Origin of the sequence: Actinomadura kijaniata (genome assembly GCF_014138665.1) — a bacterium.
GTDB classification, from domain to species: Bacteria; Actinomycetota; Actinomycetes; order Streptosporangiales; family Streptosporangiaceae; genus Spirillospora; species Spirillospora kijaniata.
The window spans coordinates 1-57,374 of sequence record NZ_JACJIA010000013.1 but is presented as its reverse complement, the minus strand read 5'-3'; the positions used below and the strand labels follow the sequence as shown (position 1 = coordinate 57,374).

Here is a 57,374-nt window from a genome sequence, read left to right as displayed (position 1 = left end):
GCCAGCGGCCCCTCCGGCCCGCGTCGACCACCAGCTCGCCCGTCGAACCGGTCTCCTCCGGCGTGATCACGCTGATCTCGTCGGGGCTCTCGCCGTCGAACTCCATCAGGAGCAGCCGGACGTCGCGCGGGATCGCGGTGCTCAGCCCGGCCCTCCTCTCCTCCGAGGTGATCGGGACGCCCAGCTGGAGGACCCCCAGGAAGGGATGGCCGGGCAGCCCCGGCCGCCGCACCGGGACCAGCCGGTCCGACTTCACCAGATAGATCGTGACCGGTTCGGGGCGGTAACCGGAGACGGGCTTGCTGCCCGCGCCGATGATCCAGGTGGGCTGGATGCCGCAGGCGGCGGTCGCCAGCAGCACCACGGCGGTCAGGAACGCGGCCGGCACGCGCGTCATCGGTCCCTCCGCTCCGGCCCGTCCGGTTCCAGCGGCAGCCACGCGGTGAAGACCGCGCCGGGGGCGTTGGCGGCCTCCAGTGTCCCGCCGTGCAGCACCGCGTTCTCCCGGGCGATCGACAGCCCGAGGCCGCTGCCCCCGCTGCGGGACCGGGCGGCCTCGGCCTTGACGAACCGGTCGAACACCACCGCCAGCAGGTCCTCGGGAAGGCCGGGGCCGTGGTCGGTCACGGCGACCCGGAAGCCGGGACGGCCGTCGCGTTCGGCCGGGCCGTACTCCAGGCGGACCGGGGGCGCGCCGTGCTTGAGGGCGTTCCCGGCCAGGTTGGCGACGATGACGTCGAAACGGCGCGGGTCGATCCGGGCGATCAGGTCGGCCGGGCCGTCCACCGTGACGCGGCCGGTCCAGCCGCGCGCGGCCAGGGTGCCCGCGACGGCCTCCCCGACCAGCACGTCGTCCAGTTGCAGTGCCGCCGCGCCCGCGTCGAACCGGCTGATCTCGATGAGGTGCTCCACCAGGATCCCCAGCCGCCGGGTCTCCTCGGCGACCAGCCGGGCGGCGGTGCCGCCCGCCTCGGTGGCCGCGGCGTCCTCGGTCAGCACGTCGGTGACGGCGAGCATGGAGGTGAGGGGCGTGCGCAGCTCGTGGGAGACGTCGGCGACGAACCGGCGGGAGGCCGCGTCCATCGCGCGCAGCTCGGTCACCATGCGTTCCAGGGCGTCGGCGGTGGCGTTGAACGTGCGGGCGAGGTCGGCCAGCTCGTCACGGCCGCGTTCGGGGACCCGGACCGTCAGGTCGCCGTCGCCGAGGGCGCGCGCGGCACCGCCGAGCCGCCGCACCGGGCGCAGCACGCCGCGCGTGGCCGCCAGCGCCAGCAGCAGGGCCGCGGCGAGGGAGGCGGCGTCGGCGACGAGGACCGAGCGGGTGAACGACCGCAGCTCGCGCGCCTCCTTCTCCAGGCTGACCGACACGAACACGATCGGCGGGGTGGTGCGCTGGGGCTCGTCGACGGTCGTGACGTAGGCGCCCGCGTGCGCGCCGATCAGCAGGTAGGGCCTGCCCTGGCGGACGATCCGCTGGAAGACCATTCCCTGGACGGCGCGCCGGGCGAACTCCTGGGAGACCGGGACGTGCAGCCTGGACCCGTCGGTCTCGTCCACGGGCCGGGAGAGGTCCGCCACGGGGGTGGGCACCGCGATCGGCCCGTCGAGCGCCAGCGGCCCGGCGTAGGCGAGCCGCCCCTCGTCGAGGTTGGTGAGCCGGAAGCTCAGGGCCTCGGACAGGAGGCCCGTGGCGTCCGGCGGCAACCGCGACGGGACCGTGCGGGCGATGATCTCGCGGACCTTGGTGAGCGCGGTGTCCTGGGCGCGTTGCAGCATCGAGCGGCGGACCAGCACGTAGGCGATGCCGGAGGCGATCACCGAGGCCAGCAGCGCCACCGCGACGAACGCCGCCACCAGCCGGGGCCGCAGGCCGGTGAACCAGTAACGGGACGGCCGCCGGGGCAGGCGCGGTCTCACGGCGCGGTGAAGCGGTAGCCGAAACCGCGCACGGTCTCGATCAGGCGGGGCGTGGCGGGCTCGTCCTCGACCTTGGCGCGGACCCGCTGCACGCAGGCGTCCACCAGCCGCGAGTCGCCGGGCCGGTCCAGGTCCCACACCGCCGTCAGCAGCTGCTGGCGGGTCATGGCGTGGCCGGGGCGGCGGGTCAGCTCCAGCAGCAGCCGCAGCTCGGTGGGGGTGAGGTGGACGTCACGGCCGCTCTTGGTGACCTTCAGCGAGCTGCGGTCGATCACGAGGTCGCCGTAGGCGGAGCGGTCGTTGTGGGTCTGCTCGGCGCGGCGCAGCACCGCGCGGATGCGGGCGTCCAGCACGCGCGGCTCGACCGGCTTGACCACGTAGTCGTCGGCCCCGGCCTCCAGCCCGAGCACCACGTCCAGGTCGTCGCCGCGCGCGGTGAGCAGGATCACCGGGAGGGTGTCGTCGCGGCGGATGCGGCGGCACACCTCGATGCCGTCGATGCCCGGCAGCATCACGTCCAGCACCGCGATCTCGGGGCGGCGCGCCCGCAGCGCGTCCAGCCCGTCCTCGCCGGTGGCGCGGGAGGTCACCTGGTGTCCCTGCCGGCTCAGCGCCAGCTCCAGGGCGGCGCGGGCGGCCGGGTCGTCCTCGACGAAGAGAATGCTCGCCATCCAGGCATTATCCGGCAAGGAACGATCTCCGCACGGAATGTCACGAGATCCGGACATCTCTCCGACATGATCAGGACGGGCCGCGCCGACGGTGGTGGGCATGATGTTGACGTTCCCCCCTCCCCCGGCCTTCGCCGCCGCGCGCGGTCGCCGTCCGGTGCCGCCCCGGCGGCTGGCCCTGCTGCTGGTGCTCGGCTGGGTCGGCCAGGTGTGCGTGCGGCTGTGGATGGCGCGGACCCGCACGGGGCCGGTCGCCGCCCCCGACGAGAACGGCTACCTGGTCGCGGCGCGCCTGCTGGCGGGCGGCCCCGGCGCGGACCTGTCGGGCAACACCTTCTACCAGGGCGGGTACCCGCTGCTGTTCGCCCCCGCGCACGGGGTGACGCACGACCCGGCGGACGTGTACCTGGTGGTGATCGTGCTCAACGCGCTGGTCGGGGCGGCGCTGTTCCCGCTGGGGTACGCGGCGGCGCGGCGGCTGGGCATGGCGGCGGGGACGGCGCTGACGGCCTCGTGGGCGGCGGCGCTGCTGCCCGCGGTGACGTTCTTCGGGGCGTTCGCGCTGGCCGACGCGGTGCTGCCGGTGGTGGCGCTGGGATGGCTGCTGCTGCTCGACCGGTTCGCGCGCGACGGGCGGATCGCGGACGCGGCGGGGGCGAGCGCGGTCGCCGCGTACGCGTGCGCCGTGCACACGCGCGGCACGGTGCTGCTGGCGGTGCACTGCGCGGTGCTCGCGGTCCTGGCGTTCCGCCGGCCCCGCCCGGCGCTGTTCGGGGTCGCGGTGGCCGCGTGCGGGTACGCGGTGGCCGGCGCGCTGAACGGCTGGGTCCGGGCGGAGCTGTACCCGGGCGGCGTGCGGGACCTGGGCGGCAACGTCATGACGCGGCTGACCACCCTCGACGGCCAGGCGTGGGCGGTGTCGGGCGCGGTCGGGCAGTTGTGGTACCTGGTCGTGTCCACGTGGGGGCTGGGCGGTGTCGGGCTGGTGGCGGCCGGGGCGGCGCTGGCGCGGCGCGGGGCGTTCGGGACGCGGGTGATGGCGGGGGCGCTGCTGGCGGTGACCTCCGGGATCGCCTACGCGTCGTCGGCGGCGCTGCCCGACGAGCACCGCGTCGGGAACTTCGCCTACGGGCGCTACCTGTCGTGCCTGGCGCTGGTCTACACGCTGATCGGGCTGGCGGTGCTGGCGCGTGCCGGAACGCGGACCGCCGTGCGCTGCGCGCTCGGCGCGGGCGCGATGCTCGCGGTGACGGGGGCGTGGGTGATGGCGTACGCCGGGCACCGGCTGCGCACCCACAACTTCATCGCGTTCGACTTCCCCGAGACCAACTTCCTCACGCAGGACCAGAGGGCGTTCCATCTACCGGAGGCGTCACTGGCGGCGTTCGGGCTGGTGGCGGTGTTCCTGGTGGCACGGCGGGCCGGGTGGACGGCGGTGGCGGTCGCGCTGGCGGCGGTGAACCTGGCCGCGCTCACCTTCACCATGGGGACCTCATCCAAGCGCGTCGTCCCCCCGCCTCCGCTGCCCGGGCCGGCGGCGGGCGGGGTCGCCATCGACGTCAACACGCACTGGCGCGCCCACATCGGCCTGGTGGAGCAGGTGTGGTGGACGCGCGTCAGCCGCGTCGACGTGCGCGCCGGGGTTCCCGCGAACGTGTGCACGGTCGTGGTGCCGCGCACCGCCGGGGCCGCCCCCGAGTCGACATGGCCCGGCCGTCCCGCCGGATGGCGCGTCCACCCCGGCGACACGGCCGGGTACCTGTGGGCGGCCTGGCGGGACCCCTCCTGCCCCGCGCGCTGAGACCCGCGCCGGGAGGGGCTCCGGCCGGACGCGGCCGGAACCCCTCCCGCTCCCTTCAGAAGCGGACGACCAGCGCGATCCGGTTGTGGTCCACCAGGAACCCGTCGGACACGAACGTCACCTCGCCGCCGTACTCCAGCGTCGTCTCGATGACGTGGTCCACCACGTCGTCGACCACGTCGGCCCCCCGCAGGGCGCCGAGCCTCCCCTCGACCGGGATCAGCTCTCCGCCGGTCGCGACGGCCGGGGCGTAGTAGCCGCGCTCGACGACCAGGTGCTCGCCGCGGCCCTCGTCCACCAGCCGCTTGACCTCGTTGACGCCGCTGGCGTACCGGCGCAGGCCGCGGGCGGCCTCCAGCTCGGTGAGGACCGCCACCTCCCGCAGGTCCTCGTAGGACTGGAGCACCGGCCGGACCAGTTCCAGGAGCCGGTTGGCGGACGCGCCCTCGTAGCTGCCGTCGACGCGGCCCGCGATGGTGATGTCCGGCCCGGCGGCCTCCTCGAAGAACGCCTGGTGGCGGGTCGCCCCCGCGACCACGACCGGGCGGCGGTCGTGCTTGAGCACGTTCTCCAGCGCGGCCACCACCTGCTTCATGTGGTTGCGCTGGCGGCCGTCGCCGTGCGGGACGCCGCGCCGCGAGAGCCGGCCGCCGACCTCCTCGTCGATCGGCGCGGGCCGCAGCGGGAACCCGTCGTCCCGGTGCTCCGCCAGCGTCCCGGCCTGGCCGTCCCACAGCCGGAAGCAGTCCTCCGACAGCGACAGCAGCCAGTAGCGGGGGCTGCGCACGAACGCGGCCACCAGGTCGCGGGTGGCGAAGGTGGTGTCCACGACGACGCGCTCGTCGACCTTCTGGTCGACGGTGAACGCGTGCCGCTCCCCGTCCGGCGCGGCGAACAGCACCAGGCCGTCCTCGGCGTGACGCAGGTCCACCTCGCCGGCCGCCTCCTCCAGTCCCCGGACGACCTGGTCCGCGGCGGCGGCCGGGACCCGCGTGTCCTCCTGGAGGCGGCGGCGCACCTCGGCCAGGAGGTTGCGGAGGCGGATGGGGTCCTGCCGGTTCTCCGGGGCGCGCCGACTGGTCGGCATCAGCACCGAGACGGCCGGGAAGGCGCGCGGCTTGCGCAGTTCGGACAGGGTAACGGCGTCCATGATCCCCCGATCGGAAGTCCTTCTCCTCTGTTGCCTCTTTTGTAACTAATCGCAGGTAAACGACGTGTAAGCGGGGCTCTAGGATCGCGGCCGCTTCAAGGCGGGGCCGCCGCACCGTCAAGATCACCCAGTGGCCGGGCGGCGGCAGGGCTGGATCGCCCGCGACGGGGCATGACCCTCGCGGAGGTGGATCGCCGTGCACACCAGGATCGACGCGCGCGCCCGCGCGGGCGCGCTGGCCCTCGCCGGAACGCTGCTGGCGGGCTGCGCGGGAGGCGACACGCGGCCGGGGACGGCCCCGTCCCGCTCCGCCGCGCCCACGGTCGGCGGCGCGGCCGGCCAGCTGGAGCAGCAGTACGAGAAGGTCGTGGCCGACGTGCTGCCGTCGGTGGTGGAGATCCAGACCGACGGCGGCGAGGGCTCCGGCGTGGTCTACGACGACCGGGGCCACATCGTCACCAACGCGCACGTCGTGATGGGCGCCCGCGAGATCGAGGTGCGGGCGGCCAACGGCGGCCGGCCGCTCCGGGCGGAGCTGGTCGGCGCGTTCGCCGCCGACGACCTGGCGGTGGTGCGGGTGTCGGGCGCGTCGCTGCGACCGGCCCGGTTCGGCGACTCGGGCGACCTGAAGGTGGGCCAGATCGTGCTGGCCATGGGCAACCCGCTGGGGCTGTCCAGCAGCGTCACCAACGGCATCGTCTCGGCGCTGAACCGGACGGTGTCCACCAAGCGCGAGGGCGCCTTCCCCGGCGCCACGATCGGCAACTCCATCCAGACCAGCGCGGCCATCAACCCCGGCAACAGCGGCGGCGCGCTGGTCACGTTGAACGGCGAGGTCGTCGGCATCCCGACCGCCGCCGCCTCCGACCCGCAGATGGGCGGCGCGGCGCCCGGCATCGGGTTCGCCACGCCCAGCAACACCGTCAAGGCGATCGCGCCGCAGCTCATCCAGAACGGACGCGTCACCAACTCCGGCCGCGCCGCCCTCGGCGTCACGATCCGCACGGTCGTGGACCCGTCGACGTACCAGCCGGCCGGGCTGGGCGTGGTGGAGGTCACCCGAGGCGGCCCGGCCGACAGGGCGGGGATCCGGCCCGACGACGTCATCGTCGCGGTCAACGGCACCCCGACCCCGACGCAGACGGCGCTGGCGGAGATCCTGGTGCGGCTCAAGCCCGGCGCCGTCGCGAAGGTGGAGGTGCAGGCGCCGGGCGCCGGGAGGCGGACGGTGGACGTCACCCTCGGCGAGCTGCCCGCCTCCTGACCCCGCCCGGGATCAGCGGCGGGATCAGCGGCGCAGTCCGTCGAGGACCACGACGGCCAGCGCGTCGTCGGCGCGCGCGCCCGGCCGGCAGACCAGCGCGCTCACGACCTCGACCACCTGGTCGGGCGTCAGGTCGGCGCGGAGCGCGCCCTCCTTCTGGGCGCGCCCGGCGAGCCCGGCGAGCAGGGCGGTGACCTCCTGCTGGAGGGCGAGGCGCTCGGGCGGCGCGGCCTCGGCGGCCAGGGTCTTCACCAGCGCGAGCGGCAGTCCCGCGCAGTGCCGGACGACGCGCAGCAGCGCGTCCCATCCGTCCCGGTCCGGCGCGTCCTGGCGGCGGCCGAACGCCAGGATGTCGCGCAGCGTGCCCGCGGCGACCTCCTCCAGCAGCGCCCGCCGGTCGGGGAAGTGCCGGTAGAGGGTGCCCACGCCGACCCCGGCGGCCCGCGCGATGTCCTCCATCGGGACGTCGGGGCCGCGTTCGCCGAGCAGCGCCAGCGCGGCGTCGGTGATGCGCCGCCGGTTGCGCCGCGCGTCGGCTCGCATCGCCACCCCTCTCGACCGGAATACCGGATTCAGGTTAGCATCCGGAACCGGAAGATCCGATTCACTTTGGGAGCGGGCATGGACATGCGCATCGGGGTGGCGCGCCTCGCGGACGGGCCGGTGGCGGAGCTGGTCGGCTGGGCGCGGGAGGCCGCCGCGGCGGGGCTGGACGGCGCGTTCCTCGGCCAGCACCTGGGCGGGGACGCGGTGCTGGCGGCGGCGGTCGTGGGCCGGGAGGTGCCGGGGATCGAGGTGGGCACGGCCGTGGTGCCGACCCCGCCCCGGCATCCGCGCGTGCTGGCCGGGCAGGCGCTCACCGCCCAGGAGGTCACCGGCGGGCGGTTCGCGCTCGGGGTCGGGCCGGGGCACGGTCCGGTGATGGAGGAGGTCTTCGGGGTCGCGGCCGAACCGCCCGCCCGGCACACCCGCGCGTACCTGACGGCGCTGCGGGCGCTGCTGCGCGACGCGCCGCCGGGTGTCACGCCGCCGCCGGTGCTGGTCGGCGCGCTCGGCCCGGCCATGCTGCGGGTCGCCGGTGAGCTGGCCGACGGCGTGGTCACCACCTGGACGGGCGCGGCGGCGGTCGCCGGCCACGTCGTACCGCGCGTCGGCCGGGCCGCCCGGGAGGCCGGACGTCCGGCGCCGCGCGTGCTGGTGGGGGTGCTGATGGCGCTGACCGGCGACCCCGAGGGCGCCCGGGGCGATCTGGCGGCGCGGCTGGGGCCCGCCGGGGACCTGCCCGCCTACCGGGCCGCGCTGGACCGGCAGGGGCTGTCGGGCGTGCACGAGACGGTCGTGGCGGGCGACGAGCGGGAGATCGAACGGCGGGTGCGCGCGTTCGCCGACGCCGGGGCCACCGACCTGCTGGTGAGCGGGCTCGGGGACCCGGCCGCGCAGGGCCGGCTGCTGGAGGTGCTCGGGGCCCTGCGCGGCCGGTGAGGCCTACCGGTGAGGCCTACAGGCGGTCGCGCAGCTCGCGCTTGAGGATCTTGCCCGCGGCCGAGACCGGGAGCTCGTCGACGAAGCGGATCCCGCGCAGCTTCTTGTACGGGACGACCTGCGCGTTGACGTAGGCGAGCAGGTCGTCCTCGGTGATCTCGCCGGAGCGGACGACGAACGCGGTCGGCAGCTCCCCGGCCACCGGGTCCGGGCGGCCGACCACGGCGGCGGTCGCGACGGCGGGATGGGAGTAGAGCTTCTCCTCCAGCTCGCGCGGGTACACGTTGTAGCCGTTGTAGAGGAGCATGTCCTTCTTGCGGTCGACGATGGACAGGTAGCCGTCCTCGTCGAGCACGCCGATGTCGCCGGTGCGCAGCCAGCCGTCCTCGCCCAGCACCTCGGCGGTGGCGTCGGGGCGGTTCAGGTACCCGGTCATGACCTGGGGGCCCTTGGCGCAGACCTCGCCCTCCTCGCCGGGCGGCAGGCCGGGGGTGGCGTCGGTGACCGTCAGGGCGTCCACCGGGACGATCTTGATCTGGGTGTCGGCGACCGGGCGGCCCACCGTGCCGACCTTGCGGACGCCCGACACCGCCGCCGGGTTGGTGGTCAGGCCCATCGACGCCTCGGTCAGCCCGTACGCCTCCACGACGATCGCGTCCGAGAACGTGGCCCGCAGCTTGGCGATCATGTCGTGCGACAGCGGCGCGGCCCCCGAGCGGATCGCCTGGACCCTCGACAGGTCGCGCTCGGCGAACGACGGGTCGGCCAGCAGCGCCGAGAACAGCGCGGGCGCGCCGCCCAGGGCGGTGGCGCCGAACTTCTCCATGTCGGCCAGGAACGCGGGCACGTCCAGGCGCGGATGGCTGACGATCGTGGTGCCCGCCAGCAGCAGGGAGCTGAGGTAGCCGATGGTGCCCATCGCGTGGAACCAGGGCGCGACGTTGACGAGCACGCCCTCGCCGAGCGGCACCGGGTACTCGGTCAGGTCCTGCTCGCCGTCCAGGCGCACGCCGCCGTCCCCGTCCAGGCCGGGGACCAGGCCCGACCCGGCGCAGGCGAACTGGAGGACGTTCACCACGACGTTGCGGTGCGGCAGCATGACGCCCTTGGAGCGGCCGGTGGTGCCGCCGGTGTAGGCGATGTGCGCCAGGTCGCGGGCGGTGTCGACGTCCACGGCGGGCGGCTCGTCCGGCTGCCCCTCCCCGATCCGCTCGAACGCGACGCCGTTGGCCGCGAACGCCCCGTCGCACACCTCGGCGACATCCACCGGCCCCAGCGCCCCGGCGAGGACGACCGTCCTCACCTTGGTCCGGCCGACCGCCTCGGCGACCGCGCCCGCGACCAGGTCCAGCGTCACCACGGCGACCGCGCCGCAGTCGTCGAGCTGGAACGCCAGGTCGTCCACCGGCAGCAGCGGGTTGCACGGCGAGAACGTCGCGCCCGCCATCAGCGTCCCGTAGTAGGCGACGGCGAACTCGGGGACGTTCGGCAGGTGCAGCGCCACCACGTCGCCGCGCCCGATGCCGCGCGCCCGCAGGCCGTGGGCGAACCGGGCCGACTCGCGCGCCAGCTCGGTGAAGGGGATGTCGCGGCCCATGTAGTGCAGGGCCGTCCGGTCGCCCCAGCGCCGCGCGGCGCCGGTCAGGATCGCGCCCACCGGCACGTCGGGGTAGTTCAGGGAGGTCGCAGGAGACGTCGCGCCCATCGTCGTCCTTCCGTCAGCACGCGGGTGCGCGGATCCGCACGGATGCCGCAGAGCAAATGGAATCGCGTTCGGTTCCCTGCGCGCAAGAGCGCGCTCACCTCAGATGTCCGATGACGGGCGCGAACGCGTCCAGGAAGGGGCTCTGCACGGTGATGTAGGTGAAGCCGTAGCGCTCGCGGTTCTCGCGGAGCCGCTCGGCCATCTGCTCCACGGTCCCGATCAGCAGGTACGGCGTCTCCAGGACCTCCTCCACCGACAGGTTCGGCAGCCGCTCGGCGACCTGCGCGGCCGTCCCGCGCCGGTCGTCGGTGACGACCACGAACTGCACCATCAGGTTCAGCTCCGGGTCGCGGTCCCCGGCGTGCTCGCGGATGAACGCCACGCGTTCGGCGGCCTGCCCGGCCGTCCCGATCGTGAACGTCCCCGGCGGCCGCCCCTTGACCTGCTGGGTGCCCGCGAGCCCGACGATGTCGGCGCGCCGGGCCGCCAGCCGCAGCACCGTGTCGCCGGTGCCGCCGACCAGCAGCGGCGGCCCGTGCCCGCCGAACCCGTGCCGCTGCACCGGCCGCAGCACCTCCATGCCATACTGGCTCCGCAGCGGCTCCTGCTCGGGGTAGCCGGGGCCGCCGAACACCCCGGCCAGCTCCTCGACGGTCCGCTCCAGATGCCCGACCCGCTCCCCGAACGGCCACCACGGCAGCCCCGCCGCGTCGAACTCCCACTTCATGTGCCCGGCCCCGAGGCCGACCTCCAGCCGCCCGCCGGTGAGCCGGTCGGTGGTGGCGATCTCGCGGGCCAGCAGGTGGGGGTTCCAGAACGCGGCGTTCAGCACGAACGTGCCGACCCGCAGCCGCTCGGTCGCCTCGGCCGCCGCGACCAGCGCGGGGAACGGCGCCGGGGCCCCCAGATGGTCGGGCATCAGCGCCACGTCGTACCCGAACTCCTCGGCCCGGCGGCAGTACGCGGCGAACTCCTCGCGCGACCGGACCTCGAACACGTTGAATCCGAACCGGAAATCCCGCATACCCGTGATCCTCGCCCCGGCCCGGCGTCCCGTCGAGGGGTGATCGCCGCCGGCGAAATCAGCCCGGGGTGATGAACCCCGTCTCGTAGGCGAAGATCACGGCCTGGGTGCGGTCGCGGGCCTGGAGCTTGGCCAGCACGTTGCCGACATGGGTCTTGACGGTCTGCGGGCTGACGAACAGCTCGGCGGCGATCTCGGCGTTGGAGTGGCCCCGGGCCATCAGGCGCAGCACGTCGGCCTCGCGTTCGGTGAGCCGCTCGTGCCAGCGCGCCCCGGACCCGCCGCGCCCGCCGCCGCCGTGCTCGGCGGCCAGCGCCCGGATCGCGGCCGGGAACAGCAGGCTGTCGCCGGTCGCCACCATCCGGATCGCCTGGAGGATCTCCTCGGGCCGGGCCCGCTTCAGCAGGAAGCCGCTGGCCCCGGCCTTGAGCGCGTCGTAGACGTACTCGTCGTTCTCGAACGTGGTCACCACGATGACCCGGGGCGGCTCGGGGACGCTGCCCACGACGCGGCGGGTGGCCTGGATGCCGTCCAGCCGCGGCATCCGCACGTCCATCAGGATCACGTCCGGCGCCAGCGACGCGACCGCGCCGGGCACCTCGGCCCCGTCGGAGCACTCCCCCACCACGGTCATGTCCGGTTCGGCGGACACGATGGCGGCCAGCCCCGCGCGGATCAGCCGTTCGTCGTCCACCAGCAGCACCTTGATCGTCATGACGCGGACCCTAGCGGCAGCGAGACGGTCATGCGCCACGCGCCGTCCTCGGGACCGGCCGTCATCTCGCCGCGCAGCACGGTGACGCGGTCGCGGATCCCGCCGATCCCGCTGCCGCCGCCCCTGCGGGTCGCGCGCCGCGCGCCCAGGGGATTGCTCATCTCCACCTCCAGCCGGTCGCCGCGCACCTCCACGCGCAGCCGCACCGGGACCTTCCCGGCGTGCCGCAGCGCGTTGGTCAGCCCCTCCTGGACGATCCGGTACGCCTCCCGCGACACCGCCGCCGGCACCCTCTCGACGTCGGCGTCCAGGGCGGCGTCGACCTTCACCCCGGCGATCCGGGTCTGCTCCAGCAGGCGGTCCAGGTCCCGCAGGGTGGCCTGCGGCGCGGTCCGCGACGGCCGTTCCTCCCGCAGCAGCCCGAGCACGTGGTCCAGGTCCTCCAGCGCCGCGCGCGCCGACTCCTCGATCGCCCCGAGCGCCTCGCGGGCGAACCCCGGATCGCTGTCGAGCACCCGCCCCGCGGCCGCCGCCTGCAACGTCACCACGCTGAGGGCGTGCCCGACCGAGTCGTGCAGCTCCCGGGCCAGCCGGGTGCGCTCGGCGAGGCGCCGGGCGCGTTCCTCCAGCTCGGCGACGCGCTCGGCGGGCGAGGGCCCCAGGAACACCGGGGCGACCCGGCTCAGCGCCTGCCCCGCCAGCACGATCAGGGCGAGCAGCACCGCCAGCGTCAGCACCCCGGCGGGCGGCGCCAGCCACAACGCGTCGCTCTGCTTCCACGCCTGGACCGGGCTGGGTTCGGCGACGGTGCCCAGGCCCCAGTCGGTGACCGGCAGCAGCAACAGCAGGACCGCGAACGGCGGGACCGCCAGGCTCAGCGCCGCGATGACCACGCCCACGTGCAGGTGCAGGCTGAACCACGCCCCGGTGCGCACCCGCGTCTCCCACGACCGCGACGCCCGGGGGGTCAGCTCCGCGCTGGCCCCGCCCAGCAGCTCCCGGACCGCCGCCCCCTCCAGCGCCCGGACCTGCGGTACCAGCCCCGTGACGAACGCCGCCGGGATGGGCGACAGGAACACCAGCAGCACCACCACCAGCGGGTGGTCCACCAGCGGCAGGGTGGACGTCAGCAGCAGCCCGAGGAACCAGTACGGCATGAGCAGGGCGCCGCCGCCGACCAGGTACGACCAGCGACGCCAGGTGGCCCGGTCCGAGACCGGACGGAGAACGCGCAGCACCCCCCGATCCTCGCAGAGCGCGGAACCCGCCGTCCTCACCCGGACGACGGGCCCCCTCCCCCGCACGGGGGATTCACCACGAGGCGCAGCCGCGCGATGTGGTCCTCATTGTTTGTTCTTGCGTTCCTCGTCGCGCTCCGCCAGCTTCGCCAGGCGCGCGTTGTAGGCGGCCAGCTCGTCCTGCTCCGGGGAGTCCTCGCCCCGGGCGGCGGCGCGGTCGGCCTTGCGGTCCTGGCGCCGGGCCTGGCGCTGGTCGTCGAAGAACCACTGGAACGCCAGGAAGAGCAGCACGATGAACGTCGGGATCTCCCCGAAGCCCCAGGCGATCGCGCCGCCGGTGTGCTGGTCCTTGATGATCGAGGTCCCCCAGTCGGGGTGGACGGCGGTGTACCAGGCGCGGGCCAGGGGCTCGCCGAGGTTCATCAGGGCGATGCCGAAGAACGCGTGGAACGGCATCGTGACGAACAGCAGCAGGATCCGCCCCGGGTAGGGCAGCTTGCGGGGGGCGGGGTCCACGCCGATCAGCACCCAGAAGAACAGCGCGCCGGAGGCGAAGAAGTGCACCATCATCGCGATGTGCCCGAGGTGGTTGCGCATCGCGGCCTCGAACAGCGGCGTGAAGTACAGCGCGAACGTCGACACCACGAAGATGATCGTGGCGACGGCCGGGTGCGCGATGACCGCGACGTAGCGGCTGTGCAGGATCGCCGTCAGCCACTCGCGCGGCCCCCGGTCGCCCCGGATCCTGGCGGGCTTGAGGGCGCGCAGCGCCAGGGTGACCGGCGCGCCCGCCACCAGGAAGATCGGCGTGAGCATGTTCAGCACCATGTGCTGGACCATGTGGACGCTGAACAGGATCGGCGCGTACCGGGCGATGCCGGTCTGGGTGACGACCAGGATGGTGAGCAGCCCGACGAACCAGGCGACGGTCCGCATGACCGGCCAGGAGTCGCCGCGCCTGCGCAGGCGGACCACCCCGGCCAGGTAGAGGCCGCCGAGGGCGAGGACCAGCGCCGCGAAGAAGAAGTCGAACGTCCACAGCGTCGCCAGCCGCCCCGGCGTGACGGCCGGCGGCAGGTCGTAGCCGATGAGGGCCTTGACCGGGCTCTCCTCCTCGGCGGGCGCGGGCGGCGCGGTGCGGGCCAGCGCGACCGCCAGGCCCATGGTCGCCGACATGATCGCGGTCTCGACCACGGCGAGCCGGGTGAACGCCCACGGCCTGCGCTCGGCGAGGGCGGGCAGCGTGCGGCCCCGGTGCCACCAGCCGAACACGCCCAGCACGGCGAACAGCACGATCTTGCCGAGGGCCAGCCGCCCGTAGTCCGTGGTCAGCAGCTCGGTCGGGTCGGGCAGGCGGGCGATGACGTTCACCAGGCCGCTGGCGCCGACGACGATGTAGCACCACAGCGCCATCCGGCTGAACCGGTCGGCCATGACGTCCAGGCGGTCGCGCCCGCTGAGCGCGTGGACGCCGACGACGACCAGGCCGCCGACCCACGGCGCGACCGCCATCACGTGCAGCGCGACGCCGGTGACGGCGACCGAGTGGTTGGCGGCCGAGGCCGAGTGGCCGGTCAGCGGGGGCGGCAGCAGCGCGATCACGGCCAGCGCCAGCAGGCCCGCGCCCGCGCCGGGCGTGGCGGCGGTCCGCGCCAGCAGCGCCACCACCACCGACAGCAGCACCACCAGCATCAGCGCGGTGCCCTGCGGAAGCTGGCCGACGTAGCTGCTGAGCTCGCTGCCCGCGACGACCTCGGTGACCGGCTGGCCCAGCACGTCGGAGACGGTGAACACCAGCGTCGCGGCGGCGGCGGCGGCCCAGGCGGCGGCCAGCCACGACGCGGCCCGGACGTAGGCGGTGCCGTCCTCCGACAGCCGGATCGCGCCCCGGCCGCCCTCCAGCGGCAGCAGCGCCACGGCGGCGACCAGCGCGCCGACGGTCACGGCGGCGGTCAGGTCCATCAGCATCCGCGACAGCGGCAGGCCCCAGCGGGTCAGCGCGCCCGCGTCGGCCAGGCCGGGGATGACCTTCTCGGCGACCGCGCCGCCCAGCACCAGCCCGGCCACCAGCACGACGACGGCCGCCGCCAGGGCGGCCGCGCCCGCGGTGACCACGGAGCGGACGACGCGGGGCGCGGTGGCGCTACTCACCCTTGCCGCCCATCGGGTTCCGGCGCTTGGCGCGGAACACGATCAGCATCCCGATGCCGATGCCGAGCAGCCCGCCGATGCCGATCATCACCCAGGTCACGGCGCCGGAGGACTTCCTCTCCGGCGCGCTCGCGGCCTTGGCGGGCGTGCCGTGCGGGGCGGGGGTGGTGGGGGTGGCCGTGGTGGGGGCGCCCGTGGTGGGGGCGCCCGTGGTGGGGGCAGCCGTGGCCCGGCCCTCCTCGGCGGTGAACGCCAGGTCCTCGTTCTGGATCGGGTGCCCGTCCTCGCCGACGACCCGCCAGGCGACGGTGTACCTCCCGGCGGGCAGCGCGCGCTCGAGCGGCTGGGTGACGGTCCGGTCGGACCGCGCGGCGTCCCCGGTCTGGAACTCCTCGCCCTCCTCGTTCCGGACCACGACCTTCGCGGCGCGGATCCGGTCGCTGAACACCAGCGCGACCTCGGTCACGTTCGCGGCGGTGGCGTCCTTGCCGGGCGTGCTGCTGATCAGCCTCGTGTGCGCCGACGCGGGCGCGGCGAACAGGCCGCCGAGGGCGGCCAGGAACACGGCGAGCAGCCCCGCCAGCAACGCGGGCCGCCGCGACGGCATTCTCTTGGTCATCATGGGAGGCCGGAATTCTCCAGATCGGGTCGGACGGGCCTTCCCAACCCTACTTACGCGGCGCGATGCGGGGGGCGGGGGGCGGGAACAGCGCGATCACAGCGTGTCCAGGACGTGGGCGCGGCCGTGGGCGGCGAACGCGGCGTCCCACCCGGCCGCCCGTTCCGGCGTCAGGGGCTCGTAGGCGAGGTCGCGGCCGGGGCGCCACCAGACCCGTCCCGCCGCCTCCCAGCGGGCGCGGCGCAGCGGCCGTTTGTCGACCTTGCCGGTGGCCGTCAGCGGCATCTCCCCGACGATCCGCACGAACCGCGGCGCCCACTTGGTGCCCAGGTCCGGCTGGGCCTCCAGGAACCGCGCGAACCCCTCGGGATCGAACTCCCCGCGCAGCTCCAGGGCCGCCATCACCTGGTCGCCCGTCCGGGGGTCGGGAACGGGGTACACCGCGCACATCACCACCGGGTCCCACCGGGCCAGGACGCGTTCGACGGGCGCGGCGGCGAAGTTCTCGCTGTCCACGCGCAGCCGGTCGGCGCCGCGCCCGGCGAAGTAGAAGTAGCCGTCGGCGTCGCGGTAGCCGAGGTCGCCGCTCCAGTAGCGGCCGTCGCGGACGCGTTCGGCGTCGGCCGCGGGGTCGTCGTAGTAGCCCTCGAACGCGGCGGCGACGTTCAGCCCGACGATCTCGCCGATCGCCTCGCCGGGGTTCAGCAGCCTCCCGTCGGGGCCGAACCGGGCGCGCGGGCACTCCGCGCCGGTGGCGGGGTCGCAGACGGCGACCTCGACGCCGTGCTGGGGCAGGCCGAGGGCGTCGGGCGGCGTCCCGGGGACCTTGTGCAGGGCGATGGCCCCCTCGCTGGAGCCGTAGCCCTCGATGACGCGGCAGCCGAAGCGCGCGGCGAAGCGGGCCATGTCCTGCCCGGACGCCTCGGTCCCGAACGCCGCCCGGAGGGGGTTGCCGGCGTCGCCGGGCCGTTCGGGGGTGGCCAGGATGTAGGCCAGGGCGCGGCCGACGTAGTTGAAGTAGGTCACGCCGTAGCGGCGGACGTCGGGCAGGAAGCCGGAGGCGGAGAAGCGGCGTCGCAGCGCGACGGTCGCGCCGGTCGCGGTGGCCATCGCCAGGTTCGCCATGATCGCGTTGCCGTGGAACAGCGGCATCGCGCAGTAGGTGACCGAGTCGCGGGTGAGCCCCATCAGGTCGGCGCGGGCGGCGATGGCCGCCAGCCTCCCCTGGCCGCACACGACGGCCTTGGGGCGGCCGGTGGAGCCGGAGGTGAACAGCAGCAGCAGCCGGTCGGACGGGGAGATCGCGGCCAGGTCGGGTTCGGGGGCGTCCCCGGTCGCGCGGTGGGCGCCGGTGTCGGTCAGCAGGACGCGGTCGGCGGGGACGCCGGTGTCCAGACCGTCGAGCAGGGCGGCGCGGGCGGTGTCGGTGACGATCAGGTCGCAGTCGGTGTGCCGGATGTCGGCGGCCAGCCCGGCGCCGCGCCGGGTGGGGTTGACCCCGACCAGGGTGGCCCCGGCGAACGCCGCCGCGCCGATCCAGAAGACGTACTCGGGGACGTTCTCCAGCAGCACCCCGACGTGCCGGGGGCGGCCCTCGGGGGCGGGGCACAGCGCGGGGAGCAGGGCGGCCCTGGCGCGGGCCGCCCGGACCACCTCGTCCCAGGTGTGGACCTCGTCCTCGAAGAGCAGGCCCGGACGGGGGTCCCCGGCCCGGGCCGCCAGTACTTCCGCGAAGGTCGCGTTCGCCACGCCGCGAGGCTCTCACCCAAGCGTACGCTTGGTCAAGGATCAGGCGCCGCAGTCGCAGCAGCACCCGTCGCACTTGCAGCAGTCGCAGCACTTGCAGCAGTCGCCGCAGTTACCGCAGTTGGGGCAGTCACAGCAGTCGTCGCAGTGCCGGGTCACCCAGCATCGGTCCTCCCACTTCCTGCCGTGGTACTTGGCCCACTCCGGCTGGTGCAGGCCGCAGGTGGGGCAGGTCGCGAAGCTGAACACCAGGCAGGGCACCGGAAAGGACGGCCGGGGGCCCTTGCGGCCGTGCCCGTGGCCCCCACCGCCGTGTCCCCCGCCGCCGTGGCCGCCGGGCGGAGGCCCCCAGCCGCCGCCCCCGGCCGCGTGCGGCGGCGGGGGCGGGTACGCGCCGTGCCCCTGGTGGCCGTAGGGGTTCTGGTGCCCGTAGGGGCCCTGCGGCGGCGGCCCGCCGGGATAGGCGGCGAAGACCCGGTCCACCGAACGCCGCACCTCGCGGCCCAGCAGCGCGCGGACCAGCCGCCGGTCCTCGAACCCGGCGTCGGCGAGCGCCAGGTGCAGGCCGTGCAGGGCGTCCTCGCAGTGGCGGCGGGCCTCGGCGGGGGTGGTGCCGGTGGCCAGCAGCGGGTTGTAGGCCCCGGCCGCCATGTCCTCGGCGACGTCCTCGACGGCGTCGACCAGGTGCGCCAGGCGGCCGAAGAAGCGGCCCGCCTCGGCGAGGGTCTCGGCGTTGTCCTCCCTGCCCGCCAGGACGGCGGTGTGGGCGAACACGGCGGCGACGGCGGTCTCGGTCGGCTCGGTGAGGTCCAGCAGCGACAGGCCGCTGGCACGTTCCAGCAGGGGCTGGCGGGCGACGGCGTCGCGCAGCACGGCCGGGTCGAAGCCGACGGCCGTGCCGGTGCGCGCCCCGGCGCGGTCCCAGCGGGCCGCCACGCGTTCGGCCGCCGCCGCGACCAGGCGCCGGTCGTAGGGCCCGTCACCGTCGGCGACGTGGTCCCGGGTCTTGCCGGCCGCCAGCAGCAGCGACGCGGCGGCCGCCAGCTGCGCGCCCTGCGCGCGGGCCGAGACGACCTGCGCGGGCTTCATGCCGCGCAGCGCGCAGGGCCCGGCCTTGCGGCGCGGCGACAGGTCCGGGGCCTGCGCCTCGACCAGCACCGACACCAGCAGGCCGTCGTAGTTGGTGACCAGCCGCGCGGACTGGCCGTGCTGGTCGCGCAGTGTCAGGCACAGCCCGCACAGGTGCGCCATCCAGTCCTCGAACAGCGACCCGCACAGGGCATGGCGGCAGGGCCGGACGATTCCAAACATTTACCGAGGACTCCCCTACTCGAACGATCGCGACATTATCCACGGACGCGATCATCGGCGGAGCGGTTCCGTCCGGCCCCGTGCTTCCGGCTGACCCGTGCTCCCGGCGGGCCCCTACACCCCGGCGCAGGTGAGGGCGCGCCGGTAGGCGGCCATCCGGGGCTCGTCGGCGACGTCGGTCTCGGCCAGCAGCTCGGCCAGGTCGAACCACGCCTGCGCGGCCTCGCGGGAGGACTCCATCTCCTCCAGGCAGGTCGCGGCGCGGGTCAGCGACGTCACCGCCTCCTCCCGGCGGCCCTGCCGCACCCGCGCCTCGCCGAGCACCGTCAGCGCGGCGGCGGTCGCCCGGCGCGGGGCCTCGCCCAGCAGGTCCAGGGCCTGGTCGGCCAGCGCGACCGCCTCGGCGGGGCGGCCGAGGGCGGTCTCGGAGCGCGCCAGCTCGGTCAGGCACCGGGCGACGTCGGTCTCGCCCGCCGCGCTCGCGCCGATCTCGACGCGGACCTGGGTGAGCAGCTCGTGGGCCTGCCCGGCGCGGTCGGGGCGGGCGCGCAGCAGCAGCCCGGCGTAGGTGACGCGCAGCCGCGCCAGCGCGCGCGGGTCGTCGTCCTCCCCGGCCAGGGCCAGGGCGCGTTCGGCGAGGGCCACGCCCTCCTCGTACTCGCCGCGCACCTCGGCGACGTAGGCGGCCTCGCGGTAGGCGGCCATCCGGGCGCGCGGGCCGCCGACGCGGTCGGCGCGCTCGACGAGCTGCGCGGCCAGCTGCCGGGCCCGCACCAGGTCGCCGCGCTCGATGAACGCCGCCAGCAGCGCCGCGCCCAGGTGGACGGCCGCGTCGGTGGAGTCGGCCCCGGTCGCCACCAGGTGCCGCAGCGCGTCGTCGGCAACCGCCACGCCCGCGCTGGTGTCGCCGCGTTCGCGCAGGCAGCGGCTGAGCGCGACGTGCACCCGCGCCCAGTGGTCGAGGTCGGCCTCGGCCGACGCCTCGGCGGTCAGGGCGCGCAGCTCCTCGATCGCGTGCTCCAGGTCGCCGGTCGCCTCCAGCGCCAGCGCGTGGCCCCAGCGCGCCTGGTGCAGCATCTCCGGCAGCGCCACCGCGTCGGCGTTGGACAGCACCTCGGCGAACCGGTCGCGCGCCTCGGCCGCCGCGCCGCCCAGCAGCGCGATCTCGGCGTAGTCGAGGGTGACCCGCAGCTCGTCGACCACGTCCTCGCTGACGCCGCTGACCAGATAGGTGGCCGAGCAGTTCAGCTTGGCCGCCAGCAGTTCGATGACGCTGGGCGCCGGCACCCGCTTGTCGCTCTCGATCAGCGAGATGTAGCTGTCGGACAGCTCGGGGAACGCGAGCTGCGCCTGGCTCACCCCCTGCCGCACCCGCAGCGCACGGATCCGCTGCCCGAGAGTCTCCCGATCCATCCTTCGACCACCCGCCTACGAGGTCCCCGCCGGGCGCGTCGCGCGCAGGGCGAGGAAGAAATCGACTCGATCTTCCAGTGTGCCGAGATCCCGCCCGGTCAGCTCCTCTATTCGGCGGATTCGGTACCGAAGTGTGTTCACATGGACATGCAGCCGTGCCGCCGTCCGGTTCCAGGAGCCCGAACAGGCCAGGAAGACCTCCAGGGTGTGCACGAGTTCGGCGTTGCGTCCGCCGTCGTACTCCTCCAGCGGGCCGAGCAGCCGGTCGCGGAACGAACGGCGCACCCGCTCGGGCACGGCGGCCAGCAGCAGCGCGTACGAGTCCACCGTGCCGCCGGTCATCCCCGCCAACTCTCGCGTTCGCACCACGGCAGGCTATAGCGGACCGTTTTCGGCGGTGGCGCGGCCCCTCCCCGCGCCGCTGCCGAAAAGGGCGCGCGACTGCTGCTGTACTTACGGCATGACTGTGTCCACGCACGTCCTCGACACCCGGATCGGCCGGCCCGCCGTCCGCATGCCGATCCGGCTCGACCGCTACGAAGAGGACACCTGGCAGCCCCTCGCCGAGGGGGAGACCGACGACGGCGGCCGCTGGAGCGTTCCGGACGAGGCGCCCGGCGGGGCCGGGCTCTACCGGCTGCGGTTCGGCACCGGCCGCTACTTCGCGGCGCTCGGCGGCGAGACCTTCTACCCCGAGATCGCCGTCATCTTCAACGCTCCCGACCCCGGCGAGCACCACCACGTGCCGCTGCTGCTGAGCCCGTTCGGCTACTCCACCTACCGCGGCAGCTGAGGCGCGCGGGGCCGGAAGGGGCGGCCGGGCGCCCACGGGGCCACCGGTTCGGGCGCGGCGGATCACGGGCAGTTACCCTGTGCTGGCCAAATTCACGATCATGAAGCTGGATTCGGAGTCCGCCCGATGTCGCACACCACGACCGCCGAACCCGGGGACACCCCCTCCCCCGCCCCGGGTCCGCGCGGCCCGCTGGACCGGTTCTTCGACCTGACCGGCCGGGGCACCACCGTCGCCCGCGAGCTGCGCGGCGGGGTCACCACGTTCTTCGCGATGGCCTACATCATCCTGCTGAACCCGATCATCCTGGGCGGCGCGAAGGACGTCACCGGGGCGACCCTGTCGATCCCGCAGCTCACCACCATGACGGCACTGTCGGCGGCGATCGCGACCGTGGTGATGGGCCTGGTCGGCAACGCCCCGATGGCCCTGGCGGCGGGCCTCGGCATCAACGCGGTGGTCGCCTTCCAGGCCGCTCCCGTGATGACCTGGCCGCAGGCCATGGGCCTGGTGGTGATCGAAGGTGTGATCATCGTGCTGCTGGCGCTGACCGGCGTGCGCGAGCTGATCATGAACGCGATCCCGCTCGCCCTCAAGCACGCCATCGCCGCCGGCATCGGCGCGTTCATCGCCCTGGTCGGCCTGGTCGACGCCGGGTTCGTCACCTCCAGCGCCACCGCGCCGCCGCTGTCGCTGGGCGTCGGCGGGAAGCTGTCGACCTGGCCCGTGGCCGTGTTCGCGTTCTCGCTGGTGCTGATGATCGTGCTGTACGTGCGGCGGGTGCCCGGCTCGATCCTGCTGAGCATCGTCGCCGCCACCGTCCTCGCCGTCGTCATCCACGCGAACGCCTCCGTCCCCGCCAAGGGCCCCGGCTCGTGGGGCGTGGTCACCCCCGAGCTGCCCGACCGCCTGTTCGCCATGCCCGACTTCGGGCTGTTCGGCCGGGTGGACCTGTTCGGCGGGTTCGGCCGCGCCGGGTTCGTCACCGCCCTGGTCGTGCTGTTCACCCTGGTCCTGTCGGGTTTCTTCGACGCGATGGGCACCATCCTCGGCATCAGCGACGAGGCGGGACTGCTCGACGAGAAGGGCCGCGTCCCCAACCTGGGCCGCGTGCTGACCGTGGACGGGATCTCGGCCGCGTTCGGGGGTGTCACCTCCTCCTCGGCCAACACCGTGTTCGTGGAGTCGGCGGCGGGCGTCGGCGAGGGCGCGCGCACCGGCCTGGCCAACCTCGCGACCGGCGCGCTGTTCGGGGTGACGCTGTTCCTCACCCCGCTGGCGGCGGTGGTGCCCGCCCAGGCCGCCGCGCCCGCGCTGGTGCTGGTCGGCGCGCTGATGATGGCGCAGGTCGCCAAGCTCGACTGGGCCGACCTCGGCATCGCGATCCCGGCGTTCCTGACCGTGGTGTTCATGCCGTTCACCTACTCGATCACCAACGGCATCGGCGCGGGCGTCGTCTCCTACGCCCTGATCAGGGCCGCCCAGGGCCGCGCCCGCGACGTGAACTGGCTGCTGTGGGTGGTGGCCGCCGTCTTCCTCGTCTACTTCGGCCTGAACGTGGTCGAGCAGGTCCTCGGCGTCCGCTAGGCCGCCGCGCCCCGCCGGACCGCCGACGCCCCCTCCCCTTCCGGGAGGGGGCGTCCTTCGTTGGAAAATCACCTACGGGGACGGGAGGCGGACCCTACGCTGGGGGACCGGGTCGCGGGCGCGGCGGCCGGTCACGGACTTTCTCCCTCACATCGAGGTCAGGCCCCTGTGAGAAAGTGCCGTGATGACGTAAACAGAAGACAGGGACTTACCCCCATGGCGTGAAAGGCGTGGCTGCCGGTGTTCGCGGACGATCATTGCGCCCCCTCCCCGCGCGGTCACGTCCTGCTCGCGCCGGACCGGTTCCGGGGCGCGCTGGAGGCCGCCGAGGTCGCCCGGCACCTGGCGGCCGGGCTGCGGCGCCAGCGGCCCGAGCTGCCCGTGCTGGCCGCGCCCGTCGCCGACGGCGGGGAGGGCACCGTGAACGCCGCCGTCGCCGCGGGCTGGCGGCGCGTCCCGGTGGAGGTGTGCGGGCCCACCGGGCGTCCGGTCACCGCCGCGCTGGCGCTGAACGGCGACACCGCCATCGTCGAGCTCGCCGAGGCCGCCGGCGCGCGGCGGGTGCCCGGCGGCGAGCCCCAGCCGTTCGGCGGCACCAGCCTGGGGGCCGGGCAGCTCATGGCGCACGCGGTGCGGCTGGGGGTCCGGCGGATCGTGCTGGGCGTCGGGGACGCCGCCTGCGCCGACGGCGGCGCGGGCCTGGTGCAGGGCCTGGGCGGGCGGCTGCTGGACGCCCTGGGCCGCGACCTGCCGCCCGGCGGGACGGCGCTGCGCTCGCTGCACGCGCTGGACCTGCGCGGGCTGCCCGACCTGTCGCGGATCGAGGTGATCCTGGCGGCCGACGGCGCCGGGCCGCTGGTGGGGCGCGGCGGCACCGCCATGACGCAGGGGCTCCGGCTGGGGGCCGGGCGGGAGGAGGCCCGGGCGCTGGACGCCGGGCTGCGGCGGTGGGCCGACCTGGCGGAGGCCGCGGTGCGCCGTCCCGCCCGCGAGCGCGCCGGGGCCGGGGCGGGGGGCGGCGCGGGGTTCGCGGCGCTGGCGTTCCTGGGCGCCAAGAACGAGCCGGGCGTGACGTTCATGCTCGACCTGTTCGGGTTCGCGGAGAAGGCGCGCGACGCCCGGCTGGTCGTCACCGGCGAGGGGTCGCTGGACGTGCGGGCGCTGCGCGGCGGCGCCTCGGCCACCGTGGCGCGGGCCGCCGCGCGGGCCGGGACGCCCGTGGTGGCGGTCACCGAACGCCGGAGCCTGACCGGCGAGCGGCTGCGCCGCGCCCGCATCCAGGCCGCCTACACCCTGACCGACATCGAACGCGACCTGGACCGCTGCCGGCGCCAGGCCGGGTCCCTGCTGGAGCAGCTCACCGTGGCCATCGCCGCCGAGTGGCTGCCGCCCGCGCGCGCCGCGGCCCGATGACCTTCCCCCGCTTTACATACTGTCAGGCATAGCGGGAATACGTGTACAAACTGAACGTGGCCGGGAGGTCCCCACAGGCCGCACCCTGAAGGCGTACGTCCAGGAGAAGGTCCTGGTCAGCGCAACGGAGGGCACAATGAAGGTCGGCGTACCCCGCGAGATCAAGAACCACGAGTACCGGGTGGCGATCACCCCGGCGGGGGTGCACGAGCTGACCCGGCACGGCCACGAGGTCTTCGTCGAGCGCGGCGCCGGTGAGGGCTCCGCCATCCTCGACGACGACTACACCTCGGCCGGCGCCAAGATCCTGGACGGCGCGGACGAGGTCTGGGCCGAGGGCGACCTGATCCTGAAGGTCAAGGAGCCGATCGCCGACGAGTACCACCGGATGCGCCAAGGCCAGACCCTGTTCACCTACCTGCACCTGGCCGCCTCGCGCGAGTGCACCGACGCCCTGCTGGAGGCGGGCGTCACCGCCGTCGCCTACGAGACCGTCCAGCTGCCGAACCGGTCGCTGCCGCTGCTGGCCCCGATGTCGGAGGTCGCGGGCCGCCTCGCCCCGCAGGTCGGCGCCTACAACCTGATGCGCTTCAACGGCGGACGCGGCGTGCTGCCCGGCGGCGTGCCCGGCGTGGCCCCCGCCAAGGTCGTGGTGCTGGGCGGCGGCGTGTCCGGGCTGAACGCCGCGCAGATCGCCGTCGGCATGGGCGCCGACGTCACCATCCTGGACATCAACGTCGACCGGCTGCGCCAGATCGACGCCATCTACCAGGGCCGCCTGAAGACGCTGGTGTCCAACGCCTACACGGTCGAGCAGCAGTGCCGCGAGGCCGACCTGGTGATCGGCGCGGTGCTGATCCCCGGCGCGAAGGCCCCCAAGCTGGTCTCCAACGAGCTGGTGTCGCGCATGAAGCCCGGCTCGGTGCTGGTCGACATCGCCATCGACCAGGGCGGCTGCTTCGCCGACTCGCGTCCCACCACGCACGCCGACCCCACCTACAAGGTGCACGAGTCGGTCTTCTACTGCGTGGCCAACATGCCGGGTTCGGTGCCCAACACCTCCACCTACGCCCTGACCAACGTGACCCTGCCGTACGCCGTGCAGATCGCGAACAAGGGCTGGAAGGACGCGCTGCGCGACGACCCCGCGCTGGCGCTCGGCCTGAACACCCACGACGGCGCGCTCACCTACGCCCAGGTGGCCGAGGCCCACGGCCTGGACCACGTGAACCTGGCCGACGTGCTCGCCTGACCGTTTCCCGATCATGTTCCCCCGTGGCCCCGTACAGTGGGGGCCATGGGGGAACTGATCGTTCTGCGCCACGGCGAGACCGAGTGGAGCCGCGCCCGGCGGCACACCGGCCGCACCGACCTGCCGTTGACCGAGCGCGGCGAGGAGCAGGCCCGTTCGCTGGTGCCGCTGGTGGCCGGGCGGGACATCACGCGGGTGGTCACCAGCCCCGCCGAACGCGCCCGCCGCACCGCCGAGCTGGCCGGGCTGCGGATCGACGCCACCGATCCCGACCTGTGGGAGTGGGACTACGGCGGTTACGAGGGCATCACCAGCGCGGAGATCCGCGAGCGGCGGCCCGGCTGGTACCTGTGGGACGACGGCGTGGTCCCCGGTGACGCCGACCACCCCGGCGAGGCCGTCGGGCGGGTCGGGGAGCGCGTGGACGCCGCCCTCGCCCGCGTGCGGCCCCTGCTGGAGGACGGCGACGTCGCCCTGGTCGCCCACGGCCACCTGCTGCGGATCCTCACCGCCCGCTGGCTGGGTCTGGAGCCGGCGCTGGGCCGCCTGTTCGCCCTGGACACCGGGACGATGTCCACGCTCGGCACCGAGCACGGCCGGCCCGTGATCACCTCCTGGAACGTCCCGCCCGGCTAGGGCGTCCCCTCCGGCGCCGCCGGGGGTTCCAGCATGGGCACGAGGAACCGCCGCGCCAGCGCGGTCAGCTGCCCGTCGTCGTCGAGGTCGACCAGGTGGCTGGGGATCGCCAGGAACGAGCCGGAGACCCGGACCATCATCTCGGCCACGTGGTCGATGTCCAGGTCGCCGGAGACGTGGCCCGCGCGCTGCTCGCGGCGGAGCTGGCCCGCGACGAACTGCCGCACGGTGGCGAGGGTCCGCCCCCCGTCGTTGACCATGGAGGCCACCAGCAGGTCCGGCTCGGTGGCGATCAGGCCGCCGATCAGCGGGTTGCCCCGGATGGCGCGCAGCGAGCTCACGAAGCCCAGCACCACCCGGTCGGCGGCGGTCTCGGCCTGCCGGATCTCGACGAGGAACCGGTCGAAGTACCGGCGGAACTCCCGCCGCACCACCTGTTCGACCAGCGTGTCCTTGGTGGCGAACCGCCGGTAGACCGTGATCCGCGAGACCCCGGCGCGGCGGGCCACGTCCTCCATGGTGGACCGCTGGATGCCCATCCGGCAGAACTGCTCGTAGGCCGCGTCGAGGATGCGCGCGCGGGTCTCGTCCGCGTCGTCCACCCGTGCGACGGCGTCGGTGTAGGCGCGTTCGAGCAGCGACTCCGAGCCCTCCGGGCCCGAGGCGCCCATGAGGGCGGACAGCGCAGGTTCCACGTTCTCCTCCTGAGACGACCCATTCTGCCCTGACCGCCGTCACAACGGGTCTTGTGGCGCTCCCCGCGGTGTGCTGTCATGGCACTGCCGCGACTGATACACGGATGCAGTTCATGTATCAGCGTATCGCACAGCCGCTCTCGGCCCCGAGGAGGAGCGAAGGCATGGACAGACCCAGCAGACGTAACGTGTTGGTGGCGGGCGGGACGCTCGGCGCGGTCGGCGCGCTCGGCGCCGCGTCGCCCGCGCAGGCGGCCGCACTGTGGACGTGGTCGCCCAAGGGCTCGGTGGCGGGCGCCGGGGAGGGCGCCGACCCGCGGGGGGTGTGGGACCCCGAGGCCGACCGGCTGGTCGCCTCGCTGCTCGACCGGGGCGAGGTGCCGAAGGTCAACCGGCTGCTGCGGACCTGGACCAAGAACGGCCAGCCGCTGCCCGCCGGGCTGCCCGCGGACCTGCGCGACTTCATGGAACGGGCCAGGCGGCTGCCGTCCTGGGCCGACCGGGGCAAGCTCGCCACCGCGGTCGACTTCAACGAGAAGCGGGGGCTCTACCTCGGCGTCACCTACGGCTTCGCCAGCGGGATGATGAGCACGGTCATCCCCCGGGAGGCGCGCGCGGTCTACTACTCCAAGGGCGGCGCGGACATGCGGGACCGCATCACCAAGACCGCCAAGCTCGGGTACGACATCGGGACGTCCAACGCCTACAGGCCCGACGGCGAGATGGTCGTGACCTGCGTCAAGACCCGCCTGGCGCACGCGGGGGTGCGCCACCTGCTGCCGCGGTCCGCCCACTGGTCCAAGGTCGCCGACGAGAGGGTCCCGATCAGCCAGGCCGACATGATGGTCACCTGGCACAGCCTGCCCACGACCGTCATGCAGAACCTGGTCAAGTGGAAGGTGCCGATCCCGGCCGCCGAGTCCGAGGCGTTCCTGCACTCCTGGCAGGTGGCCGCGCACATGCTCGGCATCCGCGACGAGTACATCCCCAGGTCGTGGGAGGAGGCCAACGCCCAGGCCAAGCAGGTCCTGGACCCGATCCTGGCGCCGACGCCCGAGGGGATCAAGCTGGCCGACATGCTGCTCAACCTCGGCTCCACCATCGACGGCGGCATCCTCAGCAAGCCCATCCTCGGCTCGCTCACCCGCTACGTGCTCGGCGACGAGATCGCCGACTGGCTGAAGATCCGCCGGGACCCGCTGTGGGACCCGGTGTTCGAGACGGCCTGGGAGCCCTTCATCGCCGTCCGCGAGGGCCTGCTGTCCCTGGAGAAGGCGCCGGGGGCCCTGCAGAAGGCGTACTGGGCCTTCGACGAGATCCTCCGCCTGGGCGCCCTGCTCGTGCTGTCCGAGGGCGACCTGCCGATCAGCATCGAGATCCCGGTGACCAACAACCCGAACCACCCCGGCTAGCGGGCCGGGCCTCCGTCCCGGGCCGGGCCGGTGCGCAGCCGTCCGAGCAGCGCGCCGAGCTCGGCCTCGGCCGCCGCGTCGTCCCAGGCCCAGAACGGCACCGACCGCAGGTGCCGCCCCTGCGGGTCCAGCACGTGCCCCGCCAGCTTCATCGGCCACAGCGTCACCGCGCGGTCGGTCACGGTGAGCTGCGGGAACCGGCGGACCAGGGCCGTCTCGAACGCCTGCGCCCGGTCCACCGACCGCAGCCACACCGTGAACACCACGTTGTCGGAGCCCGACAGCGAGGCGCACATGCGCGTCTCGCGCAGCCCCGCCAGCAGCGCCGCGATCCGCGACACGTCGCCGGGCGGGGCGGTCCCCCACAGGTACACCGCGACCGGCCAGCCCGACGCGAACCGGGCGACCTCGCAGCGGTACAGCAGCGCGCCCGCCGCGTCCATGCGGGCCAGGCGGCGGCGCACGGTCGTCGGGCTGAGGCCGGTGCGGGCGGCCAGCTCCGCCACCGGCGCCCGGCAGTCCTCGCCCAGCAGCCGCAGCAGCTCCCGGTCGTCCTCGGTGACGGCCCGGCCGCGTTCGCGGGAACGCCCGCGGTCCAGCAGCCCGCGCTGCCGGTCGTCCAGCCGCTCCAGCCGCCACCGGCTGCCCTCGGTGTGCAGGGCGGTCGCGATCTGCGTGCGGGTCGCGGCGATCCCCGCGATCCGGCCCAGCCGGAACCCCACGTACCGCGCCAGCTCGGCCTGGTCGCGCAGGACCACCGTCAGCAGCAGGTCCCGGCCGCCGGTCACGTGCTCCACGTTGAACACGTGCGGGTCCTCCACCAGCTCGGCCGCCACCTCGTGCAGCCGCCCGGCCACGCAGTCCACCTCGACGAACGCCACCACCGGCGAGACCCCCTCGACCGCCAGCGGCACGCACGTCTGCCACGCCAGCCCCGCCGCCGTCAGCCGCGCCCAGCGGCGCGCCGCGGTGGAGGCGTCCACGCCCAGCACCGCGCCGATCCGCCGCCAGTCCGCGCGCGGCGCGTGCTGCAACGCGGTCACCAGGATGTGGTCCAGGTCGTCGAGGGTGGCGTTTCCCTGCATTCGATCACGCTTTCACGGTGCTTCCGGGCGTCTGCCGGGCCCTGATGGCCCGGCTGCCGCACCCTACCCGCATGTCCGTCTACGAGAACGCCCGTGAGCTGGGCGAAGAGCTGTCGGAGCTGCGCCGCGCCCTGCACCGGGAACCCGAGCTCGGCCTGGACCTGCCGCGCACCCAGGGGAGGGTGCTGGCCGCCCTGGACGGCCTGCCGCTGGAGATCTCCACGGGGAAGGCCCTGACATCGGTGACCGCCGTGCTGCGCGGCGGCCGCCGGGACGCGCGGGGGCCCGGCCGAGCGCCCGCCGTGCTGCTGCGCGGCGACATGGACGCCCTGCCCGTCCAGGAGGACACCGGCCTGGACTACGCCTCGCGGATGCCCGGCGCGATGCACGCCTGCGGCCACGACCTGCACGTGGCCGGGCTGGTCGGCGCGGCCCGGCTGCTGGCCGGCCGGCGCGCCGAGCTGCCCGGCGACGTGGTGTTCATGTTCCAGCCCGGCGAGGAGGGCATGGGCGGCGCCAAGATCATGATCGACGAGGGCGTGCTGGACGCGGCCGGTGACCGGGTGGTCGCCGCCTACGGCCTGCATGTGTTCTCCACCGTGCTGCCGCGGGGCGTGGCCGTGACCCGGCCCGGCCCGGTGCTGGCCGCCTCCGACGCCGTCACGGTCACCGTGCGCGGCCGGGGCGGGCACGGCTCCTCCCCGCACGCCGCCAAGGACCCGGTCACCGCCGTCGCCGCCATGGTCACCGCGCTCCAGACCATGGTCACCCGCGATCTGGACGCCCTCGACCCGGCCGTGGTCACCGTCGGCTCGCTGCACGCCGGGTCCGCCGGGAACGTCATCCCCGAGACCGCCGTGTTCGAGGCCACCGTCCGGTCGTTCTCCGAGGACGCCCGCCGCCGCGTGCGCGCCGGGATCGAGCGGGTGCTGCGGGGGATCGCCGCCGCGCACGACGTCGCGGTCGACATCGACCACGTCGAGCAGTACCCGGTCACCGTCAACGACGGGGCCGAGGCCGCGTTCGCCCTCGACACCGCCCGGGACCTGTTCGGCGGCGCCCGCGCGGTCGAGGCGCCGCGCCCGATGAGCGGGTCGGAGGACTTCTCGTTCGTCCTCCGGCACGTGCCCGGCGCGTTCCTGGGCCTCGGCGCGTGCCCGCCCGGCGTCGACCCGGCCACCGCGCCGATGAACCACTCCCCGCGGGCGGTGTTCGACGACGCGGTGCTGCCCGACGCCGCCGCGCTCCTCGCCGAGCTGGCCGCCCGCCGCCTGGACCGGGCGGAGGCGACCCCGTGACCGCCACCGCGCGCCCGGCCGTCCCGCCACCGGCCGGACCGCCGGTCGGGTCGGTCACCGCCGTCGTCGGCCTGCTGGTGCTGTTCGAGGTGGTCAGCGGGTTCCTCCAGGCCGGGATCGCGCCGATGCTGCCGGGCATCGGCCGGGAGCTGGGCGTCTCCGACTCCGCCCTCACCTGGGTCATCTCGGTCCAGCTGCTGGGCGCGGCGGTCTGCGTGCCCGCGTTCGGGCGGCTGGGCGACCTGTACGGGCACCGCCGGATGCTGCGGATCGCCCTGGTCAGCGTCGCGGTCGGGGCGGTGCTGGTGGCCGCCGCGCCGAACTTCGCGGTGCTGCTGCTCGGCCGGGCCCTCCAGGGCCCCCTGGCGGCGCTGCTGCCGCTGGAGATCGCGCTGGTCAGCGACCGGCTCCCGGTGGCGATGGCGCGGCGCGCCATCGCCCGCCTGGTCGGCGCGCTGACCCTGGGCAGCCTGCTCGGCGCCCTCGGCATGGGCCTCGCCGACGAGGCGCTGGGCGACGTGCGGGCGGCCCTGTGGGTCCCGGCGGCGCTCGCCCTGGTCTGCGTGCCGGTGTCGTTCGTGGCGGTGCCCGAGTCGGTGCGGCGCGGCGGCGGACGCGTGGACTGGCCCGGCGTGTCCCTGCTGAGCCTGACGATGATCGCCCTGCTGGCCGGGGTGTCGGGCGCCGAGCGCGGCGGCTGGCTGTCGGCCGGGACGCTGGGCCCGCTCGCCCTCGGCGCGCTGCTGCTGGCCGCGTGGGTCGTGGTGGAGCTGCGGTCCGCCGAGCCCCTGGTCGACCTGCGGGCCATGGCGGGACGGCACGTCGCGCCGTTCTACGCCACCTCGTTCGCGTTCGGCATCGTCTACTTCGGCAGCCAGTCGCCCAACGCCACGTTCCTGGCCACCGACCCGGCCGAGGGGTACGGGTTCGGGATGTCGGCGCTGTCGATCGCGTTGGTGACGCTGCCCGCCACGGTCGCGGCGATGCTGGCCTCGACGCTGCTGCCGCGCGTCGCGGCCCGCACCGGCTACCGCCGGGCGCTGGTCGGCTCGTTCGCCCTGGTGGCGGCCGGGTTCGGCGGGTTCGCGGCGTTCCACGGGGCGCTGTGGCCACTGGTGGTCAGCCTGCTGCTGGCGGGCGTGGGCCTGGGCGCGTCGCTCAGCGCGATGCCCACCGTGATCGTGGAGGCGTCCGACCCGTCCCGCACCGGCGTCGCCGCCGCCCTGTACAACAACGTCAAGACCCTGGGCGGGGCCGTCGCGGGCGGCGTGTTCGGCAGCCTGCTCAGCGGGATCGGCGGGCAGGGCGGCTACGTCGCGGTCTGGCTGGCCGGGGCCGCCGGTGCGCTGGTGGCCGCCGGATGCGCGATGATCGCTCGACGGCAGGAAACGGGCGCGACCGTATAGGATACCCCCAGGGGGGTTTACCCCCGGGGTGTCCCCCCGAGCTCGACGCCCCCGGCAGCGATTGCGAGGACGACGATGGCGACCAGCGAGACCCCCACCCGCGGCTACACCGCGACCAAGGACCAGCTCCAGACCCGGCTGCGCCGGATCGAGGGCCAGGTGCGCGGCATCGAGCGGATGGTGGAGGACGACCGGTACTGCATCGACGTCCTCACCCAGATCAGCGCGATCCAGGCGGCCCTGGACAAGGTCGCCCTCGGCCTGCTGGACGGGCACGTGCGCCACTGCGTGGCCGAGGGCGCCGAGGAGGGCAAGGGCGACGCCATGTCCACCGAGCTGATGGCGGCCGTCGGCCGCCTGATGCGCCGCGGCTGACCCCGTCCGGGGGCCGTCCGGGGGCCGTCCGGGGGCCGTCCGGGGGCCGGGCGCGGGCGGGCTCAGGAGGCCAGGCCCCAGGTCACCGCGTCGGCGGCGTGCTCGCGGGTCAGGCGGCGGGCGCGCCGGGCGTCGGGCGTGTAGCGGAACCGCTCGGGGATCACGTGCGTGGTCCGGTACAGGCCCTTGAGGGTCAGCGTCGCCGCCAGGTCCGACGTCGGCAGGCCGGGCAGGCCGTACATGCGGCGCGCCCAGCGCGGCAGCGTGGACACCACCAGCAGCCCGAGCGCCGGGGCGGCCAGCTTCAGCGGCAGCAGCTGGCGCGGCACCGCGGGGTTGAACAGCCGGCGCATGCCCTCCTTCGCCTCCTCGCAGGCCCAGATCTGGCGGCGCATGTCGGCGTAGTAGTCGCGCATGTCCGCCACCGAGGCCGGAACGTCGTCGGGGTCCAGCCCCACCACGGCGGCGGCGCGGCGCTGCTCGTCCACGAACCGGTCGCGGTCGGCGCGGCCGAGCGGGACCCCGGCGCGCACGGCGATGTCGAGGTAGGAGTCCACCTCCCCCATGTGCACCCACAGCAGGTTCTCGGGGTCGTCCACCGGGAAGACCTCGCCGGTGCGCAGGTCGACGCCCCGCAGCTTGGAGTGCAGCTTGCGGATGCGGCGGCCGACGCGGTCGACCTCCTCGGTGGTGCCCCAGGTGCGGACCCGCACGAACTCGACGGTGCGTCCCAGCCGCGCCCAGGCGGCCCGGGGGTCCATCAGCTCGGAGTTCTGCGCGGTGCCCCACATCGAGTGCGGGTGCAGCGCCTGGAGCACCAGGGCCCGCACGCCGCCGACCGCCAGCACCGGCTCCCCCATGACCCGCCAGGTCACCGAGCCCGGCCCGAACAGCCCGTAGTCCTCAGCCACCGCCGCGTCCCTTCGCCATAACGGGGTAATTAATGACTTATTGCCCGAATATGGCATGGCCCACACCGGCCACGGGAGGGGAGGGGCGGGGTCAGTCCGCGGGGACCTCCACCGCCTCCTCGTCCTCGTCCTCCTCGGGCGGCTCGGTCTGCTCGGCGACCCAGGCCAGGTAGTCCATGCTGCCCGCCACCACGGAGGTCGCGATGATCTCCGGGGTGTCGTAGGAGTGCTCCTGGTCGATGAGGCTGGCCAGTTCGTCGAACCGGTCGGAGGTGGTCTTGAACACCACCATCCACTCCTCGGCCGACTCGATCGCGCCCTCCCACCAGTAGGTGCTGGCGATCGGCCCGACCAGCTGGGCGCAGGCCGCCAGCCGGCCCTCGACGGCGGACCTGGCGAGCGCGGCGGCCTCGGCCCGCGAGTCGGTGGTCGTGGTGACCTGTACATACGCCTGCGCCATGGAAGGCTCCTTCCCCCTACCGACTGATCGTAGCCCGGCGGCCCGGCCGCGTTCCGAGTGCCCGCGGCCGGGCCGCCGGGAACGTCCGGTCCCGTGTCACCGGCGGGGGCGCACCACCATCGCGCTGCCGCCGCCGCGCCGGGTCGGCTCGGCGACCGCCTGCACCAGGCGCGGCGACAGGAACTCCAGGCCGGTCGCCGCGCCGATCGTCCCGGCGGGCGGCCCGGGGAACGGCGCCACGTCGTGGCCCTTGGCGGTCAGCGCGGTCCCGTACCGGTCGATGAAGCCCTGCTCGGCGAAGACCTGCGGGGTGTTGCGCTGGGTGGCGCGCGGCGCGGCCAGCGCGGTCGGCAGGTCCATGCGCAGGTCGATCCGGTTCAGCAGGATCTGCAGCACCGTCGTGATGATCGTGGAGCCGCCGGGGGTGCCGACCGCGAGCTTCGGCCGTCCGTGGCCGTCCAGCACGATGGTCGGGGCCTGGCTGCTGCGCGGCCGCTTGCCGGGGCCGGGCAGGTTCGGGTCGGGCGGCGAGCCCGGCGCGGGCGGCTGGAGCGTGAAGTCGGTCAGCTCGTTGTTGAGCAGGAACCCGCGCCCCGGAACGGTGATGCCGCTGCCGCCGAACTGCTCCAGCGTGATGTTGTAGGCGACGACGTTGCCCCACTTGTCGGCGGTGACCAGGTGGGTGGTCTGCGGGCCCTCGTAGGTGGTGGAGACCGCGGGCGCCGCGGGGACCCTGCACTTCTCGTAGCGGCCGTCGGGGCTGCCGGGCGGGACGGGCGCGGTGGCGGCCCGGTCGGGGTTGATGAGGCAGGCGCGCTCGCGGGCGAAGCCGCGCGACAGCAGCTCGTCCAGCGGCACCTTCACGTGCCGGGGATCGCCGACGTACCGGCCCCGGTCGGCGTAGGCGAGCTTGGACGCCTCCAGGTAGTGGTGCAGGGTGCGGACGGTGTCGTCGGGGCCGAGCTTGAAGTGGCCGAGGATGTTGAGGGCCTCGCCGATGGTGGAGCCGCCGGACGACGACGGCTGCTGGCCGTAGACGTCCAGGCCGCGGTAGGTGACGCGGGTGGGACGCGGGGTCAGCGCCCGGTAGGCGGCCAGGTCCCGGGTCTCCATCAGGCCGGGGCGGACGTTGAGCCCGGAGGCCGGGTCCACCTTCGGCTTCCGCACGGTCCGCACGACCTCGCGGCCGAGACCGCCCCGGTAGAACCAGCCGGGTCCGCGCTTGGCCAGCTCGCGGTAGGTGCGGGCGAGGTCGGGGTTGCGGAACGTCGAGCCGACCGCGGGCGCCTGGCCGTTGCGCAGGAACACCTCGCGGGTGGCGGGGAAGGCGTTGAAGCGCTTCTGGTTCAGCGCCGTCTGGTCGTGGAACTCCTGGTCCACGACGAACCCCTTCTCGGCCAGCCGGATCGCGGGCTTGAGGAGCGCCGGCAGGCTGCGGGTGCCGTGGCGGCGCAGCGCGGTCTCCCACTGCGCGACGGTGCCGGGCACGCCGACGCCGAGCCCGCTGGTGACGGCCTGGTCGAACGGGATCGCCTTGCCGGTCGCGGGGTCCACGAACGAGTCGGCCCGCATCCGCCGCGGCGCGGCCTCGCGCCCGTCGACGGTGTGGACGCGGCGCTTCCTGGCGTCGTAGTACAGCACGTAGCCGCCTCCGCCGAGGGCGGCGACGTACGGCTCGCTGACACCGAGGGCGGCGGTGGCGGCGACGGCGGCGTCCATCGCGTTGCCGCCCTTCTTCAGCACCTCGATCGCGACGGCGCTGGCGTAGGGGTCGACGGTGGAGACGGCTCCGCCGTACCCGGTCGCGACGGGCCGCTTGGCCGGCCCGGCGGGCGGCTGCGTCAGCGGCGGCGTCAGCGGCCGCCGCGACGACGGTTCCGCCAGGGCCGGGCCCGGAACGGCCAGCGCGGCGGCGGTCAGGGCCACCCCGGCGGCCACCGCCGTGCCGCGCGGCGCGCGGGACGAGGGCGAACGGGGAGACGACACGCGAAGGGACACGGGACCTCCTGTGGTTTCCGGCGCCCTCACATTCCCACTGATCGTCGATCCACACCACCGATCCACGCCCACCGCGCCAAGATCGGCAAGGGGATGGCGCGGGAACCGGCCGGTTTGAGAGCATGGGTGCCCCGCAGCGTCCCCCGACCCCCCGCCCGGGCCGCCTGGAGTGACCTTGCTGTCGTTCTCCCTGCTGTTCACCGACGGACTGTTCACCCCGCAGCGCCTCGGCGATCCGCGCGCCGCCGACGTGCTGCACGCGGCGACCGACCGCGCCTCGGACCGGGTGCGCACCAGCGACCTGCTGCACGCGGCGGTCGCCGCCGGGGACCCGGCGCTGCTGCCGGTCCTGGCGCGGACGCTGCCGGAGGGCGTCGCCGAGCGGCACCTGCTGGCCGGGATCGAGATCTACAACCCGGGGCGCTCCCCCGACGACGACGGCCCGGCGTTCGACGGGCGGCGCGAGCGGTTCGACGGCGCGGCGCTGGCGGCGCTGCGCGCGTTCGACGCCGAGTTCGCCTCCCTGGCGGCCGCCGACCCCGGCCGGGCCCGGCACTGGTCGCTGGAGCTGCTGGTCGCGGCCGTGCTGGAGAACCTGGACGCCGACGACCGCGAGTACCTGGGCGCGGTGCTGGACCCCGGCGCGACCGCGGCGGTGCTGCGCGAGCGGGTCCGGGTCGCCGGCCGGCCGCCCGCGCCGCTGCTGGAGGAGGGGTCGGGGCGGCTGCGGTCGGAGGAGTTCACCGAGGACGGCTGGGCGGTGCTGGAGCAGGCCGCCGCGCGGGCCGCCGAGCTCGGCTACGACCGGGTCCTGCCGCCGCACGTGCTGCTGGCGCTGCTCGGCCAGACCGAGGGGACCGCCGAGCACCTGGTCCGGTTGCAGGTGCCGCCGCAGATGGGCCCGGTGCGGGTCGCCGAGATCGTGGCGGAGGCGTTCCGGCTGCTGGACGGGGGCCGTCCCCGCCCCGGGGCGGCCCCGCCGCTGGACCGCGCCGGGCTCGGCGGCCCGACGCTCGACCTGCTGGCCGAGGCGCGGCGCGACGCGCGGGGGCGCGGCGCGGACCGCGTCGGCCCCGACCACCTGCTCGGCGCGGTGCTGGCGGACCCGCCCCAGCGGCTGCGCGCCGTCCTCACCGCCCCGCCGCTCGCCCTGGACCTGGACCTGCTGCGCGACAACCTGGAACGGCGGCTGCGCGACGCCGGGACGCCACACGAGACCGCCTTCCGGCTCCCGCCCGGGCTGCCGCCGTCGCAGGACCTGACCTGGCTGGCCCGCACCGGCGGCCTCGCCCCGGCGCCGCACCTGGACCGCTACTTCGACCCGCTGTGCCGGGCGCTGCACCGCGCCGAGGCCCACCACGTCCTGATCACCGGCGATCCGGGGACCGGCACCACGACGCTGCTGGGCGAGCTGGCGCGGCGCGCGGCGGCCGGGGAGATCCCGTTCCTGCGGCGCAAGCGGTTCCTGCACGTGGACTGCGGGGACGTCGCGCCCGGCGACAGCGCCGCCGCGCTCGCCGGGATCGTCGGCCACGTCGCGGGCCGCACCGACGTGATCGTGTGCGCCGACGGGCTGGGCGCGCTGCTGCGCGGCCCGCACGGCACCGACCACCGGCTGGCGCTGCGCGCGGCGCTCAAGGAGGGCCGCCTCCACCTGGTCGGGGTGCTGACCCCGCAGGACTTCGAGGACCTGGTCGGCGCCGACCGGGCGCTGCTGGAGCTGACCACCCGGATCGAGGTGGCCGAGCCCGGCCCGGCCGAGGCCCGCGACATGGCCGCGCGGGCCGCCGGGAGGCTGGCCGAACGGTTCGGCGTGCGGGCCGACGACCGCGCCGTGGACCTGGCGGTGGTGCTGTCGTCGGACCTGATCCTCAGCGAGCGCCTGCCCGCCAAGGCCGTCCGCGTCCTGCACCGCGCCTGCGAGGACCTGCACTACCGCCGCTCCCAGGCGGGCGAGACCCGCGACACCGTCGGGCCCGACGACGTGGTGGAGGTCGTCGCGGAGCTGTCGGGCGTCCCGGCCGCGCAGATCCACGGCGGCGGCGAGCGCACCGACTTCGCGCGGGTGCTGTCGGAGTCGGTGGTCGGGCAGCCGGGGGCGGTGCGGGCGGTGGCCGCCGAGCTGCGCCGCGTCAAGGCGGGCCTGGCCGGTCCCGGCCGCCCGGCGTCGGTGATGCTGTTCGCGGGGCTGACCGGCGTCGGCAAGACCGAGACCGCCAAGACCCTCGCCCGCGTCTACTCGGCGTCCAAGCGGCTGCGGACCTACCCGATGGAGAACTTCGCCGAGCCGCACAGCATCGCCGGGATCATCGGGTCGCCGCCCGGCTACGTCGGCCACGACTCGGGCGGGCGGCTGGTCAACGACCTCAACGCCGACCCCTACTGCGTGTTCCTGCTGGACGAGGCGGAGAAGGCGCACCCGGAGGTGTGGCGGCCGTTCCTCAACCTGTTCGACGAGGGCTGGATCACCGACCAGCGCGGGGTGAAGGCGTTCGCCGACCGGGCGGTGTTCATCCTCACCACCAACGCCGGGCACGACCTGATCGCCGAGATGGCGGCGGCGGGCCGCCCCGACGAGGATATCGCCGCCGCGGTGCGGCGGGTGCTGCGGGAGGTCCGCCACCCCCGGTCGGGGCAGGCGACGTTCCCGCCGGAGTTCCTGGCCCGGCTGCGGCAGGTGGTGGTGTTCCGGCCGCTGGACCGGGCGGCGATGGCGGGGATCTGCGCCAGGCTGCTGCGCGAGCAGCGGGAGTTCTGGCGCGCCCGCCGCGGCAAGGACCTGGTCGTCCCCGAGGCGCTGGCCGGGCACATCGCCGACCTGGCGTACGCGGCCGACCGGGGGTCCGGCGGCGCGGAGGGCGGCCGGGTGGTGTCCCGGCTGGTCTCGCGGCTGGTGGAGGACCCGATCACCCTGGCGGCGGACCGGGACCCCGGGGCGTTCCGCGCGGCCGGGCGCGTCGAGCTGCTGTTCCGGCCCGGCGGCGACCCCCCGGTGGAGGCGGTTCCGCGGTGAACGGCGGCACCCCGGTGACCGGGGACCTCAAGGCGTTGCGGGGCACCGTGCTCGACGGCCGGTACCCGCTGGAGGAGTGGCTGGGCGAGGGCGGGTTCGGCGGGGTGTTCCGCAGCCGGCAGCGGCTGCTGGGCGCGCCGGTGCGGCAGGTGGCGGTCAAGCTGTCACGGCGCACCGGACTGACCGAGGCGAACGTGCGGGAGCTGTTCGGCGACGCGCTGCTGCTGGCCGAGGCGATGGACGGCATGACCGACACCGAGGCCCGCGCGCACCTGGTGCACCTGTACGACACGGGCGTCGCCGACGGGCGCGGCTACCTGGTGATGGAGTACGTGCAGGGCACCACGCTGGCGGCGCAGTTCGCGTCGCTGCCGGGGGGCGTCCCGGCGCGGCTGATGACGCGGTGGGCGCGGCAGGTCGCGGTGGCGCTGCGCGGACTGCACTCGCTCACGCCGCCGCTGCTGCACCGCGACCTCAAACCCGACAACGTCCTGCTCGGCCTGGACCGCACGGTCCGGCTGGTCGACTTCGGGCTGGCCGCGCGGATGGTGGCGGGCGGCCACGTCGAGGGCGTCGCCGGGACGCTCGCCTACATGGCCCCCGAGACCTGGCGGGGGCGGAGCGTGCGGGCCTCCGACCTGTACTCGCTGGGCCTGCTGGTCTACGAGGGGCTGACCGGGCGGCACCCCTACGGGCACCTGCACCCGCCCTACGGCCTGCCCGCCGACGCGCACGGCGACTGGCTGTACGAGGCCCGCCGCGAGATCATCGTCGATCCGCCGTCGCGGCTGAACAACACCGTCCCGCCCGCGCTCGACGCGCTGGTGCTGCGCTGCCTGGCCCACGACCCGCGCGACCGGTTCGGCACGGCCGAGGAGCTCATCGAGGCGATCGACCAGCCCGCCCCGGCGGCGCCCGCGCGCCCCGCGCCGCGCGGCGCGGCCGCCGACCTGGTCCGCGAGGCGGACCTGCTGGCCGACCGGGGCGACCACGCCGGGGCCGCCCGCCGTTACGAGCGCGCGTGGCGGACGGTCCGCGACGCTCCCGCCTCGCCGGACGATCGGGCCGAACGCGTCGCGCTCCTCGATCGTCTCAGTAGGGCGTACCGCCGGATCGGCAACGACTTCCAGGCCGACCGCTACGCCGAACTCGGCCGCCGGGAAGGGGGCGGGGACCGTTGATGGCGCAGGAGGGCGCGTTCGGGCGCATCTTCAACCGCGACCGGCGGCTGCGCCGGCGCTGGACCGCGGCGCTGGCCGAGCCCGACCCGGCGCGGGCCCTGGCGCGGCTGCGCGAGATCCGCGACGGCATCGCCGCCGACCCCGCCGGGACGGGCGGGCTGTGGCCCGAGTTCCAGGCCGCGATGCTGGACCCCCGGCTGCTGCCGCTGCTGACCGGCGACGACTTCGCGGCGCTGGAGGACGCCGGGGCGCGGACCGGCGCGGGCGCGTGGTGGCCGCTGATCGCGGCGCGGGCGGCGCGCGGCGAGGAACGCGAGGCCCGCGAGCTGATCGGCCGCTGCCCGCCGTCGCTGCCGCCGGAGTGGACGGGGCTGGCGCGGGAGCTGCTGCGCGTGGACTTCGGCTCGGGCCTCCTGCGGGTGCGCGAGGCCGGGGAGGCGGCCCGGCGTCTCGCCGTCCCGGGGCTGGAGGGCACCCTCGCCCTGCACGCGCTGCTGGTCGGGGACGACCCGGCCCGCGCCGCCGCGCTGCTGGAGCACGCCCCCGCCGACGAGACGGCGTTCGCGGCGCTGCTGGCGGCCCGGCTGCGGCTGGGCGAGCACGCCGCCGTCGCCGCGCTGGCCGCGCGGCCCGGCCGCCCCACCTCCCGCGCGATCGAGGAACTGGCCGAGCTCGGCCGCGCCCTGCACTGGCTCGACACCCCCGACCCCACCGCCGACTCCACCGCCGACCCCACCACCGGGCCCGTCCCCGTCGAACGCCTCGTCCGCTTCACCGTCGCCCTGCACGCCGGGGAGTGGCTGGACTACGCCATCGGCCGGACGTACCTGCTGGACGGCGACGCCCGCCGCGCCGCCCGCGTCCTCGTCCCGCTCGCCGACGCCTTCCCCGGCCGCCCCGACTGGGCCTACCACGCCGCCTGGGCGCTGCTGCTGACCGGCGACCACGAGGGGATCGCGCGGCTGCACGACCGCTCCCCCACCTGGGCGACCGCCTGCCTGCTGCGGGACGCCGCCCCCGACACCGCGACGCCGCAGACCGCACCGGAGACCGCGCCGCCCGCCGCGTACGCGGACCTGGCCGCCGCGCGCGCCGCGCTGGCCGGCGGCGCGCGCGTCCCGATCGAGTCCCGCGACTGGCTGCGGACCGGCGGCCCGCTCGGCGACCACCTGGAGGCGCTGCGCACCGTGCTCGGGCTGCGGTACGCCCGCCGCGCCGCCTGGCCGATGACCCAGGCCGTCGAGTCGCCGCTGTTCCAGCGCCTGCCCGCCCCCGAACGCCTCCGCTGGCAGGGCCTGGCCGCGCTGCTCACCGACCCCGGCCGGGGCCGCGCGCTGCTCACCGAGGCGGCCCGCGTCCACGGCTACGGCCGCGCCGCGCTCGCGCTCGCCGTCCACGAGGCGCGGGAGGGCGACCTCGCCGCCGCGCGCCGCCTGCTCGACGGGCCGCCGCGCCTGGAGGGCCGCAAACCCGAACTGCTGCGGACCTGGCTCCAGGCCCGCGACGACGACGCCGACCACGCGTCGCCCGACCGGCTCGACGCCCTCGCCGGAGACCTGTCCCGCGCCCGGCACGCGGCGGCGCACCTGCGGCTGCGCCGGGCCGTCCTCGGGCAGGACCACAGCGACACCGAGGAGGTCCGGCGGCTGGCGGGCGAGGCGGCGCGGGCGTTCGACGCGCCCGGATCCTCGCGCGACCTGCGCGCCCTGGCCCGCGCCGCCGAGGCGCTGGCCACCGGGGAACCGCCCGTCGGCGAGCCCGCCGCGCTGCGCCGCGCGGTCCCCGGCCACCCCTGGGCCACCTGGGTCCTCGGCCTGGCCGAGCTGTCGGCCGACGGGGCGGGCGCCGACCCCGCGCTGGCGGCCCGGCTCGCCGCGATGGCCGAGGGGTCCGCGCGCGCCGCGGCGGTCCTGGCCGCCGCGCTCGCCGGTGCCTGCCTGCGGGCCGCCGAGCACGAGCGGGGCCCGTTCGCCGACCTGCTGGCCGCGCTCGCCGCCGCCCACGACCACCCCGAGGTCCGCCGCCTCCACGGCCTCGTCCACGGCGCGGGGTTCCCCGGCGCGCTGACCGCCGCGCGCCGGGCCCTCACCGCCGGCGACCGGGACGCCGCCCTCGCCGCGCTCCGCGACGCCCCCGCCGCCGGGCCCGTCGAGCGGCGGATCCGCGACCTGCTGGCCGCCGCGCTCGCCGGGGAGCCCGGTGACGCCGAACTCCCCGAGGGCCTTCCCGCGCCGCTGACCGCGCTGCTCGCCACGGCGCAGGCGGCGGCGCTGGCCGGGACCGACCCGCAGCGGTGCCGGACGCTGCTGCTGCGCGCCCTGCCCCACTACGACGTCACCCGGCTCGTCGACCTCGGCCGCGCGCTGCCCGCCCTGTGCGCGGCCCCCGGCCAGGGCGGCGGCGCGCGCCCCCGCGAACTGTCGGCGCTGGTCCGGCGGGCCGCCGCCGACGACGGGTTCGACCCGCTCACGCTGGCCCGCTGCGCCACCGCCGTCGGCGACCACCAGACCGCCGACAAGGCGTGGCGGACGGCGCTGCGCGGCACCGACGACCCGGCCGTCCGCGAGGAGTACGGCGGCTACCTGTGCCACCGCGCGGTCGTCGCCCACCGCGACGGCGGCGCCCTGGAGGCGGCGCGGCTGCTGCGCGGGGCCGCCAGGATCCTCGACGGCCAGGAACCGAGCCAGTTCCTGCCCGACGAGGACGAGGTCGCCGAGATCCGCCGCGTGTACGAGGAGCGGCTCGCCGCCTCCACCGCCCCGCGGCGGAGGATCCTGACCGCCGAGTGGAACCGCGCCGACCTGCGTTACCGGCAGGCCGCCGCGAGCAGGCAGGTCGCCAAGGCCCTGGTCCACTTCGAGGAGATGCGGTCGCTGGCCGCCACGGGCTCGCTGCGCGCACGGTGGGAGGACTGATGGCCAAGGCGCCCTCCGGGCGGCTCATCGACGAGCTGGCGCACGGGCTGGAACTCCACACGTGCGTCGAGCGGCTGCTGGAGCACCTGTTCCCCCGCCACCCCGCCGACGAGCCCGAACGCGCCGGACGCCACCGCCCCCTGGAGGCCGTCGTCGAGGCCGAGCCCGCGCTGCGCGAAGCGCTGCTCGACCAGGACCGCCCCGCGATCACCCGCCGGTGGCGGCGCTGCCTGGCCGCGCGCGCCGCCGACGTCCCCCTCCTGCACGACCTGGCCGTCCTGTACCGCGAACGCGCCCTGGCCGAGATCGCCCGGGGCGGCGACGGCGAGGGCGCCGACACGGACCTGGCCGTCGCCACCTGCCTGTGGGCGCTGCTGCCCGTCCCCGCCGAGCACGCCGCCGCCCGCGACCAGGTCACCGGCGAGCTCGTCGGCCTGCACGCCGCGCGGGGCGCGCACGCCCTGGCGGCGGGCCGTTCCGACGCGGCCCGGCTGCACCTGCGCTGCCTGGAGGCCTGCCGGTCCGGCCCGGCCGCCCTCACCGCCCTGCTGGCCGACCTCGGCGTCCCCGCCGCCGTCACCGCCGACACGAGCGGCCCGCAGCGCCAGGCGGACGCCGCGCTCGACCGCTGGTGCACCGACCTGGTCGACAGGGCGCGGGCCCGGCTCACCGACCCCGAGGCCATCGCCCGGCTCCCCGAGGGCGTCCCCGAGGACTACGAGAACGCCATCGCCACGCTGGCCCCGCTCGCGCGCCTCGACGTCCCGAACCCCGGCCTGCTGTCCACCGGGCTGGGCTGGCACAACGACTGGTGCTACTGCCTGTACTCCCGCAAGGACGCGGGCGGGCTGCGGCGGGTGCTGGGGTCGGCCCGCCAGTTCGCCGACCGGCTCGCCCCGCACTGCGTCCCCGACCGGGGCCACCTGCCGGAGAACCGCGCGCTGTCGGTCCACCACCTGTTCCGCGGCGTCGTCGCCGACGGCGACCCCGACTGCATCGCCGCCTACGAGGAGGCGCTGCGCTGGAACCGCGACAACGACAACGCCGCCGAGCTGCTGGTGCAGAGCCGCCTGCGGCACGGCGACGCCCTGGCCGGGCAGGGCCGGTTCGCCGCCGCGCTCGCCGAGGGCGAGGCGGCGCGCCGGATCGCGCCCGCCGACCCGAACGTGACGGCGTTCATCCGCGACATGACCGGCTACGCCGCCGAGGAGGGCACCTTCGGCGTGCTGCGCGACGCCCGCCGCAACCTGGAGTCCCAGCACTACGACCGGGTGCTGCGCGACCTGGAGGCGATCCCGCCCGCGTCGCGGTTCCACGCGACCGCGCGGAAGCTGCGGCTGGAGGCGCACCTCGGCCGCGGCATGGCGTACGCCAACACGGTGATCGGGGCCTCCGACCGCGGGTCGGTGCGCGGCATGTCCCTGGAACCGGCCGTGACCGACCTGCGCCAGGCCCTCGCCCTGGCCGACTCCGCCGACGACCGCGCGTTCGTCGCCCGGTCGCTGTCGGGCGTGCTGAACGCCTGGGCCGTCAACCAGGTCGAGGCGGCCATGGCCCCCGGCAGCGCCCCCGGGCGGCTCCCCATCGCCGCCTACGAGGCGGTGGCCCTGCTGCACGAGGCGATCGACCTCGACCCCGGCAACTCGGCGGCGCGCGGCAACCTCGACGACATCAAACGAGTGGCGGGCATCACGTGAAGAACGAGGCCAGACCCAACCCCTTCCACGTCCTCGGGCTCTCCCCGGACGCCGACCGCGACACGGTCGTGGCGCGCGGCCGGGAGCTGTCCGACCTCGCCGACACCGAGGAACGGCGCGCCCTGTGCGGCTGGGCCGTCCGCGAGCTGCTCGGCTCCCCCGGGACCCGGCGCGTCCACGAGCTGCTGGAGGTGCCCGGCGCGGCCTACCGCGACGAGGAGTGGGAGGACTTCGCGCGCCGCCACCGCCGCCGCCCCGCCAACACCAAGGCGCTCAAGCGGGCCGCCGAGGAGCTGCGCACCGCCGACTTCGACCTGGCCGCGATCCTCGGCCTGGTGCTGGACGGCCTGCTGGAGCCCCCGCCGGTGGACCTGGCCGAGGGGGTCCGCGCCGCGCCCGTCCCCCCGGGCCCCGGCGACCCGCCGCTGGAGGTGACCGATGTCCTCTTCGGATGAGCGCCCCTCCGCGACGGAGCCGTACGGGTGGGAGGCGTTCGCCGAGCGTCCCGTGCCCGGGGACGGCGACTTCGAGTCGCCCGCCAGGGAGCTGCGGGCCGTGCTGCGGCGCTACCGGGCCGATCTGGGCGCCGAGCGCGGGCGGGCCCGGGACGCCGCCAGCGACGCGCTGGTGGTGGCCGTCGAGCAGGGCGTGCTGGTCGCGCAGTTCGCCGCCGCGCTGGAACGCCGTGCCGACGCGCTGCGCGAGGCCGGGCTCGGCCTGGTCCACAAGGAGCTGCGGGTCCTGAAGGACCAGATGCTGGAGGCGCTGCGCGGCGGCGGCGTGACCGTGCAGGACCCGGTCGGGCTGCCGCTGGCGGAGGTCGCCGACCGGGTCGAGGTGATCGGGTGGCGGCACGCGCCCGAGTACCCCGCCCCGGTCGTCGCCGAGACCCACGAGGTCGTCGTGCTGCACCGCGGCACGGTCGTGCGGCCCGGCCAGGTCACCATGGGCGCCCCGCCCCCGAACGAACCCCCCGACGAGGAGCAGCGATAGCGATGACGCAGACCGTGAGCAAGGCGGTCGGGATCGACCTCGGCACCACCAACAGCGCGGTCGCCGTGATGGACCCCACCGACACCGAGATCGTCATTCACCGGGACCGGGTGTCCAAGTCGCCGACCACCCCCAGCTGCGTGTGGCGCGACCCGGTCGGCGGCGATCTGGTCGTCGGGCGCAAGGCGGTCCTGCGGGTCGGCAACCCGCCCGAGCCGGTGCGGTCGGTCAAGCGGCTGATGGGCGGCACCGCGACCGTGGACCTGTCGGGGCGGCGGATGCGGCCCGAGGAGGTGTCGGCGGCGATCCTCGCCGAGATGAGGCGGCAGATCGAGGAGGACGTCGCCGGGCTGGCCACCGCCGACACGACCTGGGTGGTGGACCGCGCGATGGTCACCGTGCCCGCCTACTTCGACCAGCCGCAGATCGACGCGACCCGCCGCGCCGCCGAGCTGGCCGGGCTGGAGGTCCTGGACCTGCTGCACGAGCCGACCGCCGCGGCCTGCTACTTCTGCTGGCAGACCAAGACCCGCGACGGCACGTTCCTGGTGTACGACCTGGGCGGCGGCACGTTCGACGTCAGCGTGGTGCGGGCCAGCGCCGGGGTGTACGAGGTGCTGGGCATCAGCGGCAACAACCGCCTGGGCGGCGACGACATCGACACCGCCCTGGCCCGCCGCCTCCAGGAGATGCTGGCGCACGAGGGCTACGCCCTGGACCTGGACCCGGCGGGCGACCCGGAGGACCGGCTGCGGTTCAGCCAGCTCAAGCTGCTGGCCGAGGGCGTCAAGAAGGGCCTGTCGCAGTCCAGCGAGTACATGCTGCGCGACGCCGGGCGGCTGCGCGACAAGCTCGGCAACCCCGTGATCATCGAGGCGATGTTCGAGCGGACCGACCTGGACGAGGTGGCCCGCCCGCTGATCGACCGCACCATCCCCTACTGCCACGAGGCGCTGGACCGCGCCCGCGCCAAGGCCGGGGTGTCGCTCGCCGACATCGACCAGGTCATCCTGGCGGGCGGCTCCACGCACATGCCGCTGGTCCGCGAGACCGTCGCCGAGCGGCTGTGCGCGGGGGCGCGCTGCGACGAGCCGCTGTACGACAAGGTCGACACGATCGTGGCGCTGGGCGCGGCGATCCGCGCGGCCGTGGTCGGCGGCGTGCAGGTCTACGACGGCGACCGGCGCGTACGGGTGTCGTTCCGGGGCGCGGCGGCGACCGGCGCGACCCGCACCCACATCGGCGGGACGGTGGAGTCCCTGGGCGGCGCGGACCTGGCGGGCGGGCGGGTGCTGCTCAACACCCCCGACGGCGACCAGGACGAGGCCGACATCAAGGCGTCGGGCGCGTTCGCGTTCACCCGCGTGCCGCTGGAGCCGGGGGCGGAGTCGCACTTCTCGTTCGAGATCCTGGACGCCGACGACGAGCACGTGGCGACCGTCGGGCGTCCCATCCGGCACAGCGACGACGCCGAACGGCGGCTGCCCGGCCCCGCCAACACCGCCATCTCCACCAAGGCCGTGCTGCTGGAGGTCGAACGCGGCGGCCGGGCCTACCGGCGCGAGCTGGTGCCCGCGATGCAGGAGCTGCCGACGGTCGCCGAGTTCACCTTCCAGCATCCCGGCGACACCGAGCTGGTGCTGTTCCCGCTGTACCAGCAGAGCAAGCAGATCCAGGTGATCAAGGTGCCGGTGCCGGGCGCCACCCCGCGCGGCACCCCGGTGCGGTTCAGCCTGAGCATGGACCGGCACTCGTTCATCACGGTGCGCGGCGCGATCGGCGAGACCGGGTTCCAGGCGGCGGTGGAGCTGCCGCCGGAGCGGCCGGTGCCGACCGACGCCGAGATCGCCGAGCTGGACCGCGGGCTGGAGGAGGCGGCGGCGTTCCTGCCGCCCGGCGACCGCGCCACCTTCGACATCAAGCGGCGGATGGCCCGCAAGGCGCTGGCGGAGGCGCTGGCGATCGGGGACCGCGACCAGGCGGTGCACGAGTTCGAGCAGCTGGAGGAGCTGCTGGGGCAGGCCGGGACGCCCGCCGAGGCGCTGGAGCCGCCCCGGGGCGAGTTCGACCAGATGGTCGCCGACTGCGTGGAGCTCAACACCTGGCTGGACCGCAACTCCGCCCAGCTCGACCGGCCCTACGACGCGCGGGAGATGGCGCGGGCGATCGAGGCGCAGCGCGCCCAGGGCGAGGCCGCCCACCGCGCCTCCGACCAGCGGGCCTGGGGCGAGGTGATCCGGCAGTTGCAGAGCTACCTGGACCACATGGCCACGGTCTACCGGCGGGCGCAGCCCCAGTCCGAGGGCGGCGACGTGCAGCGCGCGGCCGCGTCGATCGGGATCGGGCTGCGGGAGGCCGCCGAGGTCAAGCGGCTGGCGTCCGGCGCGGGGCGGAGCGACCTGTACGCCGAGGCCGCGCAGATCGAGGGCCGCTTCCACGACCTGGGCACGCGGATCGAGCAGGACCCGCGCGGCGTGGCGGACTCGGCGGCCGGGCTGCACCACCGGCTGGCGCAGCTGAAGAACCTGCTCACCGGCCGTTCCACCGGCCCGGCGGGCGGCGGCAAGCGGGTCGAGGACACCCCCGGGGCCGACGAGTGGCGGGGCCGGTGACCGATCCGGCGGACGGGCCGGCGGACGGGCCGGTGGGCGGGCCGGTGGGCGGGGACGCCACGGTGCGGTGCCCGCTGCCCCGCTGCGGCGCCGACAACCCGCCCGACGCCGAGGACTGCGCCGGGTGCGGGACGCCGGTGCGCGGTCACGTCCGGGTGACCGCGCACGCGGCGCGGCTGTTCAACGAGGGGCTGGCGGCGGCGCGGGAGGGCCGGGACGCGATGGCCCGCGACCGGTTCGCCGCCGTGGTGGCGTGGTTCCCCGCCGACGTGGAGGCGCGCAACGCGCTGGCGCTGGCGGCGCTGCGGCTCGGCGACCGGCGGGAGGCGCGCCGCCAGTGGGAGGCGGTCCGGGAGCGCCGGCCCGGCGACGCGCTCGCCGGGCGCGGCCTCAGCCTCCTCGACGGCTCCCCGGATCGGGACGCCGGTGATCGGGGTCCCGCCGAGCGGGATCCCGCCGGTCGAGATCCCGGATGAGGGCCCGCACGTCCACGCCGAGCTGGCTCAGCAGCGCGTGGGCGGCGGACTCGTCGTCGGAGAGCAGGGCGCGCAGCACCCCCGCCTCGTCGGCGGCGCGGCGGACCGCGCCCAGGGTGCGTTCGGACAGCTCGCCGGGGTGCGGGTCGAGGCCGGAGGTCAGCGCCTCCAGCGCCGCCTCGCCCGGTCCGCCCTGCGCGGAGAGCGCGGCGCGCAGCGCGGGCCCGTCGGTGAGGGCGAAGCCGAGCAGCAGGTCGTAGCTGGCGACGACCCGGTGGCCCTGCGCCCGCGCCAGCAGGTGCGCCACGCGCAGGGCCGCGCGGACGCCGTCGTCGAGCCGGTCGAGCGACGGCTCCTCCTCGGCCGACAGCAGCCGCCAGGGCGTCACGCCGCAGTCGGCCACGGCGCGGGCGGCGGTCCCGCCGTCGATCCGCGCGAACGCCTCGGCGACGTCCTCCAGCCCGATGTCGATCCGGCCCCGCTCGGCGGCCCGGCGCTCGGCGGCCGACATCACCCGCAGCACGGTGTCGGACATGATCGGGTCGCCGGTCCCGTGCGCGGAGGCGCGGTCGGCGGTCCGCCGCAGCCGGTCGGCGATCCCCGCCAGGCGGTCCGCGCCGACCCGGCCGGCCAGCACCGGCCGCAGCCCGTCGGCGGTGACCAGGCTCAGCAGCAGGTGCGAGGAGGTCACCAGCCGCCGCCCCGCCGCCAGGTCGAACGCCCGGTCCAGCATCTCCCGCACGGCCGCGTCGGGCACCGGGAGCTGGTCGCCGAGCAGCCGTCCGTCGGGGAACCGCTCCAGGTCGCGGGTCAGCGGCAGGAACCCCGTCCCGTCGTGCAGGAGCTCCCAGGGCACGACGGTCTCGTTGGTGCGCACCAGCACCGGTTCCGGGGAGGTCCGCAGCCGGGCCAGCAGGTCGGGCTCGCGGCCGGGCGGGTAGGGGAACAGGGCGCGGTACAGCGCGTGGGCGTGCTCGGTCAGCCGTTCCTCGGGGATCTCGTCGCGGCGCGCGGCGGCGAGCCGTTCGCTGAGGCTCCCGACGCGGGGCTGGGAGACCTCCACCGAGCAGTCGTGCTCCAGCCGGCCGGAACGGTGCAGCCGGTAGAAGTACAGCGCCGAGCCGTCGTCGCGCTCGGTGACGCGCACGTCCAGGAGGGTGACGGGGGTGGGGGGCCGTTCCATGCGCTCACTGTGCCATCGCGACCGCACGGGCTCCAGCGATCACAACAACCCGGAAGCAAAATGCCAGAAAACATTGCGATTTTACCCTTTCATGGGGAACGCTTAAGGACTTCAAGAGCCACTTCTCGCGAACAGCGGCGCGGGTTCAGGCCTGGGGGAACTCCTATGACCTGGGGACATCCGCATGCGTAACACCATGCTGCGGCGCCTGCCGGTGGAGCAGGCGACCGGACAGCTCTACGGCGGCCGCCATCGGCTGCGCGTCGTCTACCGCACCCGCGACCTCATCGTGCTGGGTCTCGGCGTCATGATCGGTGCGGGCGTGTTCAAGGTGGCCGGTCAGCAGGCCGCCAGCAACGCCGGGCCCGCCGTCATCGTCTCGCTGCTGGTGGCCGGGGCCGTGTGCCTGCTGGCCGCCCTCGCCTACGCCGAGATGTCGTCGATCGTCCCGGTGGCGGGCAGCGCCTACTCCTTCAGCTACGTCGCCTTCGGCGAGGTCTGGGCCTGGGTGGTCGGCTGGGCGCTCATCCTGGAGCTGCTGCTGGCCGCCTCGGTCGTCGCCCGCGCCTGGTCGCTGTACGCGGCGCAGGTGCTCGCCGACTTCTCGGTGCCGGTGCCGGACTGGCTGGCCGGGATCATCGGGCAGCCCAAGGGCTTCGACCTGTTCGCCCTCGGCATCCTGGTGCTGCTGATCGTCATGCTGGCGACCGGCGGCCGGATGAGCCTGCGCACCCTCTGGTTCATGGTGCTGGCCAAGCTGATCGTGGTCGGGCTGGCCGTGGCGACCGGGCTGAAGTTCTTCAACGCCGACAACCTCACCCCGTTCGTGCCGCCGTCGCGGCCCGCGGGCACCGACGACCCGACGATGCTGGACGCGCTGTTCGGGTTCCTCGGCGACGGGTCGCCGCAGGCGTTCGGCATCTGGGGCGTGTTCGCCGCCACCCCGGCGATCGTGTTCGCCTACATCGGCTTCGACCTGATCTCCACCGCCTCGGAGGAGACCGACGACGCGCCGCGCAAGGTCCCGCGCGGGATGCTGCTCAGCATGCTCGTGTCGATCGTGCTGTACGTCGCCGTCGCGGTCGCGCTGGTGGGCATGGTCCGCTACGACCAGCTCGACCCGGCCAAGCCGCCGCTGACCGCGGCGTTCGACGTCGTCGGCGCGCAGTCGATGAACAAGGTCGTCGACGTCGGCATCGTCATCGCGCTGACCACCGTGATCCTGGTGGTGCTGATCAGCCTGACCCGCGTGGTGTTCTCGATGGCCCGCGACGGGCTGCTGCCGCGCGGCGTCGCCGGGATGAGCCGCTACCGCGTCCCCTCGCGCTCCACCCTGGTCGCGGGCGGCGCGGCGGTCGTGATGTCGCAGACCGTGGACGTGCTCACCCTCGAACAGCTCGTGGTGATCGGGACGCTGTTCGCGTTCGGGTTCGTGTCGGCGGCGATGATCGCGATGCGCCGCAGCCGTCCCGACCTGCACCGGCCGTTCCGCGTCCCGGCCGCGACGCTGACCGGCACGCTGGCGATCGTGGCGACCGTGTGGCTGATGCTGAACCTGAAGGTCGAGACCTGGGTCTACTTCCTGGTCTGGATGGCGGTCGGGCTGGTGCTGTACTTCGCCTACGGCCACCGCCGCAGCCACCTGCGGATGCTGCTGGACCAGCCGCCGGGCGCGCCGCTGCCCTACGAGGCCCCGCCGCCCGGCAGCGGCGCCTACGAGCAGGCCGTGCGGTCGTCGGGCGGGCGGCGCCGGGCGGGGAACCCCTTCGCCGAGCCGTACGCGGACCCGCACCTGTCCCCGGGCCCGTACGGTTCCCCCCAGCCGTACGGCGCGCCGGTGGAACCGGCCCCGCGCCAGGCGACCGGCGGCTACCGGCTGGACCCCGAGCCCCCGGCCCCCCGGGAGTCGGGACCCTCCCTGGGCGGTCCGTACCCCAGCGGTGTACGGTCCGCCCCCGAGTCCCCGTATCCGCACGACCCGTACCGGGTGCTGCCGCCGCGGGACCCGTTCCAGCCCCGGGAGCCCCACCAGGAGCGGGATCCGTACCAGGAGAGGCCGTACCGGCAGCAGGGCCCCTACCAGGGACAGGACCCGTACCGGGGGCAGGACCGCGGGCGCCCCGACGAGGCGCGGTGGAACGACGAGCCGCCCCGCCCGGAGGGCCGCCACCGGCGCTGACCCGCGCACATCCGCCGAACGTCGAAGGCGCCGCCCCGGAGTCCGGGGCGGCGCCTTCGACGTTCGGCGGGCTACTTCCTCGCCAGCGGTGTCAGGTACCTGTCCAGGTCGTCGAGGATCTTCCCGGCGGCGGTGACGCCGATGCCGGTCATCCAGATCTCGTCGTCCACGACCTGGGCGTGCTCGTCCCTGACGGCCGCCGGCTTCTGCCAGAGCGGACCGCCGGTGACCTTGGCCTGCTCCTGGGCGGCCTTCTCCCCGTAGGCGGCGACGAACACGAAGTCGCCGTCGGCCTGGTCGACGCGCTCGCCGCTGAGCGGCGCGAACCGCTTGTCGGCCCTGTCCTTCAGCAGCTGGCCCTCGGGACGGCCGAGGCCGGTGTCCCTCAGGACGATCCCGGCGAACGAGTCGGGCCCGCTCCTCGTAGGCCCTGAGCTTCGCCTCGCCCTCGGCCTTCCTGCCCAGGGCCTCGGCGTCCAGCAGGAAGTTCTGCTTCCAGGGTCCCGGTCAGGGCGCGGGCCAGGTGCGGCACCGCCAGCCCGACGAACCCGATCGGCCCGGCGGCGGCGACGGCCGCGCCGGTGAGCAGCACGGCGGCGACGGCGGCCAGCAGGCGGGTGCGCCCGACGTCACGGCCCAGGCCGCGCGCCATGTCGTCGCCGGGCGCCAGGGCGTCCAGGCCGCGCGCGACGCCGAAGGCGATCACCAGCCCGGCGGCGACGAACGGCAGCACCCACAGCGCGACCTCGGGCGGCCGCCCGGCCAGCGACCCGACCGCCCAGAACCGGTACTGGTCGAAGGTCTGGGCGTTGACGGTGAGCACGCCGACGACGCCGAACCACACGTAGGCGGGCGGCGTGGTCAGTCCGAACAGGGTGATCGCGGCGACGACGCCCAGCGACGCGCCGGAGGTGACGCCCATGATGCGCGGATCGGCCAGGGGGTTGCGGGTGAGGGCCTGCATGAGCACGCCCGCGACGGCCAGGCCCGCGCCGACGGCGAGGCCGGTGACGGTGCGCGGCACCCGCATCGACCGCACGATCTCCACGTCGCCGCCCGCGCCGGGGGCGACCGCGCCGGGGTCCAGCAGGGCCGCCAGCACCCGGTCGGGGGCGATGCCGCGGCTGCCGACCGCCAGGCTCGCCAGCACGGCCAGGGCCAGCGGGCCCGCCGACCCGGCCGGCACGGCGAGCCACCGGACCCGGCCGCCCGTCCGCCGTCTCTGTGGCATGTCCTCGCCGTACGGTCTCGTGGGGGAAGTTAGGCGGACCTAACCTCGGCGGAGACCAGGGGATCCATCAGGGCTTTCACAAATCACCCGGAAACCCGCTGGACGGCGGGACCGGCACCGGCTATGTTCTTCTCAGATAGAGATTGACTCAGGATGAGAAGGACGGCGATGACCGGCGACCGGCGCGACGAGCGGGAGTTCCTGGCCGACTACGACCCGCGCGACTACGACCCCGTGTCCGTCACGGTCGACGTGGTGGCGCTGACCATCCGCGACGAGGTCCTGCACGTGCTGCTGGTGCGGCGCGCGCACCCGCCGTTCGCCGGGATGTGGGCGCTGCCGGGCGGGTTCGTGCGCGGCGTCCGCGACGCCGAGGGCCTGCCGGAGGCCGCCGTCCGCGAGCTGGCCGAGGAGACCGGGCTGAGCGCCGGCCCGACCGGCGGGAACGGTCCCCTGGACCGCGTCCACCTGGAGCAGCTCGCCACCTACGGTGCGCCGGGCCGCGACCCCCGCATGCGGGTGATCTCGGTGGCGTACCTGGCGTTCGCGCCGGAGCTGCCGGACCCGGAGGCGGGCGGCGACGCGGCCGAGGCGGCCTGGGCGCCGGTCGGGTCGCTGGGGCTGACCGGGACCGGCGAGCAGCGGCCGGGGACGACGCGCCGGCTGGCGTTCGACCACTCCCGGATCCTGGCCGACGGGCTGGAGCGGGCCCGGGCGAAGCTGGAGTACACGCCGCTGGCCACGGCGTTCTGCGCGCCCGAGTTCACGATCCCCGAGCTGCGCGCCGTCTACGAGGCGGTGTGGGGCGAGGAGCTGCATGCGGGCAACTTCCACCGCAAGGTCCTGTCGGTCCCCGGGTTCGTGGAGAGCACCGGGGCCACCGCCGAACGCACCGGGCGGCGCGGCGGTCCGCGCCCCCGGCTCTACCGGGCGGGCGACGCGCGGCTGCTGCACCCGGCGCTGCTGCGGCCGAGCCGGGAGGAGGAGATCCGATGACCCCCGGCGACCCGGCGGCCCTGGACGAGGCGCTGGCCCGGCTCGACCGGGCCCGCACCCCGGCCGACCTGTTCGGGACCGACGCGGCCGAGGCCGCGCGGACCTACCGGCGGCTGGCGCGGCTGGTGCACCCCGACGCCACCGGCGGGCGCACGGACGACGCGTTCGCGCGGCTGACGGCGCTGTGGCGGTCCTACAACCGCACCGACCCCGTCACGATCACCACCCGGCGCGGCCCCTACTGGCTGGACGACCGGCGCGTCACGGGCGACCTGGCCGACCTGTTCCGGGCGCGCGACGCCCGGGACGACACCGTGATGATCAAGATTCCGCGCGATCCGCACGACGGCGACCTGCTGGAACGCGAGGCCGTCGCGCTGCGGCAGCTCCCCCGGGACGGCGACGGGAGGTACCTGGCGTACGTGCCGCGCCTGCTGGAGTCGTTCCGGCACCGCGACCCCGCCACCGGGGCGCGGCGGCACGCCAACGTGATCGGCGCGTTGGAGGGTTTCCACAGCCTCGCCGAGGTGAGGACCGCCTACCCCGACGGCCTGGACCCGCGCGACGCGGCGTGGATGTGGCGGCGGCTGCTGGTCGCCCTGGGCTTCGCGCACCGCGCGGGCGTCCTGCACGGCGCGGTGCTGCCCGAGCACGTCCTGATCCATCCCGGGAAGCACGGCCTGGTGCTGGTGGACTGGTGCTACTCGGTGCCCGGCTGCTACGCGCACGCCGACCCCAGCGGCCGGGTGCCCGCGCTGGTGGACCGGTACGCCGGCCACTACCCGCCCGAGGTCCCGGCGCGGGAACCGGCGTCCCCCGCCACCGACGTGTTCATGGCCACCCGCTGCATGACCGACCTGATGGGCGACGGGGCCCCGAAGGCGCTGCGCTCGTTCGCGCGCGGCTGCCTGCTGCCGTCCCAGCGGCGGCGGCCCGGCGACGCCTGGCGGCTGCTGGGCGAGCTCGACGAGGTCCTCGAACGGCTCTACGGCCCGCGCCGGTTCCGCCCGTTCCACCTGCCCCCGACCTCCTGAGACCCGAACCTCCCGAGAGGAGACCCCCATGGGAAGCGGACACTGGTCCACCGACGTCTACACCGCCCGGGCGAGCTACCGCCGCGCCACCGGCGCCAGCGCGTTCGCCTACAGCGACTCCGGCGCCACCGCCGTCCACCCCGACCTCGACCCGCGCGGCGTGAAGGTCCGCGAGAGCCGCGACTCCGACGACCATCCCCGGTCGCTGGCCGTCGCGGTGCTGTTCGACGTGACCGGCTCGATGGGCACCGTCCCGCGCGTGCTCCAGACCAAGCTGCCCGACCTGCTGGGCCTGCTGCTGCGCAAGGGCTACGTCGAGCACCCGCACATCATGTTCGGCGCGATCGGCGACGCCACCTGCGACCGCGCGCCGCTCCAGGTCGGGCAGTTCGAGGCCGACAACCGGATGGACGACGACCTCGGGAAGCTGTACCTGGAGGGCGGGGGCGGCGGCCAGATGACCGAGTCCTACGAGCTCGGCATGTACTTCATGGCCCGGCACACCGCGATCGACTGCCACGAGCGGCGGGGGCGGCGCGGCTACCTGTTCATGATCGGTGACGAGCTGGCCTACCCGAAGGTCAAGCGCGCCGAGGTCGCCCGCGTCCTCGGCGAGGAGATCCCCGAGGACGTCCCGGTCGCCGAGATCGTGCGGGAGCTGCGGGAGCGCTTCGAGGTGTACTTCATCATCCCCGAGGGCGGCTACCACTCCGGCGACCGGCGGCTGAAGGAGTTCTGGCAGGGGCTGCTCGGCCAGAACGTGCTGTACCTGGACGACCTGGACGCGGTCTGCGAGACGATCGCGCTCACGATCGGCCTGGCGGAGGAGGCCATCGACCTGGCCGAGGGCCTGGCGCACCTGGACGAGGCCGGCTCCACGGCGGGGGCGTCGGTGTCGCGGGCGCTGGCCCGGCTGGACGCCTCCCGCGCCCCGGCGGCGACGGCCGACGCCCCGCTGGACCTGACCGCCGGCCCGGCGCGCTCGACGAGGCTCTGAGGGAGGGTGACCGCCGTGGGCAACGTGGTCGTGGTCGATCTCGGGTTCGGCGACGCGGGCAAGGGGACCGTCGTGGACTGGCTCTGCGCGCGGGGGCCGGAGCCGGTGCACGCGATGGTGCGGTTCAACGGCGGCGCGCAGGCGGCGCACAACGTCGTGCTGCCCGACGGGCGGCACCACACGTTCGCGCAGTTCGGGTCGGGGACGTTCACGCCGGGGGTGCGCACGCACCTGTCGCGGTTCGTGCTGGTGGACCCGCTGGCGCTGGCCGCCGAGGCCGACCACCTGCGGTCGCTCGGCGTCGCCGACGCGCTGGACCGGCTGACGGTGGACCGCGACGCGCTGCTCACCACGCCCTACCACCGGGCCGCGAACCGGGCGCGCGAGACCGCCCGGGGCGCGGCCCGGCACGGGTCGTGCGGGATGGGCGTCGGGGAGACCGCCTCCTACGCGCTGTCGCACGCCGACGCGCCGCGCGCGGGCGACTGCCTGTCCCCCGCCCGCCTGCGCCGGCGCCTGGCGGCCGTGCGGGACTGGTACCTGGCCGAGTTCCCCGGCGGCGGGCCGGTGCCCGACGCGGCGGACTGCGCGGAGGCGTTCGCGGCGTTCGGCGAACGGGTCCGCGTCGTGGGCGGCGAGCGCCTGCGGACGCTGCTGCGCTCCGGGAACGTGGTGTTCGAGGGCGCGCAGGGCGTGCTGCTGGACGAGTGGCACGGGTTCCACCCGTACACGACCTGGTCGACCACCACGTTCGCCAACGCCGAGACCCTGCTGTCGGAGGCGGGCGCCGAGGCGGCGCGCCTGGGCGTGGTGCGGACGTACGCGACGCGGCACGGTCCGGGCCCGTTCGTCACCGAGGACCCGGCGCTGACGGCCGACCTGCCGGACCCGCACAACGGGACCGGCCCCTGGCAGGGCGTGTTCCGCGTCGGCCACCTGGACGCGGTCGCGCTGCGGTACGCGCTGGAGGTGACCGGCGGCGTGGACGCGCTGGCCGTCACGCACCTGGACGTGGCCGAGGCCCGCGACGACCTGCGGGTGTGCCGCGCCTACGACGTCGGCGGCGAGCACGTGACCCGCCTGGCCCCCGGCGACCTGGACCACCAGGCGGCGCTGGCCGGGCGCCTGCTCGCCGCGCGCCCGGTGTACGAGCCGTTCACGTGCGTGGAGGACGTCGTGGACGCGCCGGTCGCGCTGCGCTCGTTCGGGCCGACCCGCGCCGACAAGCGGCCCGCCCGCCTGCTCGCCTAGGGCCTGTTTCAAAGTGGGCCTCAGCCGCGCACGCGAGCGCGTTACCTGACCTGCGGGCCCGACGCCGGAGGCGAGGGCCCGCGGGTCA

General features: G+C 75.4%; 48 protein-coding genes (1 of these 48 running past the window's edge). 25 read left to right on the top strand and 23 right to left on the bottom strand.

Going from position 1 to position 57,374, the window contains the following annotated elements:
• The 3 genes in view from HNR61_RS36740 to HNR61_RS36730 are tightly spaced (each overlapping or abutting the next) and all read right to left on the bottom strand, a layout consistent with a single transcriptional unit that may run on beyond the window.
• Nucleotides 1-397, bottom strand: the 5' portion of a protein-coding gene (locus HNR61_RS36740; RefSeq protein WP_182847752.1) for a hypothetical protein. The gene continues 161 nt to the left of window position 1, outside the view; the window shows 397 of its 558 coding nt (coding positions 1-397); the start codon lies at nt 395-397; its stop codon lies off the left edge, out of view.
• Nucleotides 394-1,917 carry an ATP-binding protein gene (locus tag HNR61_RS36735; RefSeq protein WP_312898277.1) on the bottom strand — a complete coding sequence of 508 codons (1,524 nt, stop codon included), beginning with the start codon at nt 1,915-1,917 and terminating at the stop codon, nt 394-396. The genes HNR61_RS36740 and HNR61_RS36735 overlap by 4 nt, the downstream gene beginning before the upstream one ends.
• Nucleotides 1,914-2,588, bottom strand: coding sequence for a response regulator (locus HNR61_RS36730; protein ID WP_182847751.1), 675 nt, complete (start codon nt 2,586-2,588; stop codon nt 1,914-1,916). Before HNR61_RS36730 ends, HNR61_RS36735 begins: the two co-directional genes overlap by 4 nt.
• A 100-nt stretch (nt 2,589-2,688) precedes the next feature.
• Here HNR61_RS36730 and HNR61_RS36725 point away from each other — a divergent pair, with 100 nt between their 5' ends.
• Nucleotides 2,689-4,389: a hypothetical protein gene (locus HNR61_RS36725; protein ID WP_182847750.1), complete on the top strand. Its 1,701-nt coding sequence runs from the start codon at nt 2,689-2,691 to the stop codon at nt 4,387-4,389.
• Between the two features lie 55 nt (nt 4,390-4,444).
• Here HNR61_RS36725 and HNR61_RS36720 read toward each other — a convergent pair whose 3' ends face one another.
• Nucleotides 4,445-5,539 carry a baeRF3 domain-containing protein gene (locus tag HNR61_RS36720; RefSeq protein ID WP_182847749.1) on the bottom strand — a complete coding sequence of 365 codons (1,095 nt, stop codon included), beginning with the start codon at nt 5,537-5,539 and terminating at the stop codon, nt 4,445-4,447.
• 196 nt (nt 5,540-5,735) lie between these two features.
• Here HNR61_RS36720 and HNR61_RS36715 point away from each other — a divergent pair, with 196 nt between their 5' ends.
• Complete coding sequence (locus HNR61_RS36715; protein WP_182847748.1) at nt 5,736-6,803, top strand: S1C family serine protease; 1,068 nt, start codon at nt 5,736-5,738, stop codon at nt 6,801-6,803.
• A 24-nt stretch (nt 6,804-6,827) separates the two neighbouring features.
• Here the strand turns inward: HNR61_RS36715 and HNR61_RS36710 are convergent, their stop codons facing one another.
• Nucleotides 6,828-7,346, bottom strand: a complete 519-nt coding sequence (locus HNR61_RS36710; protein ID WP_182847747.1) for a TetR/AcrR family transcriptional regulator — start codon at nt 7,344-7,346, stop codon at nt 6,828-6,830.
• Nucleotides 7,347-7,424: 78 nt separating this feature from the next.
• Here HNR61_RS36710 and HNR61_RS36705 point away from each other — a divergent pair, with 78 nt between their 5' ends.
• The gene (locus HNR61_RS36705; protein WP_246444614.1) at nt 7,425-8,285 is read left to right on the top strand and encodes an LLM class flavin-dependent oxidoreductase; all 861 of its coding nucleotides are present in this window, start codon (nt 7,425-7,427) and stop codon (nt 8,283-8,285) included.
• Between the two features lie 16 nt (nt 8,286-8,301).
• Here HNR61_RS36705 and HNR61_RS36700 read toward each other — a convergent pair whose 3' ends face one another.
• The 10 genes from HNR61_RS36700 to HNR61_RS36655 form a co-directional block, all read right to left on the bottom strand.
• A complete protein-coding gene (locus HNR61_RS36700; protein WP_182847746.1) occupies nt 8,302-9,990 on the bottom strand; it encodes a class I adenylate-forming enzyme family protein in 1,689 nt (562 codons plus the stop codon).
• Between the two features lie 94 nt (nt 9,991-10,084).
• On the bottom strand, nt 10,085-11,014 hold the full coding sequence (locus tag HNR61_RS36695; protein ID WP_182847745.1) for an LLM class F420-dependent oxidoreductase: 930 nt from the start codon (nt 11,012-11,014) through the stop codon (nt 10,085-10,087).
• Between the two features lie 58 nt (nt 11,015-11,072).
• Nucleotides 11,073-11,729 carry a response regulator transcription factor gene (locus HNR61_RS36690; protein WP_182847744.1) on the bottom strand — a complete coding sequence of 219 codons (657 nt, stop codon included), beginning with the start codon at nt 11,727-11,729 and terminating at the stop codon, nt 11,073-11,075.
• Nucleotides 11,726-12,967 carry a sensor histidine kinase gene (locus tag HNR61_RS36685; protein WP_312898276.1) on the bottom strand — a complete coding sequence of 414 codons (1,242 nt, stop codon included), beginning with the start codon at nt 12,965-12,967 and terminating at the stop codon, nt 11,726-11,728. The genes HNR61_RS36690 and HNR61_RS36685 overlap by 4 nt, the downstream gene beginning before the upstream one ends.
• A 105-nt stretch (nt 12,968-13,072) precedes the next feature.
• Nucleotides 13,073-15,118, bottom strand: coding sequence for a bifunctional copper resistance protein CopD/cytochrome c oxidase assembly protein (locus tag HNR61_RS36680; RefSeq protein ID WP_312898275.1), 2,046 nt, complete (start codon nt 15,116-15,118; stop codon nt 13,073-13,075).
• The gene (locus HNR61_RS36675) at nt 15,111-15,740 is read right to left on the bottom strand and encodes a copper resistance CopC family protein (RefSeq protein ID WP_182847743.1); all 630 of its coding nucleotides are present in this window, start codon (nt 15,738-15,740) and stop codon (nt 15,111-15,113) included. Before HNR61_RS36675 ends, HNR61_RS36680 begins: the two co-directional genes overlap by 8 nt.
• A gap of 93 nt (nt 15,741-15,833) precedes the next feature.
• Nucleotides 15,834-17,486, bottom strand: coding sequence for an AMP-binding protein (locus HNR61_RS36670; RefSeq protein ID WP_182847742.1), 1,653 nt, complete (start codon nt 17,484-17,486; stop codon nt 15,834-15,836).
• Nucleotides 17,487-17,525: 39 nt separating this feature from the next.
• Nucleotides 17,526-18,794, bottom strand: a complete 1,269-nt coding sequence (locus HNR61_RS36665; protein WP_182847741.1) for a DUF5685 family protein — start codon at nt 18,792-18,794, stop codon at nt 17,526-17,528.
• A gap of 114 nt (nt 18,795-18,908) precedes the next feature.
• The gene (locus HNR61_RS36660) at nt 18,909-20,207 is read right to left on the bottom strand and encodes a tetratricopeptide repeat protein (RefSeq protein ID WP_182847740.1); all 1,299 of its coding nucleotides are present in this window, start codon (nt 20,205-20,207) and stop codon (nt 18,909-18,911) included.
• A gap of 15 nt (nt 20,208-20,222) precedes the next feature.
• Nucleotides 20,223-20,573, bottom strand: coding sequence for a PucR family transcriptional regulator (locus HNR61_RS36655; RefSeq protein WP_376770297.1), 351 nt, complete (start codon nt 20,571-20,573; stop codon nt 20,223-20,225).
• A gap of 94 nt (nt 20,574-20,667) precedes the next feature.
• Here HNR61_RS36655 and uraH point away from each other — a divergent pair, with 94 nt between their 5' ends.
• The 5 genes from uraH (at nt 20,668) to HNR61_RS36630 (ending at nt 25,888) form a co-directional block, all read left to right on the top strand.
• Nucleotides 20,668-21,000 (top strand): hydroxyisourate hydrolase, encoded by a 333-nt coding sequence (gene uraH / locus HNR61_RS36650; RefSeq protein WP_067825064.1) that lies wholly within the window; start codon nt 20,668-20,670, stop codon nt 20,998-21,000.
• A 126-nt stretch (nt 21,001-21,126) separates the two neighbouring features.
• The gene (locus HNR61_RS36645; protein ID WP_084000366.1) at nt 21,127-22,587 is read left to right on the top strand and encodes an NCS2 family permease; all 1,461 of its coding nucleotides are present in this window, start codon (nt 21,127-21,129) and stop codon (nt 22,585-22,587) included.
• 240 nt (nt 22,588-22,827) lie between these two features.
• A complete protein-coding gene (locus HNR61_RS36640; protein ID WP_182847739.1) occupies nt 22,828-24,000 on the top strand; it encodes a glycerate kinase in 1,173 nt (390 codons plus the stop codon).
• A gap of 136 nt (nt 24,001-24,136) precedes the next feature.
• Nucleotides 24,137-25,252: an alanine dehydrogenase gene (ald, locus tag HNR61_RS36635; RefSeq protein WP_182847738.1), complete on the top strand. Its 1,116-nt coding sequence runs from the start codon at nt 24,137-24,139 to the stop codon at nt 25,250-25,252.
• Between the two features lie 45 nt (nt 25,253-25,297).
• The gene (locus HNR61_RS36630) at nt 25,298-25,888 is read left to right on the top strand and encodes a histidine phosphatase family protein (protein WP_182847737.1); all 591 of its coding nucleotides are present in this window, start codon (nt 25,298-25,300) and stop codon (nt 25,886-25,888) included.
• Here the strand turns inward: HNR61_RS36630 and HNR61_RS36625 are convergent.
• Entirely contained in the window at nt 25,885-26,583 is a 699-nt protein-coding gene (locus HNR61_RS36625; protein ID WP_182847736.1) for a TetR/AcrR family transcriptional regulator, read from the bottom strand. The genes HNR61_RS36630 and HNR61_RS36625 overlap by 4 nt on opposite strands.
• Before the next feature lie 164 nt (nt 26,584-26,747).
• On the opposite strand from HNR61_RS36625, the gene HNR61_RS36620 reads away from it, so the two are divergent.
• A complete protein-coding gene (locus HNR61_RS36620; protein WP_182847735.1) occupies nt 26,748-27,995 on the top strand; it encodes an oxygenase MpaB family protein in 1,248 nt (415 codons plus the stop codon).
• On the opposite strand, the gene HNR61_RS36615 is transcribed toward HNR61_RS36620, so the two are convergent.
• The gene (locus HNR61_RS36615; protein ID WP_182847734.1) at nt 27,992-29,080 is read right to left on the bottom strand and encodes an Lrp/AsnC family transcriptional regulator; all 1,089 of its coding nucleotides are present in this window, start codon (nt 29,078-29,080) and stop codon (nt 27,992-27,994) included. The genes HNR61_RS36620 and HNR61_RS36615 overlap by 4 nt on opposite strands.
• Nucleotides 29,081-29,151: 71 nt before the next feature.
• Here HNR61_RS36615 and HNR61_RS36610 point away from each other — a divergent pair, with 71 nt between their 5' ends.
• The 3 genes from HNR61_RS36610 to HNR61_RS36600 all read left to right on the top strand — a co-directional run bounded on the left by HNR61_RS36610 (nt 29,152) and on the right by HNR61_RS36600 (nt 32,159).
• On the top strand, nt 29,152-30,378 hold the full coding sequence (locus tag HNR61_RS36610; RefSeq protein ID WP_182847733.1) for a M20 metallopeptidase family protein: 1,227 nt from the start codon (nt 29,152-29,154) through the stop codon (nt 30,376-30,378).
• Nucleotides 30,375-31,784, top strand: coding sequence for an MFS transporter (locus tag HNR61_RS36605; protein WP_182847732.1), 1,410 nt, complete (start codon nt 30,375-30,377; stop codon nt 31,782-31,784). The genes HNR61_RS36610 and HNR61_RS36605 overlap by 4 nt, the downstream gene beginning before the upstream one ends.
• Before the next feature lie 75 nt (nt 31,785-31,859).
• Nucleotides 31,860-32,159: a metal-sensitive transcriptional regulator gene (locus HNR61_RS36600; RefSeq protein WP_182847731.1), complete on the top strand. Its 300-nt coding sequence runs from the start codon at nt 31,860-31,862 to the stop codon at nt 32,157-32,159.
• Nucleotides 32,160-32,221: 62 nt separating this feature from the next.
• On the opposite strand, the gene HNR61_RS36595 is transcribed toward HNR61_RS36600, so the two are convergent.
• From HNR61_RS36595 to ggt, 3 genes are all read right to left on the bottom strand, one after another.
• Nucleotides 32,222-33,070 (bottom strand): oxygenase MpaB family protein, encoded by an 849-nt coding sequence (locus HNR61_RS36595; RefSeq protein ID WP_312898274.1) that lies wholly within the window; start codon nt 33,068-33,070, stop codon nt 32,222-32,224.
• 91 nt (nt 33,071-33,161) lie between these two features.
• On the bottom strand, nt 33,162-33,530 hold the full coding sequence (gene cutA / locus HNR61_RS36590) for a divalent-cation tolerance protein CutA (protein WP_182847729.1): 369 nt from the start codon (nt 33,528-33,530) through the stop codon (nt 33,162-33,164).
• 96 nt (nt 33,531-33,626) lie between these two features.
• The gene (ggt, locus tag HNR61_RS36585; RefSeq protein WP_312898273.1) at nt 33,627-35,528 is read right to left on the bottom strand and encodes a gamma-glutamyltransferase; all 1,902 of its coding nucleotides are present in this window, start codon (nt 35,526-35,528) and stop codon (nt 33,627-33,629) included.
• A 175-nt stretch (nt 35,529-35,703) separates the two neighbouring features.
• Between ggt and HNR61_RS49570 the strand changes: the two genes are divergently transcribed.
• Genes HNR61_RS49570 through HNR61_RS36545 form a run of 8 tightly spaced genes read left to right on the top strand, consistent with a single transcriptional unit; the run spans nt 35,704 to nt 48,415 of the window.
• Nucleotides 35,704-38,541 carry an AAA family ATPase gene (locus HNR61_RS49570; protein ID WP_182847728.1) on the top strand — a complete coding sequence of 946 codons (2,838 nt, stop codon included), beginning with the start codon at nt 35,704-35,706 and terminating at the stop codon, nt 38,539-38,541.
• Entirely contained in the window at nt 38,538-39,722 is a 1,185-nt protein-coding gene (locus HNR61_RS36575; protein ID WP_182847727.1) for a serine/threonine-protein kinase, read from the top strand. Before HNR61_RS49570 ends, HNR61_RS36575 begins: the two co-directional genes overlap by 4 nt.
• Nucleotides 39,722-42,637 carry a hypothetical protein gene (locus HNR61_RS49565; protein ID WP_182847726.1) on the top strand — a complete coding sequence of 972 codons (2,916 nt, stop codon included), beginning with the start codon at nt 39,722-39,724 and terminating at the stop codon, nt 42,635-42,637. Before HNR61_RS36575 ends, HNR61_RS49565 begins: the two co-directional genes overlap by 1 nt.
• Nucleotides 42,637-44,334 carry a protein kinase family protein gene (locus HNR61_RS36565; protein ID WP_182847725.1) on the top strand — a complete coding sequence of 566 codons (1,698 nt, stop codon included), beginning with the start codon at nt 42,637-42,639 and terminating at the stop codon, nt 44,332-44,334. The genes HNR61_RS49565 and HNR61_RS36565 overlap by 1 nt, the downstream gene beginning before the upstream one ends.
• Nucleotides 44,331-44,789 (top strand): hypothetical protein, encoded by a 459-nt coding sequence (locus tag HNR61_RS36560; RefSeq protein ID WP_182847724.1) that lies wholly within the window; start codon nt 44,331-44,333, stop codon nt 44,787-44,789. The genes HNR61_RS36565 and HNR61_RS36560 overlap by 4 nt, the downstream gene beginning before the upstream one ends.
• Nucleotides 44,773-45,327 (top strand): hypothetical protein, encoded by a 555-nt coding sequence (locus HNR61_RS36555; RefSeq protein WP_182847723.1) that lies wholly within the window; start codon nt 44,773-44,775, stop codon nt 45,325-45,327. The genes HNR61_RS36560 and HNR61_RS36555 overlap by 17 nt, the downstream gene beginning before the upstream one ends.
• Nucleotides 45,328-45,329: 2 nt before the next feature.
• On the top strand, nt 45,330-47,939 hold the full coding sequence (locus tag HNR61_RS36550) for an Hsp70 family protein (protein WP_182847722.1): 2,610 nt from the start codon (nt 45,330-45,332) through the stop codon (nt 47,937-47,939).
• Complete coding sequence (locus HNR61_RS36545; RefSeq protein ID WP_182847721.1) at nt 47,936-48,415, top strand: zinc ribbon domain-containing protein; 480 nt, start codon at nt 47,936-47,938, stop codon at nt 48,413-48,415. Before HNR61_RS36550 ends, HNR61_RS36545 begins: the two co-directional genes overlap by 4 nt.
• Here the strand turns inward: HNR61_RS36545 and HNR61_RS36540 are convergent.
• Nucleotides 48,330-49,598, bottom strand: a complete 1,269-nt coding sequence (locus HNR61_RS36540) for a Clp protease N-terminal domain-containing protein (RefSeq protein WP_182847720.1) — start codon at nt 49,596-49,598, stop codon at nt 48,330-48,332. The genes HNR61_RS36545 and HNR61_RS36540 overlap by 86 nt on opposite strands.
• A 184-nt stretch (nt 49,599-49,782) precedes the next feature.
• Between HNR61_RS36540 and HNR61_RS36535 the strand changes: the two genes are divergently transcribed.
• Complete coding sequence (locus HNR61_RS36535) at nt 49,783-51,777, top strand: amino acid permease (protein WP_182847719.1); 1,995 nt, start codon at nt 49,783-49,785, stop codon at nt 51,775-51,777.
• Nucleotides 51,778-51,848: 71 nt separating this feature from the next.
• Here the strand turns inward: HNR61_RS36535 and HNR61_RS36530 are convergent, their stop codons facing one another.
• Complete coding sequence (locus HNR61_RS36530; protein WP_182847718.1) at nt 51,849-52,055, bottom strand: ABC transporter substrate-binding protein; 207 nt, start codon at nt 52,053-52,055, stop codon at nt 51,849-51,851.
• A gap of 107 nt (nt 52,056-52,162) precedes the next feature.
• Nucleotides 52,163-53,008 (bottom strand): FecCD family ABC transporter permease, encoded by an 846-nt coding sequence (locus tag HNR61_RS36525; protein ID WP_182847717.1) that lies wholly within the window; start codon nt 53,006-53,008, stop codon nt 52,163-52,165.
• 168 nt (nt 53,009-53,176) lie between these two features.
• Here HNR61_RS36525 and HNR61_RS36520 point away from each other — a divergent pair, with 168 nt between their 5' ends.
• The 4 genes from HNR61_RS36520 to HNR61_RS36505 are packed head-to-tail and all read left to right on the top strand — an operon-like array spanning nt 53,177 to nt 57,286.
• Entirely contained in the window at nt 53,177-54,004 is an 828-nt protein-coding gene (locus tag HNR61_RS36520) for an NUDIX hydrolase (RefSeq protein ID WP_182847716.1), read from the top strand.
• Nucleotides 54,001-55,038, top strand: coding sequence for a serine/threonine-protein kinase (locus tag HNR61_RS36515; RefSeq protein ID WP_182847715.1), 1,038 nt, complete (start codon nt 54,001-54,003; stop codon nt 55,036-55,038). Before HNR61_RS36520 ends, HNR61_RS36515 begins: the two co-directional genes overlap by 4 nt.
• Nucleotides 55,039-55,066: 28 nt before the next feature.
• Entirely contained in the window at nt 55,067-56,035 is a 969-nt protein-coding gene (locus tag HNR61_RS36510; RefSeq protein WP_067831667.1) for a hypothetical protein, read from the top strand.
• 6 nt (nt 56,036-56,041) lie between these two features.
• Nucleotides 56,042-57,286, top strand: coding sequence for an adenylosuccinate synthetase (locus tag HNR61_RS36505; protein ID WP_376770296.1), 1,245 nt, complete (start codon nt 56,042-56,044; stop codon nt 57,284-57,286).
• Nucleotides 57,287-57,374 lie beyond the last annotated feature (88 nt).

Bases quoted from the DNA above. Each gene is read 5' to 3' on its own strand.
- HNR61_RS36730 (WP_182847751.1), bottom strand. From the start codon at position 2,588: ATGGCGAGCATTCTCTTCGTCGAGGACGACCCGGCCGCCCGCGCCGCC.
- HNR61_RS36725 (WP_182847750.1), top strand. From the start codon at position 2,689: ATGATGTTGACGTTCCCCCCTCCCCCGGCCTTCGCCGCCGCGCGCGGT.
- HNR61_RS36720 (WP_182847749.1), bottom strand. From the start codon at position 5,539: ATGGACGCCGTTACCCTGTCCGAACTGCGCAAGCCGCGCGCCTTCCCG.
- HNR61_RS36710 (WP_182847747.1), bottom strand. From the start codon at position 7,346: ATGCGAGCCGACGCGCGGCGCAACCGGCGGCGCATCACCGACGCCGCG.
- HNR61_RS36705 (WP_246444614.1), top strand. From the start codon at position 7,425: ATGGACATGCGCATCGGGGTGGCGCGCCTCGCGGACGGGCCGGTGGCG.
- HNR61_RS36700 (WP_182847746.1), bottom strand. From the start codon at position 9,990: ATGGGCGCGACGTCTCCTGCGACCTCCCTGAACTACCCCGACGTGCCG.
- HNR61_RS36695 (WP_182847745.1), bottom strand. From the start codon at position 11,014: ATGCGGGATTTCCGGTTCGGATTCAACGTGTTCGAGGTCCGGTCGCGC.
- HNR61_RS36690 (WP_182847744.1), bottom strand. From the start codon at position 11,729: ATGACGATCAAGGTGCTGCTGGTGGACGACGAACGGCTGATCCGCGCG.
- HNR61_RS36675 (WP_182847743.1), bottom strand. From the start codon at position 15,740: ATGATGACCAAGAGAATGCCGTCGCGGCGGCCCGCGTTGCTGGCGGGG.
- HNR61_RS36665 (WP_182847741.1), bottom strand. From the start codon at position 18,794: ATGTTTGGAATCGTCCGGCCCTGCCGCCATGCCCTGTGCGGGTCGCTG.
- HNR61_RS36660 (WP_182847740.1), bottom strand. From the start codon at position 20,207: ATGGATCGGGAGACTCTCGGGCAGCGGATCCGTGCGCTGCGGGTGCGG.
- uraH (WP_067825064.1), top strand. From the start codon at position 20,668: ATGACTGTGTCCACGCACGTCCTCGACACCCGGATCGGCCGGCCCGCC.
- HNR61_RS36645 (WP_084000366.1), top strand. From the start codon at position 21,127: ATGTCGCACACCACGACCGCCGAACCCGGGGACACCCCCTCCCCCGCC.
- ald (WP_182847738.1), top strand. From the start codon at position 24,137: ATGAAGGTCGGCGTACCCCGCGAGATCAAGAACCACGAGTACCGGGTG.
- HNR61_RS36630 (WP_182847737.1), top strand. From the start codon at position 25,298: ATGGGGGAACTGATCGTTCTGCGCCACGGCGAGACCGAGTGGAGCCGC.
- HNR61_RS36620 (WP_182847735.1), top strand. From the start codon at position 26,748: ATGGACAGACCCAGCAGACGTAACGTGTTGGTGGCGGGCGGGACGCTC.
- HNR61_RS36615 (WP_182847734.1), bottom strand. From the start codon at position 29,080: ATGCAGGGAAACGCCACCCTCGACGACCTGGACCACATCCTGGTGACC.
- HNR61_RS36610 (WP_182847733.1), top strand. From the start codon at position 29,152: ATGTCCGTCTACGAGAACGCCCGTGAGCTGGGCGAAGAGCTGTCGGAG.
- HNR61_RS36600 (WP_182847731.1), top strand. From the start codon at position 31,860: ATGGCGACCAGCGAGACCCCCACCCGCGGCTACACCGCGACCAAGGAC.
- cutA (WP_182847729.1), bottom strand. From the start codon at position 33,530: ATGGCGCAGGCGTATGTACAGGTCACCACGACCACCGACTCGCGGGCC.
- HNR61_RS49565 (WP_182847726.1), top strand. From the start codon at position 39,722: ATGGCGCAGGAGGGCGCGTTCGGGCGCATCTTCAACCGCGACCGGCGG.
- HNR61_RS36565 (WP_182847725.1), top strand. From the start codon at position 42,637: ATGGCCAAGGCGCCCTCCGGGCGGCTCATCGACGAGCTGGCGCACGGG.
- HNR61_RS36555 (WP_182847723.1), top strand. From the start codon at position 44,773: ATGTCCTCTTCGGATGAGCGCCCCTCCGCGACGGAGCCGTACGGGTGG.
- HNR61_RS36550 (WP_182847722.1), top strand. From the start codon at position 45,330: ATGACGCAGACCGTGAGCAAGGCGGTCGGGATCGACCTCGGCACCACC.
- HNR61_RS36540 (WP_182847720.1), bottom strand. From the start codon at position 49,598: ATGGAACGGCCCCCCACCCCCGTCACCCTCCTGGACGTGCGCGTCACC.
- HNR61_RS36535 (WP_182847719.1), top strand. From the start codon at position 49,783: ATGCGTAACACCATGCTGCGGCGCCTGCCGGTGGAGCAGGCGACCGGA.
- HNR61_RS36525 (WP_182847717.1), bottom strand. From the start codon at position 53,008: ATGCCACAGAGACGGCGGACGGGCGGCCGGGTCCGGTGGCTCGCCGTG.
- HNR61_RS36520 (WP_182847716.1), top strand. From the start codon at position 53,177: ATGACCGGCGACCGGCGCGACGAGCGGGAGTTCCTGGCCGACTACGAC.
- HNR61_RS36515 (WP_182847715.1), top strand. From the start codon at position 54,001: ATGACCCCCGGCGACCCGGCGGCCCTGGACGAGGCGCTGGCCCGGCTC.
- HNR61_RS36510 (WP_067831667.1), top strand. From the start codon at position 55,067: ATGGGAAGCGGACACTGGTCCACCGACGTCTACACCGCCCGGGCGAGC.